41 protein-coding genes, 2 tRNA genes and 1 other RNA gene (1 of these 44 running past the window's edge) are annotated in these 57671 nt (G+C 29.6%); 20 read left to right on the top strand and 24 right to left on the bottom strand.

Annotated features, from left to right (window positions below; all coding sequences use genetic code 11):
- The 6 genes in view from AMN99_RS03010 to AMN99_RS02985 are tightly spaced (at most 6 nt apart) and all read left to right on the top strand, a layout consistent with a single transcriptional unit that may run on beyond the window.
- On the top strand, nucleotides 1-735 hold the end of the coding sequence (locus tag AMN99_RS03010; protein WP_075506358.1) for a GspE/PulE family protein. The gene continues 1017 nt to the left of window position 1, outside the view; the window shows 735 of its 1752 coding nt (coding positions 1018-1752); its start codon lies off the left edge, out of view; its stop codon occupies nucleotides 733-735.
- A gap of 3 nt (nucleotides 736-738) precedes the next feature.
- Nucleotides 739-2028, top strand: a complete 1290-nt coding sequence (locus tag AMN99_RS03005) for a type II secretion system F family protein (RefSeq protein WP_075506357.1) — start codon at nucleotides 739-741, stop codon at nucleotides 2026-2028.
- Between the two features lie 6 nt (nucleotides 2029-2034).
- Nucleotides 2035-2610: a pilus assembly FimT family protein gene (locus tag AMN99_RS03000; protein ID WP_256998100.1), complete on the top strand. Its 576-nt coding sequence runs from the start codon at nucleotides 2035-2037 to the stop codon at nucleotides 2608-2610.
- Nucleotides 2610-3425 carry a hypothetical protein gene (locus AMN99_RS02995; protein WP_075506356.1) on the top strand — a complete coding sequence of 272 codons (816 nt, stop codon included), beginning with the start codon at nucleotides 2610-2612 and terminating at the stop codon, nucleotides 3423-3425. The genes AMN99_RS03000 and AMN99_RS02995 overlap by 1 nt, the downstream gene beginning before the upstream one ends.
- 1 nt (nucleotide 3426) lies before the next feature.
- Nucleotides 3427-7119 (top strand): PilW family protein, encoded by a 3693-nt coding sequence (locus AMN99_RS02990; protein WP_075506355.1) that lies wholly within the window; start codon nucleotides 3427-3429, stop codon nucleotides 7117-7119.
- Nucleotides 7120-7125: 6 nt separating this feature from the next.
- Entirely contained in the window at nucleotides 7126-12837 is a 5712-nt protein-coding gene (locus tag AMN99_RS02985) for a LamG-like jellyroll fold domain-containing protein (protein ID WP_075506354.1), read from the top strand.
- Nucleotides 12838-12839: 2 nt separating this feature from the next.
- On the opposite strand, the gene AMN99_RS02980 is transcribed toward AMN99_RS02985, so the two are convergent.
- From AMN99_RS02980 to AMN99_RS02960, 5 genes are read right to left on the bottom strand one after another with little or no spacing between them, the layout of a single operon-like run.
- On the bottom strand, nucleotides 12840-14321 hold the full coding sequence (locus AMN99_RS02980) for a FecR domain-containing protein (RefSeq protein ID WP_179850434.1): 1482 nt from the start codon (nucleotides 14319-14321) through the stop codon (nucleotides 12840-12842).
- Complete coding sequence (locus tag AMN99_RS02975) at nucleotides 14318-15934, bottom strand: hypothetical protein (protein ID WP_075506352.1); 1617 nt, start codon at nucleotides 15932-15934, stop codon at nucleotides 14318-14320. Before AMN99_RS02975 ends, AMN99_RS02980 begins: the two co-directional genes overlap by 4 nt.
- Before the next feature lie 8 nt (nucleotides 15935-15942).
- A complete protein-coding gene (locus AMN99_RS02970) occupies nucleotides 15943-17937 on the bottom strand; it encodes a CHASE2 domain-containing protein (protein ID WP_075506351.1) in 1995 nt (664 codons plus the stop codon).
- 6 nt (nucleotides 17938-17943) lie between these two features.
- Nucleotides 17944-18495: an invasion associated locus B family protein gene (locus AMN99_RS02965; protein ID WP_075506350.1), complete on the bottom strand. Its 552-nt coding sequence runs from the start codon at nucleotides 18493-18495 to the stop codon at nucleotides 17944-17946.
- Nucleotides 18496-18512: 17 nt separating this feature from the next.
- Nucleotides 18513-19460 (bottom strand): LysR family transcriptional regulator, encoded by a 948-nt coding sequence (locus AMN99_RS02960; protein WP_075506349.1) that lies wholly within the window; start codon nucleotides 19458-19460, stop codon nucleotides 18513-18515.
- Nucleotides 19461-19573: 113 nt separating this feature from the next.
- Between AMN99_RS02960 and AMN99_RS02955 the strand changes: the two genes are divergently transcribed.
- Nucleotides 19574-25738: an autotransporter-associated beta strand repeat-containing protein gene (locus tag AMN99_RS02955; RefSeq protein ID WP_075506348.1), complete on the top strand. Its 6165-nt coding sequence runs from the start codon at nucleotides 19574-19576 to the stop codon at nucleotides 25736-25738.
- Here the strand turns inward: AMN99_RS02955 and AMN99_RS02950 are convergent.
- A complete protein-coding gene (locus AMN99_RS02950; protein WP_075506347.1) occupies nucleotides 25735-26571 on the bottom strand; it encodes an AAA family ATPase in 837 nt (278 codons plus the stop codon). The two genes, AMN99_RS02955 and AMN99_RS02950, sit on opposite strands and share 4 nt — an antisense overlap.
- Nucleotides 26572-26622: 51 nt before the next feature.
- On the opposite strand from AMN99_RS02950, the gene AMN99_RS02945 reads away from it, so the two are divergent.
- Together AMN99_RS02945 and AMN99_RS02940 are read left to right on the top strand one after the other, a co-directional pair.
- Nucleotides 26623-27255 (top strand): hypothetical protein, encoded by a 633-nt coding sequence (locus tag AMN99_RS02945; RefSeq protein WP_075506346.1) that lies wholly within the window; start codon nucleotides 26623-26625, stop codon nucleotides 27253-27255.
- Complete coding sequence (locus AMN99_RS02940; RefSeq protein WP_075506345.1) at nucleotides 27255-28319, top strand: putative zinc-binding metallopeptidase; 1065 nt, start codon at nucleotides 27255-27257, stop codon at nucleotides 28317-28319. The genes AMN99_RS02945 and AMN99_RS02940 overlap by 1 nt, the downstream gene beginning before the upstream one ends.
- On the opposite strand, the gene AMN99_RS02935 is transcribed toward AMN99_RS02940, so the two are convergent.
- The 3 genes from AMN99_RS02935 to AMN99_RS02925 are packed head-to-tail and all read right to left on the bottom strand — an operon-like array spanning nucleotide 28316 to nucleotide 31315.
- Entirely contained in the window at nucleotides 28316-30013 is a 1698-nt protein-coding gene (locus AMN99_RS02935) for a tetratricopeptide repeat protein (RefSeq protein WP_075506344.1), read from the bottom strand. The genes AMN99_RS02940 and AMN99_RS02935 overlap by 4 nt on opposite strands.
- Before the next feature lie 33 nt (nucleotides 30014-30046).
- A complete protein-coding gene (locus AMN99_RS02930; RefSeq protein ID WP_075506343.1) occupies nucleotides 30047-30802 on the bottom strand; it encodes a prepilin peptidase in 756 nt (251 codons plus the stop codon).
- Entirely contained in the window at nucleotides 30803-31315 is a 513-nt protein-coding gene (locus AMN99_RS02925; RefSeq protein WP_075506342.1) for an STAS domain-containing protein, read from the bottom strand.
- 38 nt (nucleotides 31316-31353) lie between these two features.
- On the opposite strand from AMN99_RS02925, the gene AMN99_RS02920 reads away from it, so the two are divergent.
- On the top strand, nucleotides 31354-32127 hold the full coding sequence (locus tag AMN99_RS02920) for a zinc ribbon domain-containing protein (protein WP_075506341.1): 774 nt from the start codon (nucleotides 31354-31356) through the stop codon (nucleotides 32125-32127).
- A gap of 9 nt (nucleotides 32128-32136) precedes the next feature.
- On the opposite strand, the gene AMN99_RS02915 is transcribed toward AMN99_RS02920, so the two are convergent.
- Complete coding sequence (locus AMN99_RS02915; RefSeq protein WP_075506340.1) at nucleotides 32137-32814, bottom strand: hypothetical protein; 678 nt, start codon at nucleotides 32812-32814, stop codon at nucleotides 32137-32139.
- A gap of 67 nt (nucleotides 32815-32881) precedes the next feature.
- Here AMN99_RS02915 and AMN99_RS02910 point away from each other — a divergent pair, with 67 nt between their 5' ends.
- Complete coding sequence (locus tag AMN99_RS02910) at nucleotides 32882-34507, top strand: coiled-coil domain-containing protein (RefSeq protein ID WP_075506339.1); 1626 nt, start codon at nucleotides 32882-32884, stop codon at nucleotides 34505-34507.
- Here AMN99_RS02910 and AMN99_RS02905 read toward each other — a convergent pair.
- Together AMN99_RS02905 and AMN99_RS02900 are read right to left on the bottom strand one after the other, a co-directional pair.
- Complete coding sequence (locus AMN99_RS02905) at nucleotides 34496-35203, bottom strand: glycosyltransferase (protein ID WP_075506338.1); 708 nt, start codon at nucleotides 35201-35203, stop codon at nucleotides 34496-34498. The two genes, AMN99_RS02910 and AMN99_RS02905, sit on opposite strands and share 12 nt — an antisense overlap.
- Nucleotides 35196-37085, bottom strand: coding sequence for a tetratricopeptide repeat protein (locus AMN99_RS02900; RefSeq protein WP_075506337.1), 1890 nt, complete (start codon nucleotides 37083-37085; stop codon nucleotides 35196-35198). The genes AMN99_RS02905 and AMN99_RS02900 overlap by 8 nt, the downstream gene beginning before the upstream one ends.
- A 245-nt stretch (nucleotides 37086-37330) precedes the next feature.
- Here AMN99_RS02900 and AMN99_RS02895 point away from each other — a divergent pair, with 245 nt between their 5' ends.
- A complete protein-coding gene (locus tag AMN99_RS02895; RefSeq protein WP_075506336.1) occupies nucleotides 37331-37918 on the top strand; it encodes a prepilin-type N-terminal cleavage/methylation domain-containing protein in 588 nt (195 codons plus the stop codon).
- A gap of 40 nt (nucleotides 37919-37958) precedes the next feature.
- On the opposite strand, the gene AMN99_RS02890 is transcribed toward AMN99_RS02895, so the two are convergent.
- Genes AMN99_RS02890 through AMN99_RS02875 form a run of 4 tightly spaced genes read right to left on the bottom strand, consistent with a single transcriptional unit; the run spans nucleotide 37959 to nucleotide 43511 of the window.
- Nucleotides 37959-39818 (bottom strand): hypothetical protein, encoded by a 1860-nt coding sequence (locus AMN99_RS02890; protein WP_075506335.1) that lies wholly within the window; start codon nucleotides 39816-39818, stop codon nucleotides 37959-37961.
- Complete coding sequence (locus AMN99_RS02885) at nucleotides 39799-41733, bottom strand: transglutaminase TgpA family protein (protein ID WP_075506334.1); 1935 nt, start codon at nucleotides 41731-41733, stop codon at nucleotides 39799-39801. The genes AMN99_RS02890 and AMN99_RS02885 overlap by 20 nt, the downstream gene beginning before the upstream one ends.
- Nucleotides 41726-42637 (bottom strand): hypothetical protein, encoded by a 912-nt coding sequence (locus AMN99_RS02880; RefSeq protein ID WP_075506333.1) that lies wholly within the window; start codon nucleotides 42635-42637, stop codon nucleotides 41726-41728. Before AMN99_RS02880 ends, AMN99_RS02885 begins: the two co-directional genes overlap by 8 nt.
- Nucleotides 42627-43511: an AAA family ATPase gene (locus tag AMN99_RS02875; protein ID WP_075506332.1), complete on the bottom strand. Its 885-nt coding sequence runs from the start codon at nucleotides 43509-43511 to the stop codon at nucleotides 42627-42629. The genes AMN99_RS02880 and AMN99_RS02875 overlap by 11 nt, the downstream gene beginning before the upstream one ends.
- Before the next feature lie 135 nt (nucleotides 43512-43646).
- Between AMN99_RS02875 and AMN99_RS05920 the strand changes: the two genes are divergently transcribed.
- On the top strand, nucleotides 43647-44294 hold the full coding sequence (locus tag AMN99_RS05920; RefSeq protein ID WP_075506331.1) for a type II secretion system protein: 648 nt from the start codon (nucleotides 43647-43649) through the stop codon (nucleotides 44292-44294).
- 36 nt (nucleotides 44295-44330) lie between these two features.
- Here AMN99_RS05920 and AMN99_RS02865 read toward each other — a convergent pair whose 3' ends face one another.
- The 5 genes from AMN99_RS02865 to carA all read right to left on the bottom strand — a co-directional run bounded on the left by AMN99_RS02865 (nucleotide 44331) and on the right by carA (nucleotide 49816).
- A complete protein-coding gene (locus AMN99_RS02865; RefSeq protein ID WP_075506330.1) occupies nucleotides 44331-44633 on the bottom strand; it encodes an STAS domain-containing protein in 303 nt (100 codons plus the stop codon).
- 100 nt (nucleotides 44634-44733) lie between these two features.
- The gene (locus AMN99_RS02860; protein WP_075506329.1) at nucleotides 44734-44946 is read right to left on the bottom strand and encodes a hypothetical protein; all 213 of its coding nucleotides are present in this window, start codon (nucleotides 44944-44946) and stop codon (nucleotides 44734-44736) included.
- A gap of 3 nt (nucleotides 44947-44949) precedes the next feature.
- Nucleotides 44950-45336: a hypothetical protein gene (locus AMN99_RS02855; RefSeq protein WP_075506328.1), complete on the bottom strand. Its 387-nt coding sequence runs from the start codon at nucleotides 45334-45336 to the stop codon at nucleotides 44950-44952.
- A gap of 87 nt (nucleotides 45337-45423) precedes the next feature.
- The gene (gene carB / locus AMN99_RS02850; protein WP_075506327.1) at nucleotides 45424-48642 is read right to left on the bottom strand and encodes a carbamoyl-phosphate synthase large subunit; all 3219 of its coding nucleotides are present in this window, start codon (nucleotides 48640-48642) and stop codon (nucleotides 45424-45426) included.
- Nucleotides 48620-49816 carry a glutamine-hydrolyzing carbamoyl-phosphate synthase small subunit gene (gene carA, locus AMN99_RS02845; RefSeq protein WP_075506326.1) on the bottom strand — a complete coding sequence of 399 codons (1197 nt, stop codon included), beginning with the start codon at nucleotides 49814-49816 and terminating at the stop codon, nucleotides 48620-48622. The genes carB and carA overlap by 23 nt, the downstream gene beginning before the upstream one ends.
- 127 nt (nucleotides 49817-49943) lie before the next feature.
- Here carA and AMN99_RS02840 point away from each other — a divergent pair, with 127 nt between their 5' ends.
- The 5 genes from AMN99_RS02840 (at nucleotide 49944) to AMN99_RS02820 (ending at nucleotide 54282) form a co-directional block, all read left to right on the top strand.
- Nucleotides 49944-50405, top strand: a complete 462-nt coding sequence (locus tag AMN99_RS02840; RefSeq protein WP_075506325.1) for a GatB/YqeY domain-containing protein — start codon at nucleotides 49944-49946, stop codon at nucleotides 50403-50405.
- Nucleotides 50405-52180, top strand: coding sequence for a DNA primase (gene dnaG, locus AMN99_RS02835; protein ID WP_075506324.1), 1776 nt, complete (start codon nucleotides 50405-50407; stop codon nucleotides 52178-52180). Before AMN99_RS02840 ends, dnaG begins: the two co-directional genes overlap by 1 nt.
- Before the next feature lie 65 nt (nucleotides 52181-52245).
- Entirely contained in the window at nucleotides 52246-54069 is a 1824-nt protein-coding gene (gene rpoD / locus AMN99_RS02830) for an RNA polymerase sigma factor RpoD (protein ID WP_075506323.1), read from the top strand.
- A gap of 3 nt (nucleotides 54070-54072) precedes the next feature.
- Nucleotides 54073-54147 (top strand) — tRNA-Val (locus AMN99_RS02825).
- Between the two features lie 58 nt (nucleotides 54148-54205).
- Nucleotides 54206-54282, top strand: a tRNA-Ile gene (locus AMN99_RS02820).
- A 3-nt stretch (nucleotides 54283-54285) separates the two neighbouring features.
- Here the strand turns inward: AMN99_RS02820 and AMN99_RS02815 are convergent.
- Genes AMN99_RS02815 through AMN99_RS02805 form a run of 3 tightly spaced genes read right to left on the bottom strand, consistent with a single transcriptional unit; the run spans nucleotide 54286 to nucleotide 56171 of the window.
- Nucleotides 54286-54756: a hypothetical protein gene (locus AMN99_RS02815; RefSeq protein WP_075506322.1), complete on the bottom strand. Its 471-nt coding sequence runs from the start codon at nucleotides 54754-54756 to the stop codon at nucleotides 54286-54288.
- Nucleotides 54757-54762: 6 nt separating this feature from the next.
- Nucleotides 54763-55347: an MlaC/ttg2D family ABC transporter substrate-binding protein gene (locus AMN99_RS02810; protein ID WP_075506321.1), complete on the bottom strand. Its 585-nt coding sequence runs from the start codon at nucleotides 55345-55347 to the stop codon at nucleotides 54763-54765.
- A 17-nt stretch (nucleotides 55348-55364) separates the two neighbouring features.
- The gene (locus AMN99_RS02805; protein WP_075506320.1) at nucleotides 55365-56171 is read right to left on the bottom strand and encodes an MlaA family lipoprotein; all 807 of its coding nucleotides are present in this window, start codon (nucleotides 56169-56171) and stop codon (nucleotides 55365-55367) included.
- A gap of 104 nt (nucleotides 56172-56275) precedes the next feature.
- On the opposite strand from AMN99_RS02805, the gene AMN99_RS02800 reads away from it, so the two are divergent.
- Both AMN99_RS02800 and rnpB read left to right on the top strand, forming a co-directional pair.
- Complete coding sequence (locus tag AMN99_RS02800; RefSeq protein ID WP_075506319.1) at nucleotides 56276-57007, top strand: N-acetylmuramoyl-L-alanine amidase; 732 nt, start codon at nucleotides 56276-56278, stop codon at nucleotides 57005-57007.
- A 41-nt stretch (nucleotides 57008-57048) separates the two neighbouring features.
- Nucleotides 57049-57405: RNase P RNA component class A (gene rnpB / locus AMN99_RS02795), an RNA gene on the top strand.
- Nucleotides 57406-57671: the final 266 nt, after the last annotated feature.

Genomic DNA, 57671 nt, shown 5'->3' with positions numbered 1-57671 from the left:
ACAGGCCCAACAGGTAGTGGTAAAAGTACAACTCTTTATGGATGTATTAAAAAAATAAATAATCCTGGAACAAATATAATGACAGCTGAGGATCCAGTTGAATTTTATTTAAAAGGAGTAGGTCAAATTCAAGCTAACAATGAAATTGGTTTAACATTTGAGGCAATATTAAAATCTTTCTTAAGACAAGACCCAGAGGTAATTCTAGTTGGAGAGATAAGAGATAAATCTACCGTAGATATTGCAATTAAAGCCGCTTTAACTGGACACTTGTTATTAAGTACACTTCATACAAATGATGCAGTGTCTACAGTTGTCAGATTAGTAAATATGGGTGTTCCAAGTTTCATGGTTGCATCAGCTTTAAGTTTAATTGTTGCTCAAAGGTTAGCAAGAAAGAATTGTTCTTCTTGTACCGTGGATGATGACAAGGCAACAAGAGAAAGTTTATTACAACTTGGTTTTAAAGAAGAAGAGTTAAATACTTTTACCCCCAAAATGGGTGCAGGTTGTGCAGAATGTAATAACACTGGATATAAAGGAAGACAAGGAATTTACGAAGTGTTAAAAAAAACTCCCAACTTAGAAGCAGCGATATTAAGAGATGCTAGAGGAGATGAAATGCTTGAAGTTGCAATTAAGGATGGTTTCAAAACTATGCAAGTTATTGGCAGAAATTTTATTAAAAAAGGTATATTATCTGTTGAAGAATATTCTAGAATTTTAGTAGTTTAGTTTATGGCAACATTTCAATATGCTGGTGTTCAAGCTGGAAAAAAAATAAATGGTGTAATTTCTGCATCTGATCCAAAAAGTGCTGCAGTAGAACTTAGAAAAAAAAAAATAATTGTTACCTCGATTAAAAAAGGTAACGGTAAATCTGAAACAAAAGGTCCACCGTCTTTAGATGATGTTCCTATAAGTAATGCCCCTATTATTATTTCAAAAGGAAATATTTATTTAAATTTTGGACCTTGGGCCAAAGTTCCGCCAAAGGAATTACTGCAGTTTACAAAAAAAGTATCAACCATGATCAAAGCAGGTCTGCCTATTCTCGAGTCTATAATGATGATCAGAGATCAAACTGTACACATGAAAATGAAAATGACTGCTCACGCTATAATTAAAGATTTAAATGGCGGTATGAATTTAACGGATGCATTTGCTAAGCATCCTAAAATTTTTGATAATATTTATTTGAATATGATCTCTGCAGGTGAGGCCAGTGGTAAGTTAGATGAGTTTTTAATTAAACTTGTAGAATTATTAGAGAAAAATGCAAAAATTAAACAAGGGATAAAAAGTGCATTATTTTATCCAGTAATGCTTTTGACAGTTGCAACAGTGATTACAATTTTCATGTTGTGGAAAGTTGTTCCTGTTTTTGAGAAAATGTATGGTTCCATGGGTGTTCAACTCCCTGCAGCAACTTTAGTTATTGTTAATGCAAGTAGATTTATTGCTAATCCTACAAATATAATGAAAATTTTGGGAATTATCATAATTATTAGGGTTACATATAACTTTATGTATAAAAATATAGAAGGTTTTAGACATGTAATGCATAAAAGGTTTTTAAAGTTCCCATTGTTTGGCGATTTAATCGTTAAAGCAACAGTATCTAGGATGTGTATGATTATGGCTAATTTAACAAGAGCTGGGGTAAGCATCATAGACACAATAAAAATTTCTAAATCTGTAACAACAAATCTTGTCTTTATTTATGCATTAGAAAGAATTGGGAGGCAGATAGTAACTGGTCAAACTTTGTCTGCGCTACTCCAAAAAGAAGAGCACATATTTCCTCCAGCTCTTTCCCAGTTAACAGCTGTTGGTGAACGAACAGGAAATATGGAAGAAATGTTCCAATCAATTGCAAATTATTATGAAGAAGAATTTGATGGTGTTGTTGCTGCTCTATCCTCAATCATAGAACCATTAATGATCGTAATAATTGGCGCAATTATTGGGCTTCTTATGATAGCTTTGTACATGCCAATCTTCAGCATTGGTCAAGCTGTAGGATAGACTTTAATGGGAATTAAAGAAAAAGGTTTCAGTATTTTGGAGCTGATGACAACTATAGCCATTGTATCCATCATTGGTGCAGTTGGTTTTCCAGCAATTGATAACTTTGGTGATCAAGAAAATTTTGAAAGTGACCTTGCAACAATTCGAGGCCAAATAAATTATGTTAGACAACTTTCATTGGAAGATGGAAACGCTTATACGATTAGAGTTATAAATGATACTTCCAACAATACTGCAGATTTAGAAGTTTGGCAGGCACAAGGTTTGAACAGATATAATGTGGAATATCATAAATCTACAGCTACAAAATGTTCTGATTTTGATGGCACTAATGACAAAGGAACTAAACTAACAGATTTAACAAAAAAACTTGAGCATATGACAATTAGTAGATGCACATCTACAACTGGAAACTGCACTAAAGTTTCTGCTTCAAATAACTTTTTTTGTTTTTTGCCTGATGGCTCATCACCTGAAAATGCTAGAGGAGAAATGCAAGCTTCTGAAAACGCTGGAGGAAAAAAGGATTATCTTCATATATACGAGACAGGTTTTTTTAACAATGGGAAAAGAATGTAATGAATTTAAAACATAAATTTCAAAAGGGAGTATCTTTAGTTGAAGGAATGACTGCAGCAGGCGTTCTAGGTATAGCTGTAACTGTATTTATGACATTACAATCTTATCAAGAAAGAGATTTTGCAAATTTAAGGAAGTTTGACAAAGCTGCTTATGCAGTAGAATTAATGTTTGAAGAACTTGCTGCTGTCTACAATCCTGTAGCTGCGCAATATGGAAATCCAAGAGTGTTTGAAGATACTACAGCAGGCGCTTCTTTAAAGGTAAAAGGGCTTGCCCAATTACCAGGTGATGGGGATCAAATAATAATTGAGGGAGTAGGCGGCAAGTACGAAATTACAGATTCTACTGAGTTTGATGATGATAATAATACAGTTTTATCTTTAGAACGATCAGATGTTCCTGATGATACGCCTAATAAAAACATGGCATCTGATGCTACAAAAAATGCTCCAATTACATTTATATCTAATTCTGAAGGTAGCTTAGATCCTTATGATGATTTAGATATGACTAAATTTGAAGACACAACATATAAAGGAACAATTACTAATCAAAAAGTTTTGACTGATCTAGATAATTGGGGAGCTCTATTAAAGAAACATCTTGGTCCTGCAAGAACTGGAGATAAAAGATTATTAGAAATTGAGGATATTGAAAAAGATGTCCCTGTTGATAAAGATAATGATGGAGTTACTGATCAAGAAGATGGCGTTGATATTTATGAAACTGTCAAAAAGAAACAAGTTACAATAATTATTAAACAAGACAAAATTGAAGAAAAATTTAGAAGACTGTTTTTAGCTGGAACGTAAAATGAATTTAAAAAAATTTATTACTCAAAAAGGATTATCTCTTACGGAAGCATTAGTTGCAGTAGTTGTTTCAACTATTGTTATGGGAGCAACTTATACAATTTATAATAATTTTCAGGGGACATTTATTAGACAAATTAATCACAACAACATGAAGCAAGAGGCTCGATTTGCACTGCATATGTTGCAATTTGATAGCAAAATGGCTGGTTACAAACATCCTGATAGCACTCTTGGTGAAGTTCAAGAACCAGTTAAAGTATTGAATGATGATGCTGATGAAACTGAAGTATCTGATGACACAGAGTATGGAGAAAAAGTATTATTTTGTTTTGATACAGAAGAAAACGATGGCACTATTCGAAGAAAATTAATTAAATACGAATTAAAAATACCCTACTCACCAGAAACTGAAAAGACAGTATTAAAAAAGAAAATTTGGAATACAACTAATTGCGACGAAAGTGATTCTAATACCACAGTTGATGTAGATTGGATGCCTGTGGCTCAATTTTTTGAGGAATTTAAAATTAGACTTAGAAGTAAGCATATTGACTTTGAAGTAGAATTAGAGTCTGTCGATGAAAAAGTATCCGAAACTTATACTGCCTCAGCTTATATGAGAAATCTTAATTTTGGAGGATCTACATTTTATGTTTATGATGAGGAAGATTTACATGAAAATAGGACACCTGTAATACAATTTACAGGTAGTCTAAAAGCTCAATGTGCAAATAATTTAACTAGAGATATTCAGTTATCAAATTTTGTAACTAATGATGATGTTATAATTTTACATCAAGGTGAAAAAGTTGGCACAACAGCTTTAAATAGAACTTATGACGATATAATCTTTAGATCTGAAAAACCACCAGAGGTGACAGGTATCCCAGATATTACTCATAGTGAAATGAGATTAAAATTAGTAACAGTTAGTACAGATACAACTATACCTCCAGGTTTATCAGTAACCTCTGGTTATGATGATCTTGATAATGACAATGTAGCAGATGATGGTGAGTGGAATGGAACACTTAAAATTTCAGGAGATTTAACAAAAACTGACACAGGTTATTCTTTTAATTCTGATGGTTATCAAGATTTTAATATAAGAGTAAAAGCCGATCTAGATACTAATTGTGATGGTGAGGGATGGGTTGACCAAAATGAAGCTTACAAAGACTACACCATAAGAGTTATGAAATTTGAAGCTCCACAATTTTCAGATATTAATCTTCATACCTGGGAACCAAAAGGGTTTACTTATGGTAAAGCTAACTACGAGAGTAGAGGTTCTTCAAGTTATAATGGAGGACCAAACTATGATTTAACTGATGATGGTAGATCTTTTTATATCCAACAAAATTTAGCATCACCATCATTTTTAGTTTCAACTGATCAATACGATTCTTTTGTATTGAAAGGAATGATATGTTCAGGTGGTTATCCTGATTGTAATCCACAAATGAATGCATGGATGGATGATGATATGTTAGGTTTTGCAGCTGGATATCAAAGACCCAGTGTAGTTCAAAAAAAATGGCCTGATGGCAAAATAAGAGCATGTGCTGGAATTGATTATGAAAGATTAAGTGGAGATAGTAATTTTGATGCCACAAAGTTAAAAAACTCTCTTAGGGGAATTGATAAGGCTGAGTGGGATAGTTTATCTGCCTCAGATAAAAATAGTTGGTGGGGAGAACCAGCGGATTTGACTTATGATATGTATTTGTGGTCCTGGTGGGGAGCTAGAGGCAACCAATCAGCAATACACTTACATCATTTTAAAGGTTATGAATTTAGCCATACAAGAAATTGTGGAAGATCTGAGGGGTCTTATCTTTCACATGCAAATATGAGTCATCTGACAGGCTGGTCAACACCAAGTAGTTCTCAACAGATGAACTATAATACCAAAGGCTATGATAGATTGTTTGCAAGATTTGATAACACACGACCAGCCAACACTGGATTTAGAAATTGCAATAGCAGAGGCAGATCATTTTCTAGAATAAGTTACAACCCTGGAGCTACGCATAGATGGAACTGTAGTTGGGGAAGAAACACAGGTGTAAAAAACACAATCACCATGACATTTCATCCAAATAAATTTAGAGCAAATATTGAAAATAAACCACATCTATCTAATACGCTAAGCCAAAGATTTACTGCTTTTGATTATCGTTTTGATTCAGATGGAACCTTGCATGATCATACTTCATCTACATTTCCATTTTCAGAAGTTGATGATGGAGTGGAAGTTACTTTACCCGGAAGAAGTCAAGACAGAGATGATTTAAAAAAAGCAAATTTTAAAAGATTTCAAAGAGGTTCAGTTGCAATAGTCTCATTTTCACAACCTGACAATAGATATTCAAATATACAGATTGCAAGACTGCCAAGATACGTTCCCATAAAAACTGCAGACAACAAACCAATGCCTAAAGCACAGAATTTATATTACTATATGGATGAAGACTATAAAACTGTAAATAGAATCTATGGACTTTTAAGCAAATCTTACGATCCACAGGGAGAACACTTGGAAGTATTAGTTGATGCAAATTCAGATTCGAATAGTTGTGATGAAATAGGAACTGTAGCAGGTGACCTAGCTGAGTCAGCGACTTATAAAACTCAAAGTGTTGATGGTTCTGATAGGACCATGGATTGTAGGTTAAGTGGAACTTGGAGAGCAGTAACTGCAGTATGGGCAAACAATAGCGAATTACCAAATATTGGTGAAATGTATGATACTAGAAACAAAGCAAGCTACAGTGGTGCTAGAGCAACAGTTACCACAACTGCCGGAGGAAAAATGCATGTTTATGCAGATGGCTCTTTTAAGTATGATACTTTACCAACCGGCTTTGATGATGGAGAAGCTCACGAAGACTCTTTTTATTATGCTGTACAAACTGAGGACACTTCGAATACAAGAATTTCTGATATTAAAAAAGTTTATATTGGTTTTAATATAGAAAACACAACACCATCTGGAGTTTCTTTTAAAGAAGAAGACGGTACTGCTATTTCGGATAAAACCAACTTTGATATGGCAGAAGACGCAAATAAAGATTTAGTCATTGGCCAAATATATGTAACAACCACTGGGGATGATGCACAAGAGCCAGATGACCATGATTTTGTAAGATTTAATCTTGGTGAAGTACCAAATGATGACTCAGATAAAGATGTCGATCATGGAACAAGATTTAGAATAGATCAAAAAGATGATAAATTTTATTTAGTTTTAAATGATGACTCAGATATTAGATGGGCAAATTTGCCAACTAATAAAAAATATTTTGCAGTTAGAATAATTGCAACTGACTTAAGAGGAAATCAACTTGCAACAACTGAAAAAGTTCATGTTGATAGAGTAGATTGTTCAGAAACAGCAATGGAAAATATTTCTGTTTACAAAACGAAGGCAGCAATGACCATAGAGGGCTACATCTATGGAAAAGAAGGTGAGAAAGTTTTTAGAAGGCAAACTGTACCTTTTACAAGTAACTTAGATGAAGCGGTTATTACTTTTGATTTCCCAGAAAGATCTGTCCAACCGTCTGTTAAAATTGCTGAAAAAACAGTAACTGTAGATGGAGAAGATGTTACGATCGGAATGCTTTCAAATAGGTGTAAAACTTCTCATAACTATATAGATAGACAGCAGTTATGGAGTGACTCGTAGTAAATTATGGATTTAAAAAATCAAAAAGAAAAAGGATTTGTTTTAGTTTTTGTTATCGCTGTTGTTTCTGCTTTATCAATAATGACAGGAGCAATGTTTTTTTATTATGATAATGATTTAAAAAGTGTTTCAAGAAATTCAGTTATGCAGCAGGTAAATCTAGCTGCTGAAACTGGTTTGCAAGAAGGCCAGAAATGGATTTCAGATCAATTAAATTCCAACAGTTTTTCTTTGGTAGATATCCAAAATGACTTTAATATTGAGGATTCTGATAATAAATGCCTAAATAGACATGGTTTTACTAACCCTGATGAGAATGTTTATTTTGCCAAAAGAATTGAAGCAGATTTAGGGTCTGATGAAGCAAAATTTCAAGATATGTCTTATGAAGTTTTTGTTCAAAGACATTCTGATGCAATAAGGTCAATTTATTTTTCAGCAGAAGGTGCAAAAGGTGGAAGCGATCAAAATACAACGTATGCAGATAGATCTTTTGCTTTAGTTGAGAACTTTAAAGATTTTCCAACAACTAAATTTACAATTGAGATGTGGATAAAAAATACTCAATCCACAAGTAATTATGAAATGCATGCTTTTGAATTTGGGAGACCTGAAGATTTAACCTTTAAAGTAAAAAATGATAAATGGTCACCTAGGATGGGTGAAGATACTGTTGCTGCCAGTGAAACTGCAACAGTGGGAAATCCAAACAACACAAAAGATAAGTGGGTTCACATTGCCTGGGTTTGGGAGGGTGGTACTTCAGCAACTGACACAAATAACGTAAAAATATATCAAAATGGTGTATTGAGCGATTCTGATGAGTATGATTTTGATTTAGATGCTGTCAGTGGATCAAACTATACTAATCAAACAGAGACTTTGCCAACTGGTGATTTTTGGCCTTTAGCTATAGGCGAAGGTTTGGCGGGTTTTTCACCATCAAACTATCAAACTGGTGATGTAAAAATTCAAAGTTTGCCTTGGAAAGGAAATATAGCTGAATTAAGAATATGGAATGTTGCTCGTTCTGCAACAGAAATATCAAATAATTATAGAAAAAGGTTATCAGGATCTGAGCCTGGTCTTGTTTCTTACTACAAGTTTAATGATGGATCTGGAAATATAGCTAAAGACTCTAACACGTCTAGGGGAGCAGATAGAAAAAATGATGCTACAATTTTTGGAATAGGGAACAAGGGGACTTTGTGGAAAACTGAATTTGTAGATTACGAAGTAACTTCCGAAACAGATTCTGCCCCGACACTTAATGTCCCGCCCGCAGAAGATCTTGTATATTATAAAATTCTATCTTGTGGAAAAGGTCCACAAAATCAAATAGTACCATTAGAATTAATTGTTAGCGCTCCTCTTCAAAAAGGAGATGTTGGTGATGGGAAAATTGCATTAACTTCAGAAGATTTAAATGACTTAACAGGTCAGGAAGGAACACCATTGATCACACCTTTAAATACTTATGTTGGTCAATTAGGAACTGACGGAGATATCAATATTCAAACTAAAGATAATACTAATACTAATTTCTATGTTTATAAAAGAGCGATGGAGCAATGTAATAACACAACTACCTTTACTGATTTTAGTGCTTCTTCATCTTACAACGAAGGTGATTGTGTAGAGTATGACGATAAACTTTATTATTTAGAGAAAGATGATGGAAAAAGTGCAAATGTTGATTTTGAAGAGGATGACTGGTCAGAAGTTTTAGGTAGCGGATGTGATGGAGTTCAATTTAAATCTTCATCTGGGGATAATAGTTACGGTCACTATTATAAATATTTTTCAACAGCACCAAATATTTCAAGTGATCTTGGATACAACGGAGACTCCATTGACTGGTGGGAAGCAAAAAGAAGAGCCGAACAATCAACATGTGGTGGTATGAGAGGTTATTTGGTCTCTATTGAAAGTGCAGCTGAAAATGAATTTATAAAAGATGCTGTTATGTGCGATAACAGTACAGATTCAGGATGCACAGGTGTAACTCCTTTTCATGTAGCGGCTGGAGAAACTAGAGCTGTGTATTATGGAGCAAGATTAGATGGTTCTGATGACCAACATTATTTATGGCTATCTAATTCAGATTGGCGAGATCCAACTAGTAACGCAGCTAACATGCAATCTGAGTCAGGTCCGTTAATGGGAATGAGCGTTTCCTATACTAATTGGCAAACTGGTGAACCGAATAATGCTGCTGAACCATATGCAGATATGGAAATTAATAGATCTGGGAGAGATGATGGAGAATGGAATGATTTGAGGAGAATTCCAAACTGTGGTTCTGGAGGACTAGATTGTATTACAGGATATGTAGTTGAATATGGAGGGTATGATCATTTTAGCTTAGAGCACGATATTAACCAAGATGGTGATACAGATGATGCTGATGAAGTAAATTATAGCGATACAAACTTTTGTATGGCGCGTGTTACTATAGAGGCAGATACTTATGTTGCTGCTATTGATGGAAATAATGATGGTGATTTAAATGATCTTGATCTTGATGATAATCCTGATGTTTATGAAGATATATTGCAAATTGATACAAGTGCAGAAGATTATCCTTCAGCAATTACTGCAGATAATACTTCTGCATCAGATAATAATACCTCTGATGATTATTTAGGTTGGAATGCTTATACTGGAGTATTAACTTTAGTTCACTCTGGAAAACCAGATGATTGGAGTCCCGCAACCTCATATAATGCAAATGATTTTGTTTGGTATAATAATAGAGTTTGGAAAAATACATCAGGCTCAACAATTACAGGTGGATCTTCATTAGATATATCTGAAACGCCTACAATTTTTAATCCTCAAGTTTGGACTATGTACACAGGTGACGAGTCTGATGCACCATGTGATGATATAGATGTATGGGAACAGGCATTCGAGTCTGTAAAATATTACAATACATTAGAGCCAGATGCTGAGGATGGTGAAAATCCATTTGCAGATGAAGGGACAGATGGTACAGATGGAACGGATCCAGATGCTGAGGATGTTACAACTCCTTCATTAGGTGAAAGAACAATTTTATTTTCATTAGGTCCTCTTCATGTGAACGAGCATCGTGATGGTTATAATCATTTTTACGAATTTTATGAATTTCCAAGAAGAGCCAGTTCAAATGCTAATAATGATATCTTCAATGATAAAAATAGAAGAATGAACGAAGGCTTCTCACTTGCGAGACAACTAGACTACTTTGGAAAAAGTGGATATCTGGCAACTATAACAAGTGAAGCAGAAAACGATATTGTAACTGATAAAGCAGTTGGGAATGGATGGATGGGAGGAATTGCATCTTCAGATGATCAAAATTCAAATACTGATTTAAATAAGTGTGGTGGTTTTAGGCAAAGGGATAATAGAGCTCAAGCTACTGCAGATTTTAGAGCTTTAAGAGATTTTGAGGAAATTACAATGTATAGAGGAGGCCAATCTTATGGTTCTTCAGTAAACTATCTAAGAAATATTGTTGAAAAATATAGAGGCACAGTTTCTGCGATAACAATTTCATCAATATCTAAAGCAAATCCTGCCCTTATCACCACAAGTTCAAATCATGGATTAGTACATGATGACATTATAAAAATTGCAGATATCAGCTCATCTAATCAAATGAACGTAGATGGGATGACACAACTTAGTACGGGATTTTATAGGGTTCGAGTTGTCTCAAATACGACCTTTAATCTTGTAGATCTTGATACTAGAGAAAATATAAACACGAGTTCTTATTCAAATTATACTGCGAGCACAGCTCAATTATGGGAGCTAGAAGGTATTCAAAATGAATTTTATAGAAAAGAAACAACAACAATTTCAAGTGCAAATAATAATCCTCAGTCTCAATCAGGTATAGAATTATTTTATAAAGATCCAAAAATCGCTTTAGAAACAAATGCTGCAATAACTGGAAATAGAACTAGAATATTTTTTAATGCAAGTTTGAGCAATGTAGATGACACAGTAGATGATGATGAGTGTCCTTTTTGGAGATGGGTTACTGGACCAGAAGGAATGTTATGGAATGCTAGAGGTTTAGCTTTCGCTCCAAATAGAACGGCAAGTGAGGATCCATCTGCAAACCAAGAAGAGATTACTTTGCCAAAGTCTGGACAACCTAATCGTGGTGAACCAGATTGGACCAGAGCAAATCCATCAGGACAACAAATTGGTGAAATTTTTGTTGACGGGATGCCATTTAGAAATTGGAGTGGAGAAAATGAACCAAACAATGTTGCTGGAACAGAACATGGCGTACACATGCTGGGAACTCATTTTTCTGAAAGTCAGCAATTAACTTGGAATGATTTACATAATTGGAATAATGGTCCAGACGACTCTTATTCTGATTACTCAATAAGAGGAATTATTGTTGAATATGGCGGTATGGAAAATGATGAAGATCCAATTATAAGAATTGCCACAAAAAGAGTAATTAAACTTTATGATAGAAGGGTAACTAAAGCGATAGTTAAGATAAAGACAGGTTCTCAAAGTGGTGATAAATTAGTAGCTGGAACTAATGAACTTTCATCTTTAGGTTTATCAGCCACAAATAACGAAACAGCCACGGTTACAATAACTGGAGATGCTACTTGTCAAAATTACTTAGATTTAATTAAATCAATGTATTTTGAGCACGATGCTTCAACAGCTGGAACTAGAGAAATTGAAGTTTTAATTGGAGATGTCAAAAAACCAACTGACGCTGAACATTACTATCAACTGAATATTAAGGAATTAAATTACAATCAAGCAAATTTTCAAGCAACTTATGCAAACTTATGTGGAATTCAAGGATACTTAGCTAATGTAACAACCACAGCAGATTTGGATGCTCTAAAACAATTAGGTGTGTCTAACAATAAAGAAGCGTGGGTTAACGGTACTGATGAGTGCCAGGGTGGTTTATATAGATCTGGTTTTTGGAGATACACTTCTGGACCATGGAAAGATAAAGAGTTTTGGCGCGTGAGAATAAATACTTCTTTAACCGATGCAGATCTTGAAAATGAAGCCAGTTGCAACCAGACAACATTGCGTTCCTCAGAATCAAGTGTACGTGTTGGACCATTCGCTTCAGCAAACTGGATGAGCAGTCATCCAGCAGCTGATGATAATGATTATTTAACATTTAAACAAACTAGCTCTTCATCCACAACAAAAATTATGACACGAGAAGGTGATGCTAGTTCAGATGTTGAGGGATATATTGTTCGTTTTGGGGGTAGTGTTGGAGATTATACAGGGGCAGTTATTGAAGAAGATGGTAACAACATAGATGTAGTATTGGGTCCTATTAGAGCGGAAGTATCATTTTTCAATGATGGAAGTGAAAACAGCATTTTTATAAGTGACGAGGATACAGTTAAAATTAATACAACAGGAGATAATGCTCTGTCCTCTGGTTGGTCAAGATCTGCTACATTTATTGGATCATCCAATTCTCCTTTAAAAATAACACCACCTTCAAATACAGTTCCTACAATTGAGGAATGGAGAGATGAGCTAGAAAAAGTATACTATCAAAATACAGACACTAGTGATTTCACTCCAGGAAATAGAAGAATAAAAGTTAAGCTTGTTTATGGAGATACATCATTAAACCAAGAAGTTGGAATTGTTAAAGCAATAGGTAGTAGAAACGCTGTTACGGTTACACCTATATCTTGGAATAATAGATAATTTTAATCTCTTGATGGCATTATCCCAGTTCTTTGGCCATCTATAGTATTTTCTGTATCAGTTGCAGCATCATTATAATCAGTAACATTTAAGGCAATTGTTGCAACTGAACCAGTTGATGGATTTGGAGATCCATTCATTTGAACATTAAAGAAATCTGTCGCGGCATCAGCATAATAACTTCCAGCAGCTGAAGTAAAGTCTGACGGATCAAAACCTGCATCACCTGATTTAGTGGTTGTAGCTGTTGTGCCGTTTGAATTATTTATACTAAAAATTCCATTATTGCCTCCATACATTGATGTAGATGCTGATCCACTAGAGTAATCAGTTGTAAAAGAATAACTAAAATCTACATCAGCATTACCATCTAAAGACAATGTTCCCGAATAAGTATTGTTTATCGTTTGAGATGCAAAGTTAACTGTTGTTACACCACTAAAAGTCCCAGAACCAGTTCCTTTAGTTGCTGCCATATTAATATTGTTTCCAGTATATGTGTAAGTTCCAGAAGTAATACCCTGGAAATCTCCATAAGTAGTTTCCCCTAAATTGGTACCACCATAACGTAAAATATATGCTAAACCATCACCTCCTTCAGCATTCGCCATTGCAATTTGATTTTCTGCAGACTCGTTTTCAAATTCAGCCTGACCTTCTTCACCAATAATATCTACTACATCAACACCGAGTACTTCTGCAATTTGATCAAAAGTTAATCCACCATCACTTAAATTTAGAGCAGTGGTAACTATTTCACCTATTATTTCATTTCCACTTATTTGTTGATCATCAAACAAACCTTCTTTAATTGCACTCTCTACATCTTGAACATCAAGATTTGCTTTAACATCTAAAAAATTTTGGAATTGTTGTAATTGTTCTTGTGTAATTTCAACTGGAGGAGTTGGAATTTGGTTTAAAGATAATTGAGTGAATGAAAAAGGTGTATCTAGTAATACACTCCCAAGTTCATTTGCAACTTCTACCGCACCTGGCCTTAATCCTAAAGTGTTGTCTTCCCCAGGACCAATTAGTAATACTTGGGCGTTATCTTCCTCATCTATAATTGTTTGAAACTCTGTACCTCTTGAACCTATTGTTCCAGCTGCAGTCTTAACTTCTAATTTTTCAGGGTTCTTTTGATTAATTAATCCACTTAAAACTTTTACACTCCCTTCATTAAGTGTCGCTAAAAAACTACCATCTAATGTACTTGGATCAAAAACAAATTCATCTATTGAAATTGATGTTTTTTCTCCGATTGTAAGAACCGTTTCATCTAAAAAGATTATTTGAGATTTAGATTTTCCATCAGAAATAATTTCATCTCCAAAGAAAATTTTATCTCCAGCTTTTAAAATTTCTCCTTTTTGATTGGTAATTTTTCCAATCGATAATGTAATTGCACCTACAATTTTCTCATCAGCAACTGAATGGCTGATAAAAAATAGGGTTAAAATTAGAGCCAATATTTTCTTCAAAACAGCATCCTTTTTGTTAATCCAAATTTAATTATTTCCTTATCGTAGTCATAATTAAGGATATTTGAGCTCGACTCTATATCAGAATAGGAAAGATTGTAAAAAATATTCTTTAGATACTTATTCTTTATTAAATCTTCTAAATTTCCAGAAAGTGTAAGACTATTTGTTATAATCTCATCATCTCTGACTGTATCGCTTTTTACGAAAGTGTCAGATTTATCATATTTATTTGAGTTATTTGAATGAGAAATTGTATAATTTAAAAATCCAATTTTTCCTGAATTTGAAATAGTATAAAAATTATTCTCATATCCATAAGAATCTAGCTTAGCGTTATACTGATTTATACCTAATTTAAATTTTATATTGTTAGTATTACTAAAAAAATACTCATAACCTGTTGCAAGTCCATAATAAGTATTATTTTTATTATCTGCAGAACTAAAAGTAGTATCTGTTCTATAATCTGTAATACCCATATTTGAAGACACTAAAAGATTTTGGTTTGGTTTAGTTAGGTATCTATTTTCAAGAGCAACATTGTAAATTACATTTTCAGCGTCATTAACAAAATTATTATTATTCATTGAAAAGAAAGCTGACGTATAATTTTTATTGAATTGTTTGTTATAATTAACAAACAAAGAGTCTAGATCATTTTCTTTATTCTTGTCTCTATTTTGTCTTGTTACATTTTTACCTAAACTTAAACTTAAATTTGAAGTATCAGATAGTTTCTTAAAAGCACCTGTTCTTATAAAGATGTCACTATAAGAATCATTGTAAATAGTATCTGCAGCATAATTACTTAAACTATCACTGATATATAATGTTTTTGAATTTGAAACAGTATTAACATTGTTTTCTTCTGCAAGATTGACACCAAAATCTACATATCTAATCCAGTCATTTTCATCTCTTGGTTTTTTCTGACTTTCTATTGTTTTAGTTAATGAATTGAGCTGCTCTCTAATATCAGCTGTTAATTTTTCACTTTGTTTAATTTCATCAATTATTGCTTTAGTTCTTTCTTTAGAATCTATTTTTAACGATATTGATAATAAATATAATTTTAAATCTAAATTTTCTGAGTATAGATCAGATAGTCTTTCCAAAGTTGCAATAACAGTTTTATAGTTTCCTAAACTTTCTTGTTCCTTTGCAAATCTCAAATTTAATTCAAGATCTGTTGGATTATTAAGAATTTCAGAATATTTTATTACTTTGGAATTATCATTTGATATTTGTAAAGCTTCTTTCTCAGATTTATTTTCTGAAACAATTATTTCATTTATTTTATTTGCAATATAACTTGGAACATTTTCAAATTCCTTTAACTCATTTAATAATTTTTTTAGCTCTTTTTCATTTTGAGTTTTTTCATAAAGGTAAAATAATTTTATTTTGATCTCTAAATTTTCTGGGTAAACTTTCTTTAAAACCTCAAGTGCATAAATCGCTTCATTAACTTTGTTATTTTTTTCTTGCTCAACAAATAAAAATGCTTGTTTAAGATCCTCTGGTTTATTTAAAACTTCACTTAAAACTAAATTTGCATGAGCCTTAGTGATTGAAATAAATATAAAAAAAAGAAAGATCAGTATTCTCATAAATATTATTAAAATCCAGAAATGATCAGACAGGTAATGTCGTCTCTTAAAGGCTCTTTTCTTTTGGTTAAAATACCGCTTAAATGTTCAATAATCGATACAGGTGACTTAAATTTGTTATCAATAATTTCCTTTTCTACACCTTTTGCCTCTAATTCTTGATTATTCTCTAAATATCCCTCTGTAACACCATCAGTATAAATAACTAAATTTTTATTTGCCAAGCTTATTTCATTTGTCTGAAAGAAATCGTCGTTATCCATAGCCATAATTCCAAGCGGAGGTAGTGTAGATTTATAATATTCAAAATTAAAATTTTCGTCATAAACCATAATTGGTTCATGCCCAAGATTGATGTATTCTATTTTTTTTTCTTTAATATTATATTTTCCTACAACCGCAGTTATAAACATTCCTTGATAAGATGAGTCTGCAACTTGATTGTTAATGTATCTTGCAATTGTAGATACTTCTTTATTAAGTTTTGCCATCGATCTAAAAACAGCTGCAGCATTTGCCATTAGTATTCCAGCCTTAACTCCTTTGCCAGAAACATCTGCTAATGTGAAATAAAATTCATCCTCAGATATTTTTATGTAGTCATAGTAATCACCAGAAACATCTCGCGCAGGAACATTCTTTGCGTAAAGAATATTTTTTTGTTCAAATTCTTTTGGAAATAATTTTTTTTGTACCTCACCAGCAATTTCTCTTTCTTTTTTTAAAACTATTTGTTTTTTTTCATTTTCAATAGCTATTTCATTTTCCTGGAGATATCTAAAATATAGAGTAACTAAAAATAGAAATGCAGAGCCTAAAGTAGTGTAGAATATATCTATAAAATAATTAAATTGGTAAAAGACTAAGCTAGAGGTTATTAGAAATACACATAAGCCTACAAAAAAAACTATACTTAGTTTTGGATTAACTTTTTTTGGAATTATTAATACTAAGATTAAAGAAATTAATAATATAATTATTTCAATAATATCTGTTTTTAAGTTTTTAATTATAAAGTCATTATTTATAATATTTTCAATTGCATGAGCATGTGTTTCAACTCCAGGGATAACTTTTCCACTAGGTATTTTAACAAAATCAAATAAACCTTGTGCTGAGCTTCCAATTAAAATTATTTTATCTTTAATTATATTTTTACTAATTTTGTCATTTAAAATATCAACAGCTGAAATGTATTTATCTTTACTAAATTTTTTATAGTTGATATGGACTATTGCGTTTGGATCTGTATTAAAACTATAGTTCTTGGTTCTAATTGTTTTTATTCCACTTTCAGATGATTGAATTAAAATACTTTTATTTTTATGCAACAACCTTAATGTTTCTAAACTTAAAGATGGCCAGATATCTCCATCGATTTTAAGTAAAATTGGCAATGATCGTAATACACCATCCTGATTATCAAGATAAGAAATGTTACCAATACCTTTTGCTGCATTATTTATAACTTCAAGTGAAGTGATTTTGTTTTTAAAATTGTATAAGTAGTTTTCTGCATCACCTCCTCTTGATATAAAGTTTGTTTTTGGTTTAGAATTATTCATTTTATCAAAAACAGAAATGTCTCCTAAAACTGGCAGTATCACATTTGAATTTTGTATTGCAGTAATGAGGGACTGGTCAGTGTCTAATACTCCTTTATTAGAAATATTAAGTTCTCCTAATATTTTGCTAGGATTTTGTTTGTCTTCTTCACTAAAAAAAATATCGAAAGAAATTACTGACGCTTCCAAATTCTCTAATTTCTCAACAAGGTTGGCAAAAACGTCTCTTCTCCAGGGAAATTGGCCTATTTCACCTATACTTTTCTCGTCAATATCAACGATTAAAACATCATTAAACTCGCTATTTTGCTCAAAAATAGACTGGTAAATATCATATGAGATATTCTCTATTCGTTTAACAAAATTACTATCCTGGATTTTAATTAGCACTAACAGCGCTAGAAAAATAAGCCCAAGGTATTTTTTTAAATTTTTCACAAATTTTTAATTTTTTTGTTTTTCAAATTCAGTAAGTGCATCTTCAAAACCTTGTAATGAAGATTTAATTAAAAATGGCTTTTCTCTAAATCCATCAACTAAAATTTCAAAGTAGATTGATTTTTTCATTGCTTCTTTAATTTGTTTAAAAAGACTCTCTATCGCAGGATCGGTAGTATCATTTGAAATTGATATTATACATCCAACAACTTCACATTTTATGAAAGGTAAATTAACTGCAGTCCCTTTATGAAAATTTATTGATGCAGGTCTTTGAACATTAACACCTAGAGGAGTAATTATATTGATTAATTCTTTTAACTCATTTTTATTATTTAAAAATTCAGAATACACTACTGTAAATTGTAGATTTAAATTTTTAACTTGTAAAAATTGTACAATTTCACATTTTTGTTTCTTGTTTTCAGTAACACATCGCAAAGTCCAATCTCTAAACTGTTTTGTGGTAACAGTTGGAACTTTTTCTTCACTTTGTTCTGCATGAGTAAAATTTAAACTAAATACGAATATAAATATAAAAGTTAGTAATAATCTCATATTTTAATCTCCAGTCGTTATAACCATAAAGCATTCTTTAAAGCTTCATTGGTTGTATTAATATTTTTCTTATTATTTTTGTTTTGAATTAATAAAATGTCCCTATTCATTTGAGGTTTATTAATTTTAGTAAATAAAAGTTTATGATCAATTGCTACACTTTCAGGAATTATTGCGACCCCTAAACCACTTTTAATACAAGAGGCTGCTGTTGTATCACTATCAGTAAAAACAATATCTCTATCACTATTTTCTTGCTTTCTTTTTTTAATATTTTTTTGGATTTCTTTAAAGTTTGGAAAGGAACCTTTATTTTTTAAATAATCATAGTAAAAAAATTCGCAAGTATTTCTAAAGATATAATTTTTTTCTTTTCGAACCATATCAATACTTACTTCTTTAACTTCTTGAAATTGGTGCCCCTTATAAAAGGCAACACAAAACGGATCTTCATATAAATTGACTTTATCAATATTATCATTTGAAAATTTGATACAACTTATCGCAAAATCAATTTTATTTTTTTCAACTAGATTAATCATTTCAAAACTATCATTCTCAATAACTTTTATTCTTACTTTAGGATTATTTTTTTTAATCAACCAAAGTATATTTTGTTTATGGGAATAGGTAAGGGTACTTGGAATACCAAAAGTAATTTTATCATTATTTATACTTTCATCATCAAATTCTATAGATTTTATATTTTCTATAACTTTATCATTGAACGCTAAAATTGATTTTGCATTCATGTAAAAAATTTCACCTTCTTTAGTTAGAGTGACTCCTTTTTTAGTTCTGATAAATAATTTTTTTCCCAAACTATTTTCAATAATTTGTACAGATCTTGTAATTGAAGGTTGAGCAACATTTAAACTCGAACTTGCAGATAAAATACTTCCAGTATCTGCAACAGTTATAAAATACTTTAAAAACTTAGGGTTTAAGAACTCTTGATTGCTCATGGCCGTATTTATAGAATTTTTTTATACTAAATCAAATTGTATATATACTTAATATTTTATATCATAGGTTGTACAAACAAGAATTAATACAATCAATCATGACAAAAAATTAAATGTTTTCGAGGCTAAGTAAAAATATAATATACAAGTTATTCTCCTTAATATTTATATCTTCAATAATTTTAATTTTTAAAATTGATACATCTATTGCAGCATGTCCATCAGGAAGCCCAAGTGTAACTGTGTCATCTGATTTTCACTGTACAGATGGTTTTGTAAATATAGATGGTGATATTAAAGCTCCTTTCACATTTAATATAACAGGTGGCACGTATCGTCTTGATACTTACGTTGATGCATCTAATCCCAATACTATTACAAAGACTGGAGATGGTACCTTGGTATTCATGGATACTAATATCTCAGATTTTTCAGCTTCAACTATTATCAGCGCTGGAACAGTAAGTGTTTCTAGTGATAACACATTGGGAACTGGATCAATAATTTTAAATGGTGGTTCATTGTCATCATTTAATACAACTGCAAGAACTTTGGCCAATGCAATTCAAGTACAAAACTCCAGTACATTAGGAAATTCTACCAATTCAGGAGTACTTACGTTGTCTGGAGGCATAACTTTCACTGATAAAAATTTTACATTAACATCAAACAGTAATAATTCTATTTCAAATATTGATTTAGGGAGTGATCCTAACACTCTTTCAGTTTCTAGTGGAGTTACTTCAACAGTTACAGGTGCTGTATCGAATGGAACACTAACAAAAAGTGGTGCAGGAACTTTAGTTTTATCTGGTACTAATACTTATGATGGTGGAACAGTTATATCAGCTGGCATATTAGAAATTCAAGGACAATTAGACAGTGGAAATTATACCAATACGATTTCTAATTCCGGTCAATTAACAATTAATTCATCTTCAAATCAAACTTTAGCTGGAACAATTTCAGGTACAGGAATTTTAGCCAAAACTGGTTCTGGTACACTCACACTCACAGGAACAAATACTTACAGTGGCCAAACAACAATTGAAGGTGGAACTGTCGTTGCTTCAAACTCGTCTAGTTTAGGTGCAGAACCTGATTCTGCAACAAATAACAACATAGTTTTAAATAATGGAACACTTCAGACTACCAACTCTTTTTCAATAGGTTCAAATAAAGGAATTATAGTTGTTGGTAGTGGAGGAACAATTAATACTGATGCATCAACTACATTAAGTTATGGTGGTATAATTAGTCAAAATGGTCCTTTAACAAAGACTGGAGATGGAACCTTAGTTTTAAGTGGCACAAACACTTATACAGGTGCCACAACAGTTAATGATGGAACCCTAACTGTTACAGGATCATTGTCGAATAGCACTGCAGTTTCCGTTGCATCAGGTGCTACTTATGACGTAGATGCAAGTGATACGGTAGCTTCAATTGAAGGAGCTGGAACAATTGATATTGCAAGTAGCCAAACATTAACAGCAGGGGATGCTACAAACAAAACTTTTTCAGGTGTTATTCAAGGATCTGGAGGACTTACAAAAACTGGAACTGGCACATTAACTCTTAGTGGAACAAACACATATACTGGTGATACAACTATTTCCCAAGGAGGTATTACAGTTGAAGGTCAGCTTGAAAGTGGAAATTATGATGGTGCAATTGCAAATTCAGGTACTTTTACAATAAACTCCTCATCTAACCAAACTTTAGCAGGTGTAATTTCAGGAACTGGTGCATTAAATAAATCAGGTAGTGGAACTTTAACTCTTTCAGGTACAAATACCTATTCTGGTTCAACAACTATTACAAATGGAACAATTAGTGTTTCAAGTTCAGCTAATTTAGGAGCGACCCCTGGCAGTGCAGATGGAGACAATATAATTTTTAATGGTGGAACTTTAAGTGCTACAAATGATTTTACTTTAGGCACAAATAAAGGAATTACGTTAACTGGCAATGGCACAATTGACGTAGCATCATCTAATACAATGACTTTTGATGGTATCATTACAGATTCTGGTAATTTGACTAAATCTGGAAGTGGTACTTTAGTCTTGGGTGGAGCTAACCAGAATGATGGAACAATCACAGTAAATGCAGGTATTTTAGAAATTTCAAATCAATATTCTTTAGGTACTGATACTAACGGCACAACAATTGCTGATGGAGCTACTTTAAAAATCACCGATGGTATTACAATAGCGAACGAAGCGCTTGTACTTAATGGGACAGGTGTTAGTGGAGCAGGTGCTTTACAAACTACTAATTCTTCAGGAATAGTTTTGCTTACTGGATCAACAACGCTCGGTTCCGATACTACTATAAATATTGGAAATAGTAATTTAAGATTTGATCAAGCAATAGCATCAGGTTCGGATAGTTATGATCTAACATTTACAGGTAATAGTGGAGAGATAAGAACTGCAGGTGGAATTAATATCAATAGTGGTAGTGTTTCCATGTCAGCATCAGGAACTCTTTTTTCTGAAACTTCAAACACTTATTCAGGCGGCACATCAATTTCGTCTGGATCTTTATTGTATGGAGCTGATGATGCTTTTGGTACAGGTGCGATTACTATGACAGGTGGTAAGTTTTATACAACTGACGCAACAGCATACAATATAAATGAAAACTTAAATTTACAGAGTTCAATTATATTGGGTAATACGGGCGCCTCTAATGCAACTACTTTTTCAGGAACCAATACTTTAACTGGCAATACTTCCGCAACTATTCAAAGTTCTGTATCAATGGCAGCAATAGATGATGGTTCGAATTCCTATAACTTTACAAAATTGGGAAGTGGCACCCTAACTTTAACAGGATCAAATGGTTACGACGGTACTACTACCATCAGTGCTGGAACTTTAAATGTAACAGGAACTCTTGACAATAACACAGCAGTAACGGTTTCAAGTGGCGCCACTTATGATGTTGATGCAAGCGATACTATATCATCATTAGCTGGAGCAGGTACAATTGATATAGCAAGTTCACGAACATTAACTACTGGAAATAGTAGCGATCAAGAAATTTCAGGTACTATAACAGGATCAGGAGTATTTAATAAAACTGGTACTGGTAAACTTACACTGAGTGGAACAGGGTCTGACGTAGGAGCAATTGTTATTTCTAATGGTACAATGGAAGTAAGTGGACTATTAGATAGTGGATCATATTCTGGAAACATTACTAATAGATCAACATTAATATTTAGCTCCTCAAGTGATCAGATTATTTCAGGAAATATTACAAGGGAAGGTTCTTTAACAAAAAATGGATCAGGAACTTTAACTTTATCTGGTACTAATAACTATGGAGGAGTAACAACAATTAACTCTGGAACTTTAACTGTTTCAGGGACTTTATCAGATAGTACAGCAGTAACAGTTGCTTCAGGAGCAGTTTATGACGTAGATGCAACTGATACAGTCGCCTCAATAGAAGGAGCTGGAAATATTGAAATAGCAAGTTCACAAGTTCTAACTGCTGGTGATACTAACAACAAAACTGTTTCTGGTGTAATTTCAGGATCTGGTGGATTAACAAAAGCAGGTTCCGGAACTCTTACTTTAAGTGGAACAAACACTTATTCAGGTAATACGACTATATCAGCAGGTACAATTGATGTAAGTGGACAATTAAATAATGGATCATACGCTGGTAATATATCAAATTCTGGGACGTTAACTTTTAGTTCATCTAACAGTCAAACTTTATCTGGAACATTATCAGGTTCAGGAGATCTAAATAAATCTGGTTCAGGTAATTTGACTTTAACAGGAACAAATACTTTCATAGGAGATACAACATTAACCGCAGGGACTTTATACGTTGGAACTGCAAGCGATGGATCAAATACCATTATTCCAAGAGATATTAGTGTAGAGGGAGGTACATTAAGTGGAGGTGGTGTTATAGGGCGTAATGTTACATTTTTATCTACCGCAGGTACTTTAGCACCTGGAAATAGCATAGGTACTCTTACTATAACTGGTAACTTAACGCTATCTGCAGACGATACTACAAACATAGAATTTAATTCAACTACAGCAGACAAGATTGTAATTAATGGAAATACTGAACTTGCCGGAACTATTTCTTTATACCCTGAAGATACCACTTACTCAGATGTGACACATACAATTGTAGATGCTTCTGGTGGTGGAACATTTAATGGAACTTTTTCAACAGAGACAATGAATAACGAGAGTAATCTTAATGATGCTACTTGGGATATTGTCTATAATACTTCGGCTAAAACTGTTTCTTTACAAATTACTGAAGCAGCTAGTACATGTAACATAAATTGCACGACAACAGTTTCATCATCAAAAGATATTGCAAAAGTATTTGACAACGCAACTACTGGGAAATTAAAAGAGGTTAAAGATGTTTTGGATAGCGCAACAGTTTCTTCTGTAAATACTGAATTAGATAAATTAAAAGGAACTGTTATTGCAACATCATCTATTCAATCAAATACTAATCATAATTATTTTAATAGAGCTGTAGCAAATACAACTTCTCTTTCAAATACAACTTTTGTATCAAATTTTACCTCAACAGCTAACGAGCTTACTTTAGCATCATTACAAGACCAAGGTTTGTATGGAGATAAAAAAAGATATAGTGAATACTACGATTATAGTGATGTATCAGTTTTAGGTTTTATAAAAAATAATAAAAACAAATCATTTTTTGAAAGGTTCGAGTCAGATGATAGTGCCTCATTTTTGAGAACTTTTGGAACAAACACTAAAAGAGATAATATTGGTGAAGGCTACACCGGATATAATTCTGATACGACTGGAATATTGTTTGGAGAGCAATTTAAGAAAGACGAGATAAATTTTGATGGTTATTCAATTGGACTTTCAAAAACTGATACAACTTATAATGATAGTTATGGGGATGCAGAAATTTATTCAATGCACGCTTCAATGTTTAAGCAAATTGACGACGAAGATTATGCATTTAATTTGTTAGGTAGCGCATTTGTCTCTAAGACCAACAGTAACAGAAATGTATCAGTATTTGGAACTTCTGTAGATGATAAGTATAAATCTGACTTTTATGATGTTGGTTTAAATTTAGAAGCTCAGCATATAGCAAAGTATGACTTTGATGGATATAAAATCTCTCCATCTGCTAAAATAAATTATAGCTATATTTTTAAGGGAGACACAAAAGAAACAGGTGGTGATTTGGCATTGTCAGTTGATAATGAAGATCTTTTTATTATTAAACCTGAGGTTGGAATTTCAGTATCAAAAAACTTTTCAGAGAAAGATAATAAATTAAGCCAATTGGAATTAGCAGCTTTTGTATCTAGAGACTATTTTATCGAAGGAACAGAAAACAAGGCAAGATTTGCATCAGGCTCTACTTTTAATCACGATTTACCAAGAGATAAGGAAAACTACTATTCTTTAGGGGTAGGGTACAATTTTCTTAACAAAGATAACAACACAAGTCTAATGGCCAATGCGTTTTTGTTAGAAAATACAAAAGAAGACATTAGCTCTAATATTTTTTCAATAACATTTAGAAAATTCTTCGGTGAATTTGCAAAAGGAAGAATACCAAGTGTGATAGCTAAAAAAGATATACCTACTAACTCTGATCAAGATAAAAAGGATAATGATGAACATACTAAAGTAGTTTCAAAAAAAGATCCTCCTATTACATTTGAGAAAGATGTAGGACAGAATAACAAAGTCATATTGAGTGATAACGAAATAGGAAAAGATGAAAAAATTGTAGCAACTTTCCCAGATCAAAATATAAACAATGATGTTAAAGACAAAATCGAAAATTTTGAAAAAAATATTGAAATAGTTTTAAAAGAAAATCCAACAAAAGAAGAAGTAGAAGAAATATATATTAGTTTAAATAATGAAATGAGAAATTCATCTAAAAGAGATCTAACTTTAGATGACGTTTATAATAATTTATTTGCAAATTGTTATGCAGTTGAACAAAATCTAAAAGAACTAATTAATTACTACGATAAATTACAATTATATCAAATATTAGATAAATGTTCTCAGCTAAAAGATCCTAAAGTGCATTTAATTGCTAGTAGGTTGCATGATATTCAGATGGATGAGAGATCTGCCATTGAGATTTTATATTCAAGATATCTTAAAATTTTAAGTTACATACCAATCGTAACTTTTATAGCGATAATCGTTCTTTTTTATGAAATTATTAGAAGATTTATTACTTATCGATATAAATCGAGAATTATAGGTTAAGAAAAATTATTGATGGTATTTTCAATATCTTCTTTTTTTATCATCATTAAATCTAGTTTTGTTTTATTTTCTTTCTTATTTAGTCTTACGGACTGAATTTGAATACAGCTTTCAAAAAACCTTCTTATATCTCTTCCATTAGAATAACGCTCGCCAGTTATTTCTATAATTTTATTACAAGAGTTTTTAATTGAAGCACTTGCATCATTTGCAATCATGTATTTGTTATCTCGACAAAGCTTGTAGAAAATTTGGTACAACTCTAAATCATTGTAATTTTCGAAAATTATATTTCTTTTAAAACGTGACGCGAGACCAGCATTTGATGATATGAATTGTTTCATATTATTTTCATAACCAGCTACGATCACTATTAATCTGTCCCTATAATCCTCCATAAATTTCAGCAATTCGTCAATTGCTTCTTGACCATTATCGTTTGGGTCGTCTTTATTTGACAATGTATAAGCTTCATCAATAAATAAAACATTGTCTATTGCTTGATTAAATTTTTCTGCCGCTCTTTCTGCTGTTTTGCCTTTTTCTGCAACAACCAAATCACTTCTGGTTACCTCTATTAGTTTTCCTCCGGCAATGATGCCTAGATCTCTGTAAATATTAGCTAAAAGTCTCGCCACTGTCGTTTTTCCAGTTCCTGGATTGCCAGAAAAAATTAAGTGGTAGGTAAGTGGCATTGCATCACCTAAACCTTGCTCTTTTCTATCTTTAGAATTTTGAAGAAAAGCTAATAAGCTTTTAACTTCTTCCTTTACTTTTTTTAGTCCAGGTAATCTATTTATTTCATTCAGGTTTTTTTCGAGATCTTCACTCATTGATTTCTATTGAATTATAGTTAAAAATTAATTTAAGATCTTTTTATTTAAATGAAACTAATAATTCAAACACTTTTAATTTTATTTTTTTTATCTTCTTTTTTGTATTCAGGCGAGCCTGGAGATTTACCTGGAGAAGAACAAAAAAAGCCAGAAGAAATGTTTGATGAAAAACCCACTGAAAAAGAAGGTTTGGATGTTTCAAATATTACTGAATTATTGAAACCAAAAAATACAGAAGTTGTACTTCCTAAAAATAGGCTAGAGAAAATATTCAATCAGTTTTTTTTAGCTGAACTTAATAGGGATCAATTAAATATAATTGGTGAGTGTGAAAACAATCTTGCAGAGGGAAAATGTTTTAAAGTAGAGCCAAATAAATTATCAAATCATTTTAACAATTATTACTTTTACACAAATTCTCAAAATCAAGTTTATTCAATAATTGCATTTAATAATAAAAGACAAGGTGACCTAAATAAGTGCAAAGAGAAGATTTCTCTTTGGAAAGATTATTTTAATAGTTATGATTTAATCGAAAAAGAACCTAAAGATAATTCATTAAATTTCGTATTAACTGATGCTCCTCAAAAAAATAGTATTGAAATCTTTGCTTCTTGTTATGATGAACAATTTAGAGATATATCATCTAGTTTTAGTATTAAATTTTTCAAAAATGTTTAATGAGAATTTTTGTTATTCTCATACTAAGTGTCTTTGTTCATAATCAATTATACGCTGGTAATATTACTCCTGAGGTAAGACAAGCTTACAAGGAAAGAACAGAATTTGTAAAAAAATATATATCCACGATAAAAGAGAATAGAAAAACAAATAAAAAATTTAAGGGAAGTATAGTCGAAGCTGTTTCTGGAAGATTATACACTAGCTGGGGGACCTTATCTCAATATGAATTAGATCAAAAAGCTTTAAAAAATTGTAAAAGTGATGGCGAGATTGAATGTCTTGTGCGATTTAGAACACTTAAGAAAAATCCTAAATACAATAGATACGCAAAATATATTAAATCAAAATCAAGTTTAAAAGTTTTGGGTGAACATATTAAATCAAAAAAAAAATTTTCTTCTAAAGGGATAGATATCTTAATTAGTACTGAAAACTTTAAAAACAAAAATGATTTTTTTTGTGGTCAAACAAAGTCAAATTATAAAGATGTTATTAATAATCTTGTAAAAGAAATAAATGTTTATCCGGCATCTTTCTTAAAAAATTCAGGACTAAAATATGTAATGATTTGTGAAAAAATAACTGACAAATCATTAGGATTTGAGCCAGGTGGATTGGCACCAGGACATGTCGATCAATCACCTGGAGTTTTTTATTTGAACTTGTCAGCGGTTAATAAAATTAAAAATTCAAAAGCAAAAAAAGATTATATTAGAATTTTGTTCCATCACGAATTTTATCACATAATCGATTCTAAATTATCTTTAATGCAATTAGATGAAGCTTGGGAAAAAATAAACAAAGTAGACTATTCTAATGATTTAATAACAGGGGGTATTGGAATAGATACATCTGTTGAAGGTTTTATTTCAGGTTATGCTAGAAATAATTCTGCAGAAGATAAAGCAGAATTATTTGCTTTTATGGTAGCTCAACATAAAGAATTTAAAAAAGCCATTGCTAAGGATGAAATATTATTAAAGAAATCAAAACTAATGATTTCAAGACTTAAAGGAATTTCTAAAGAAATAGATAAAAGTTTTTGGAAAAAATTAAATTAAGATTTTCTTAAATCACTGATATTTTTAATTAGCTCTTGGCAATCTTTTTCCACCCTTGAAAATACATCCGACCAGTCTCCCTGTATTTTTTGGCGATAAATTCTAAAATTGTCATACCAAATAGTTTCATCTTTAGAATTTAACCATCGCCAATCAGAAACTTTTGGAAGTAATAACCAAGTTTGAGTACCAAGTGTTCCAGCCAAGTGAGCAATTGAGGTGTCAGTTGTAATAACTAGATCTAAATATTTTATAATTGCAGCTGTATCTACAAATTTTTTTGATCCTGTATCCATTAGTAAATCATAATTTACAATGTGTTCTTCCAACTGAAATTTTTCAATTTCGGAAACAGCGTTGCCTTTTTGCAAATTTATGAATGTAGCTAATGGATTCTTAACAATGCTCTTAAAACTATTTAAAGAAACTGAGTTATTAGCAACTCTAGGATTTAAACTGCTACCTTGCCAATTTAAACCAATTTTCACATTATCATTTACTTCGATAAGAGTTTCCCATTCCAGAAGTTTATTATCATTTATTTTTAGAGGTGATGGAAAAGGACAATTGCTATTAAGATCTGGTGTAAGTAAATAGATTAAATTTTGTAAGGGTATCCAATAATCATAATCATCATATTCACTTTCATTAGAAATAATTTCTTCTATAAAAACCATATCCTCAAAAAAATGATGCAGTTCTTCTTGGCACTGGAATATAATTTTACAATTTAGTTGGCTTAATGTTTCAAGATATCTCGAAAATTGTAAAGTATTACCTAATCCATTTTCTGCGATAATAAGAATTTTTTTATTCTCAATATTTTGACCATTCCAAATTAAATTTTTTTTATGAAGTACTGATTTAAAATTTTTATCTTCATATATTCTATGATGATATTCTTTAAAACCTTCTTCAAAATTTGACATTGATAAAAGAGTAGTTCCTAAATTAATTTTTGATTTATTAAAGTTAGGATTAAGTTCAATTGTTTTTCTATACATTTCAATTGCCTCAGAATATTTTCCAGCGTTTAATAAAGTATTTGCAAAATTGAAATGTACTACATGTGAGTCTGGTTTAGCCTTAATTGCTCTTTGATGACAGATTATTGCATCTTCGTATTTATGCTGAAGATAGAATAAGTTCCCAAGGTTACTTAAAATGAAATGATTACTTGGATTATTTATAAGGCCTTGTTGATAAACTTTTATTGCTTCATCATATTTTTGATCTTGTTTGTATAAAGTTGCAAGACTTAAATATGCCTTTATTTCTTTAGGATCTATTTTGATTACAGCCTTATAACATTCTACCGCTTTTTCTAAGTTTTTACTTTGTTCATATACTAGACCTAAACTTAAGTAACCATCAACATAAGTAGGATCATGAGCCAAAAGGTTTGTTAAAACTTTTTCAGCAGCAGAATTATTGTTTAATAAAAAAATATTTGTACCCAATCTATTAAGAGCTTTACGATCAAAGTTCCTATCTAGTGAAGAAAGATAATACCAAATAGATTTATCAAAATTGTTTTGTTTATAATGAATATCTCCTATTAAATTATAAATTTCATGATTGTTAGGATCATGTTTTAATAAATTGCATGCATTCTGTTCAGCCAGACCATATTGTCTATTGTCTAATAATTGATAATTTTTTTTTATGTTTTGAGCAACAAGAGATTTATTCATTTTTAAACGAATCAGTTATCTAACAATATATCTTTAAATCCAATTATAAAAGACTGATCCTAGATATGGATAAAGTGCTGAAGCTATGACAATAAAACACCCGTATGGAATTTGAAAATCTTTATCTTTTTTGTAAATATAAATAATCATTAGACCAACAATAGCCCCAGTAATTGCTGAGCTTGCTAAAATTAAATAAATTGATTTTATTCCAAGCCAAATACCAACCATTAAAAATAATTTTGCATCTCCTAACCCCATACCTTCAACTTTTCTAATTTTAAAGAATAAAAATCTAATAATATAAATAATTAAATAGCCAACTATCCCGCCAATGATAGAGCTTAATATACTCACATCAAAAGGATTAAACTTGAAAAAAGTTAAAACTAACCCAAGAACAGAAAGTGGAATTGTGATTTTATCTAAAATTAAATAATATTTAAAATCAGTAAAAAAAATTATTAATAAACCTGAATAAAAAATAATATAAGCTAAAGTTTTAAAACTAATTCCGTGTAAACTATAAGCGTAGACAAATAAGCATGCCGTTAAAATCTCTACTATAAGATAACTTACACTTATTTTACTTTTGCAATTTCTACATTCACCAAGATTAGCTATGTATGAGATGATTGGAACATTGAGATAAAAAGGTATTTTATATTTACAAGTTGTGCAAAATGATCGTTTTGCGACAACATCTAAATCATTAGGAAGTCTATAAATACAGACATTATAAAAACTACCAAAGATTGATCCAATAATAAACAGAGAAAGGGTAAGCACTTACCTTTTAAATTTTATTTTATCTCCATCGTCATCATCTCTTTTGATGCTAGGGTTTGTTTCCTCAGTTTCTTTGTTTTCTGTTTCTGCATTCTCAGATTGTTGCTGAGGTTCTTCGTTTGGAGCAAGATCCACGTTTTCACTTGCTTGAGGTTCAGGTTCTTGAACTGTTTCTGGCTCTGAACTTACTTCAGCTGCATTTGTACCAGTTACATTTTTAATTTTAAAAATTTTATCTAAGTGAGCTAATTTAATTACTTTCATGACCTCATTGCTCACATCAGTTAGAAAAAATTCTTTTGATTTACTTTTTGAAAGTTGCATACCTTCAACTAATGCAGCTATACCTGAAGAGTCTATGTAGTTCACCTTTGACAGCTGAACTTCAATTGTCTTAACATTATCAATTAAATCTTTTATATTATCTCTTAATTCGGGTGAACTATCTAAATCAACTTCACCAGTAACAAACAATTTTCCTACATTTCCATTAATTTTTTGTTCGATAGACATATGTATTTTTTTATATTATTAGTTTTAAATTACAACATATGATTATCGACTGTATTTGCGGAAAAAAAAAATTTAAGTTAGCTGACGGTGTTATGCCACAACAGGGCTCAAAAGTTAGATGTGGCTCATGTTCTGAGGTATGGTTTTATCATCCAGATCAAGGCAACAATCCAATCAATCAAGTTGATAATGTTAATGAAGAGCAAAATTCATTAATAGAAAATGAGAATAATATTGGAGAAAATAAAGAAATTGATAATTTAGCTGCAACAACTCAATCTGAAGTACAAGAAACTGAAAATGTAAATCAAGCATCTAGTTTAGAAGACCCAGAAGATTTATTGTCCACTCCTGAAGATAAATTGTCTGAGGAGGAAGTTGGAAATGAAAACTTTGATGAAATAAAAAAAGAAAACCCAGAGAGTATTTCAAACTTTAAAATATTTACAGATGAAGATCAAAACGATCTTCCATCAAAAGAAGAGATGGATAAAAATTTAGATGAATACAAAGTTGATAGAGATAAAAATCTAAATTTTTTTCAAAAATTATTTAAAAAAGATAGAATTAAAGAGGCAAAAAAATCTTTAGAAAAAGAGCAGCAACTACAAGAACAATCTGAGCAACAGTTAAATAAAGGAAGAAGAGCAAGATTGCTCACTTATCTACTTTTATTGTTATTGATAGTTTTTTCTGTTTTAATTGTTCCATTTAGAGATCAGGTAGGAATGGCATTTCCAATTATGGAAAGTTATCTAGAGTTTTTAATACCTATGTATGATTATATTAAAGGACCTTTAGGACTAAGTTAGGTAGATACTTTAATTTTCAGTTTCTTGCTTTTCTTTTTCAGCTAATTTTTCTTCTTCAGCCTTAAATATTTCAATTATTTTTGACTTATCTTTTAATAATTTTTCTTTACCAGGAAAAACATAAACTCCAATTTTTCCACTAGCTAGTACTTTATCAGAGTTAGCATTTTCTCTAGAAATTTTTTCCTCGATAATATTTATTTTAAATTCACTCTCTGCAATTTTGTTTTTTAAATAAGTTAAGTTTTGAAAAGTACTTAAGAACTGATACTCAATGTAATTAATTGAATATTTCTCACCTAATGGATCGGCTTGACTTTCATTTAAGCTATTAATTTGCACATTAAATTCACTTGCAATTCCTGAAATAGAATTTTTGAAATTTTGAAATTCAGTTGGAGACATAAACATCATTATTTCTTTAATGTATTCATATTCACTTTTATTCACATCTTTACCAACTTTGGCCATTTCAATAATGATTTTATCAGACTCTTCTTGGATACTCCCTGTATTAGCTAAAAGTTTGCTTTGCTTAGAAAGTTGAAGTGAAGTGTAAATTTCACCTATCAAAAATGCCAAAAAAGCAAAAATCATTACGGTAAAACCTACGACAACAAATTTTGATTTATCTTTAATAGATTCGTCTTCGACTGTTTTTGATTTATTTTTTCCTAATCCAAACATTATAAATTTTTACTATCATTTATAGATTTGATAAACTGTAAATGATTCGTACGTTTAAATTTATTATATGAAAAAAACTCCAATTTACATCAAAAAAACTCTTGATGAAATTAGGCTTGAGTTACTAAAAGATAAAAAACTTAAACTATCAAGACAGCTTTATGTGCAAAAACTCAAGGAAATTTTCAACGATCAAGTAATTGATCTTAAGGATGGCATGGAAGCAAAGATGTCATCAACAGGAACAGATAAAACCGTTGTAGTTTCATCGTCTCAAGATACAACCGCAAAACCAAAATCAACTCCAAGAAGTAATAATAGTGAAAAAATTATTTTTCTTAATAATGAAATTGTTGATCAAAATTTAAGCGAAGTAGATGAAGCTAATAATGATTTGTCTAATTTTGGAAATGTTGATGAAAATATTATTGAACTCAAAGATGAAGTTGCTGACATTAATAATCAAAAAATAATAGATTTAATTGAAGAAGTAGATGATATCATTAATTTAACCGAAGAAGTTGCAGAAACTGTTGTGAATGCTCAAGAAGCTGATTATGAAAAATCTGCAAATGGTGAGGTAATTAAAGAAGAAGTAAAAAGTTCTCAAATATTCTCTAACGAACAGTTGGAGATGTTAAATGCAAAAATAAATGACTTAGATCTAAGTAGTTCTGAACTTACAGAAAAATTAGATGAGTTATTAAATCAGAAAAACCTATTCTCTGAAAAATTTAATGATGAACTTGATACAAAACTAACTGAAGCACTTACCAGATCAGAAGAAAGCATTGAAAATAAACTTAATAACATTAACGAAAGTTACCACCAAGAGTTTGAAAAATATGAAGACGAAGCAAACAAAAATTTTGCAAATTTAGAGGATCAAATCGGTAATTTAAATAATCAGTTTGATGATATCCAAAATAATATCAATTCTATTTCAACTAAAATAGATGATAGCATTAGACAATTGAATGATCCTCAAAAATTAAATGAAAATGTAAATTTAGAAAAACGATTTGAAGATAAAATAAATGATTTAAAAGATTATAATTTAAAAATCGAAAACTCATTAAATAGTCTAAATAATAAAATTGATGAAACTTTAGACAACATCTCAACTTATAGAAACGAAGCCAGTCAAAAGATTGAAGAGTTAAATCAAAAAATTCAAAATATAGAGCCGGAGTTGTTTAACAAAATTGAAGAAAAACAAAAAAACAAAAGCGAGTCTGAAAAACTTCAAGATAAATTTGATCAAATGTCAAAAATTATGGATATGCAAAATATGAGAATGTTGCAGATGTATCACTCATCTGAGCTGCAACATAGTCACTCTATACTGCAAAAAAATATGGAAGCCAAAACTACAGTGCCAGAGCAAAAATCTTTTAATCCAGAATTAATTTCAGAAGAAATAAAAAAAGAATTTTTCCCAAAAATTCAAAAAGAAATGGATAAACAATTCAACTTGTTAAAAGAACAACTATCTGAGTATGAAATAAAAAGTATTTTAGATAAAATTGGTTCTACAGATTTAAATAAAGAATTTAAAAAACCAATTAAAAAATTTTCAAATTTAGTTGATGCAAAAAAATATGTTAAAAATTCAATTTCAAAAAAATCAAGAGAATGGATAAAACATAATGAGTTTATGATTGATGAAATTGCAAAAAAATTAATAGGTTAGAAATTTTTTTATCAAACTAATTATATAAAAATTAATTAATATCAGCAAAATTTTAGTATTCATTTTACTTTCACTCTCATAACGTCTGTTAAAATTTATTGGAACATCTTTAGCTTTCAATTTTGTTTTTGAGTTAATTAATATATCAGCTAGGATTTTAAATCCCTTACCAAAAAATCTTTTCTTGTTTTTTAGATAAATATCCTTTTTAAATAGAAAAAAACCACTCATTGGATCTTTTGTTTGAATATTAAAAATTTTAAAAAAAAATATTAAAAATATTGAAGCAAATCTTCTTGTCTCAGATAAACCTTTATTTTTTCCTGATGTTAGTTTTCGAGCTCCTATAACAATATCCTGTCCTTTGTTAAATTCCTTAAGCATCTGAGGAATATATTTTGGATCATGTTGCATATCGGCGTCTAAAATAAGAATATTTTTATATTTAGATTTGTTAATCCCATCAAAACAAGATTGGGTAAGATCTCTCTTTTTCTTTCTTAAGATTGGATTAAAAAATTTGTATTTTTTAGATAAATTTAAGAGTATTTTTTTACTTTGATCAGTTGAATTATCATCAACGAAAATAATTTCAAATTTAGTTTTTTTTGTATGCTCAATGATTTTTAAAGTTAAAGGTTCAATATTTTTTTCTTCATTGAGTGCAGGAGAAATTATGCTTAATTCATTACTCATTTGTATTAGCAATTAAATTATTAGCTGTTTCTCTTAAAAAAGGATTTATTTCAATAGCATCCTTATATAATTGTGTAGCCTCTTTATTTAGTCCAAGTTTTTTAAGCGTTATAGCTGCATTGTAAAGTGCTGTTGCGTGCAGGGGGTTAATTACATTTGCTGTTTTAAAATTTTCTAAGGCTTTGTCATAGTTTTTTTGATAAAAATTAATTTTTCCAAGTTCAAAATATAAGTCATCAATTGGTGGATCTAAAAATGTAACTTTTTTCCCTGAAGCTTCTAATTGCTTCTTAATTTTATCATATTGTTTAAAAATTTTTTTTATTTCATTTTTAGCTTTTTGATATTCTTCATTAAAAACATAAAATCTTGCTAATTTAAAAATTCCATAAGGTTTATCTTTAAATTGTTTTTCAAATTCGTCTTCAAAAAATTTAATGCCCGCCTCGTTTTCTTCGTGAATGAAATATCTTAAAAATTCCAATATAACTTCGTCAAATTTAGTATTTAATTGATAAAATTGATAAAGATTAAACTTATAAGCCGTCCAGTCATTATTTTTTACAGCATTTCTCATTGGAACCGAAAATGAATATCTATGAACATTTTTAGGACTTTTCTCATCTGTTTCAGTCATAAAAGTATAGTTATCAATATAAACTTTGCTTCTGTCATACAAAATAAAAATACAAGAAAATAGTATTAAACAATAAAAACTCAGAGCTAATGTTTTTTTGTAAAGATGATTAGATAAATTTTTTAAAATCCAAAAAAATATTATTGAAATTGCAACAACTGATGAATATTGATATCTCTCAGCTAAATTTGAAATTAGTGGAAAACCTTTATCAACCATTCCAAAAATAACAGGCAATGTTAAACTTGCAATGATCCAAAAAACACTAATTAATAAAATTGGATCTCTCTTATTAAAAAATAAATATGTCGCAAAGATTGAATAAATTATGAAGAGAGTAAATAAAATAATGGCTAAATTTAAGTCATAGTTTGTTGCATAAACATAAATATGTTCAAAAGGATAAAATAATCCAATTAAATAAAATTTTGATGAAGTAAAAAAATAAAATAATAAATCATTAAAACTGTCGTAGAAAAAAATATCATTTTTCTCAGTGAAAACACTTCTTAAATAATAGTAAACAAAAAATGTTACACATAGTAGAATAAAAACATCAAAATTTTTTTTAAAATTTTCTTTTAAATTTATTTGATGAAAATTGAGCAAAAAGATTGTTAGTGGAATTAAACCAGCTAAATAGATAGTCATTAGTTTTGAACACAATGACAGAAAAAATAACAATGCTATAAATAAATAATTAATAAATTTTTTATCATAGGCATTGTTTAGACAATAAATAAAAGTTAAAAGCCCAAAAAATAATGCTAAACTTTCATTACGGGTAGTTATATTAAAAATAATTTGTGAAGTAATAGGGTGAAATAAAAATATTAAAGAACTTAGAAAAATTAAAATATTATCTCTTAAATTATTCTCAATTCTTAAAATTTTCTTTATGAATAAATAAACTAAAAAACTATTTGTTACGTGCAAAAAAATATTTGTGAATTTAGCTATTTTTGTATTTAATATTTCAATCCCACTAAAGTTAAATAAAAAGGTTAAAAAATTATCCAATTCATGTGTTAGAAAATACACAGGATAAAAATGAAATTTTGCATATAAAAAACTAGAGATAAGTTTTGCATCTCCAGGGGATCTTGTGAATTGATCTAGTAAAGCATCATCATCGTAGGTTCTTCCATAATCTAGTGTGTGTTTAAAAAAAAATAAAAAAAGACTAAATGCAATTAGATAAATACAATACTCAAATATCTTATTTTGTGAGTTTGTTAGCTTCATATTTTTCTTAATAATTGAGTTTTAAATAATTTAAACTGCAATAAATTTAATTATTAATTTAAAAATTTGTGAATCTACCACTCAGTTTTTTCTCAATATTCCATATATAATACCCCCAAAATGGGTGCATAAAAAATTTAAATAACTATTTAACTAAGGTATTTTTTATAGTTTACATAGTAAAGAATATTGGTAGAAGGACTTCATATATATATATAATTCTAGAATATAGGAAAAACATAATTATGAAAAAAACACTACAAAAAGGTTTCTCACTTGTAGAACTTCTAGTTGTTGTTGCAATTATTGGAGTTTTAGCAGGTGTTGGAATTGTGGGTTATCAAAGTTACACAGACTCTGCGAAAAGTAGAGTTGCGGTAGCTAACTTTAACTCAGTAAAAAGATTTGTTGAAACAGAGCTAACTCTGCTTAACAACAATATCCAAACGGTTTCTGGAGCAATAAGCGCTGGATCTGATTGTTCTTCTCTTCAGGCATACACTGTTTACAGTAATAACCTAGGAGACTTTATCAAGGGACTAACTTGTTACTTTGGTACTGATGGATATGGTAATGCGTTTAAAAACCCATATGATGCCGCAGGTGGAAATCAGATTGTTTATAATTCTGCTGCTGCTGACGTTAAAAAGGGTCAGATTAACATAGCCCATTTTACAGCTGAAGATTACACACAAAATGGTGCTGTAATTCCTTCAGGCGGATTATTCTCATCAGCTGGGACTTCAGGATATTTTTACGTGGAATATTACACTGCTGACGGTGAGGCCGGAAGTGAAGGTGAATATAAAGCTAAAGAATTTCAACTTAAATAATTTTAAAATAAGTTAAAATTAAAATTTTAAAAAAACCCCTCTAATGTTTGTTAGAGGGGTTTTTTTTTATTCTGTAAATTGTACAAAGAAAGAATAAAGTAAAAATTAAAATTAGCGTAAATATACTTAAATAATTAAAAAATATTTGAAGTTTTAAATGTTTAAATTTAAAAGGTTTATAATTTAAAAACTTTACTAGTTCCTCTTTTTGATCAATTTTAAAAAAAAAGTTTTTTTCACAATTATTTCCCTCTGGATTTAAATAACAGGAAGGATTAATAAAATTTAAATCTTCATTATTTATTGTAAGAAAAGGATCACCCTGATAAAATCTTAACTTAAGTTTTTTTTCAGAATTTAATGTCGTGGAATTATTTTCATCAGAGCCATCGTATATTTTGTATTCATTAAATTTTATTTTTGAAACTATAGGTTTTAGTAATTTTAAGTCATAGCCTAAAATAGGAAAATAACAGTATTGAATAGACAGATTTTTTAAAAAATAATGATGCTCATAAGGACGAGAATAACTAGTTTCATCATTAACAATTGAAAGAACTTTTTCGATTCTAAAATCATCAACGTTATTTTTTGTAACATTATAATTAAGTAGTATATCTAATTCTGAATACCTAAACACTTTATTTAATTTATTTCGATCAAATGAAATATTTTGAATAATAATAATTGATATAAATAACAACGTAATCAAATTGTATTTTTTAAAAGAAATCTTATCAAACATCATTGCTGTAAGGATTGAAAATAACAGAACAAATGGAGTAAGCTTTCTAAGCGACAGCCAGTCTGTTGTCATGAAAGGAATTTTTCCAGCTAGAGAACCAAGAAATGTATTTGAGAAATTTAATAAAATTAATACAAAAACTGCAATTATTAGTACTAAACTAATCAATAATTTAAATCTATCCTTTGTAATTTCAGGAACATTTCTTAAGTAAATAACTAGAATAATCAAAGGTACAATTGATAAATTAAATGACAATTCTTCAATTGATAAAAGAACATCAAATTTAGCAACATCATTTCCAAGAACTTCTCTAGGTGATAAGAAAAAGAAATCAAAAAACACAGAAATAAAGTGTCGAATACTCTTAAAGTATAGAACCGACACATCTCTCTCTAATTCACCAACAAATGACCATCCAGCATAAATTTTTGAAGATGAAATCATCAAGCCAATTAAAACAGCTACAGATACATGCAATATAATTTTAAAATTTTTGAAATTGATTAAGTGTAATACTGTTAGAAAAAAAACAAAAATTAAGATTTCAATAACAATTCTTGTTCCACCGCTGTGCATGATAATTGCAAAGATTAACCCGGCACATGAAATTAAAAATAAAGAGGATATTTTTTTTAAATTATTTAAGGATATAGCACAAACATAGAAAAAAAATGGCACCACATAATATAAACCCCAAGCAATATGACCTGATAAATAATGAAAAGCAAAACAATGGTTAAACAAAAATATTGTTGATCCAATTAAAGATGCGTTGTTCGATAGTTTAAAAATATTTCTTAAAACTAAGAAAAAACCACAAAAACCAATTAACGAGTATAAAAAGAAAATAACTTTGAATGTAGTTAATGGGTTTAAAAACAAAAATAAAAATTGAATTGGCGAATAAAATTCTGATTCTGGGTTTGAATATAAAGGTAATCCACAGCAAACATGGGGAGCAAACCAAGGAACATCTAAACCATTTTTTAAAAACCAGATTTTACCAAATATTAACCTTGATAATGCAGATTGAAAATCAAAATGGTGTTTCTCAAAATCTAAATAGGATAAGAAAATAATTTGATGAATTAAAAAAATTAAAACTCCCGATAAAAATAATACTAGTTTTGATTTATCTTTTAAAATAAGCATATTTTAATATTTTTAGATTTATCTCATAAAAATTTTTTATTGAAACTTTGAAATTTTTACTAAATTTAAGCTTTTCATAAAAATCAAATAAAATTTTATATTTATGCTGATCAATTATATTTAGTAAACTAAATATTTCTTGATGTGTCATAAATTCTGAAATGTTATTATTTTCTTTTCTAAGTTTTTTAAAAAATAATCTAAATAAAAATTTTTTTGAATTAATGAAAGCAAGTATTTTGAAAGCGTAAATGACAAAAATTGAAAAAAAAATAATGATTAGGAAATATTTATAGTTATTAGCTTTTGTTAACTTTTCTTTAATAAAATTTGATCTCGATTTCTCGTCATATCTAATAAAACTATTAGTCCATATATAGTTTATGTATTCAAAATAAATTCCAATTTTATTAATATTCATTTGTCCAGTTTCAAAATCATTTGTTGTTGAAGTATTGAAACTATCAAAATTGTTGTTGTTTGAATTTAAAATATTATTACTAGGAACAGATAATGTCGGATCATACAACACCCAATCATTATTTATAAATATTTCCACCCAAGAGTGAGCATCTTGTTGTTTGAATGTATAGAAATCCCCAATTTCATTATAAGATCCACCATAATAACCAGTGACTATTCTAGACGGTATGCCTGCTAATCTTGCTAGTATTGCGAAGGTCCCAGCATAATATTCGCAATAACCATTTTTAGTGTTGAAAAAAAAGTTTGCATAATCATTACCTTGAGTTCCAGGGGTTAGACTGTAATAAAAATCATTAGTCTTAAACTCATTTAAAATTTTATTTAAATATTCCTTAGCATCTTTAGATACTGCGTAATTTGTTTTTGCCCATTGCTTCAATTTAGGAGAAATATTTTTAGGCAAAAGTGTATAATACTTCAAAATATTATTTTGAAATGTAATATCTTTTTTATCATACATTAATTTGTATGATTTTTTATTACTTAAAATTTCTTTAGAAGTGAGTGTATTATTAATTAAATTTAAATCTAAATTTGAATTACTAAAATTGTAATTTGCTAATTTAGGTAGCCAATTTTTTTCATGTGGAAACATTATTAATGAAGCATCAATAGTTTCGTCTTTGACATGATTAGAGACTTTAAAACTATTCTTAAATTGTGAGAGTAATATTTTATATTCTGAATTTAACCAATCTTTATTGTTATTTAACTTATCAAATACCTTAACTCTGAAGTAATACTTTTGATTAATATTTTTATTATTAGTCTTAAATATAAAAACGTTTTCTTCACTCCCTGATATATTGTGAAATGAACCTAGGCTGATTTCGTCAGGTATACCTAATTGATTTTTCTTGGTTTCAAATAGTCTTATATTCAATTCTGCCCTTGGAAAAATAAAGTACACAATTGCAATTATAGGAATAATACTAATTGCAAATATAAAATATTTAACAAGATTATTTAAATTTAGTTTTAATATCTTAGTTTGATTTAGTGAATAAAGATGAATGATTGACAATATAATTATCGCAAGAGAGAGTAGTGAGCTTATTAAGTCTTGACCGTAGACAAGTGAGCTTATTGCTAAAAATACACAAGTAAATCCAAAAAAATAATGATTTTCTTTATTTTCAATTTCAGAATATTTAAGAAAAGCTAAACCCAAAATCAAATTTATAAAATATTCTTTAGATAATGTTTGATCATTTAGAATAAATAAGATGCAAACTGTTGATATAGCTAAAATAGAACTGAATACCTTCTTATATTTGTAGTTAAAGCTTTTTTGAAGAATAGCAAAAACATATAAGATAATAAAAAAAAGATTTGTTATTAGGTCAACTTCATCAATTAAGAGTAAATAGCTTGATGTTAATATTATCAAAGCATTAAAATTATAATTTAATAAATTAAGACTATGCATTTGCAAGGTATGTTAAAAGTTTGTTTCTATGTTCTAAAGAGCAAGCAATCGTAGATATAAAATCTTTATTTTTTAATAAAAATGGTTTTTTTAAATTGTAAAAATATTCAATCAAATAGCTGGCATAAGAAAGTTTTTTTTCAAAACTATCACTATTCAATTTTTGCAAGTCTATAGTTACATGTTGCAAATTATTAGAGAACTTGAATTTTTTTTCGTAAAGCTTCTTTTTAATTGATGAGTGTTTCCATGAAATTTTAGATAAATTAGTATTTTCTTTATTTTCTTCAATTTTATCAAATTCATAATCAAAACCTTCATCAGTATTCAACTGATATAGTTGTTCAAAAATTTCATTTGAGGGTTTAATTGGCTCTGGGTAAATAGTTAGATATTCGCTAAAAGACACATTTGTGAAAGTTTTTATAATACCAAAAGGGAATTGAGAGTGAATATCTAAAGTTGGGGCTTTAACATTACCTCTTTTATTAAATTTATGCTTTAAATTTATATTAATTTTATTTTTGATATCTGCTTTGACACTATCTTTTCCTAAATCAAAATTAATATTAAGTCTTTCTCTTTTATGTTTGTCACTAATTAGGTATTTTAAATTTACAATTTTATTAGCTGGGTGAAGTTTATCATTAATAGATAAATCTAAATTAAGTAAGTTTTGATAAGAGATTAGAATTGAGATGAAATAAATAAAAAATAAAATAATTGATAACAGCAGTGCAAAATTATTTTGATAAAAAATAGCTACCGAAAAACAAAAAAATATTAAAGCTGCAATTTGAAATCCTCTTAAATTTGGAAAGATATATAAATTTTTTCTACTGATAGTGTTAAGATATTTTAGAGATTTTTTTAAAAAAAACTTTTTCCAAAAACTATTTTTCATCAGGTAGAGGAACTTTCTTTAAAACTTCATTTTTCATAAATTCAATAAATTCCTTTTTTTCAACAATATTCAATCGATGACGAAGTATATAAGGAAGGACATCCTTAATTTCTTGATATGTTACATATTTATTTGAGTTTAAGTAACTTAATGATTTTGAAAGACTGATTGTTTGTTTTAAGCATCTTGGAGAAATATGAATATTATTAAAATTATTCTTTATAAATTGAGATACATTATCTAAATATTCAATTACACTATCATTGATATTTATCTGGCTAATATCTTTGATAGTTTGATCATACGAAAAATTTGATTTAATTGAATTATTGTTTATCTCATTTTTTAGTAATTCTATTCTTTGATCTTTACTTAGTTCCTCTAAAGAAAATGAAATAGTAAAACGATCTAGTTGCGATTCAGGTAATAAAGAAGTGCCGGATAGGTCTGAAGGATTTTGTGTTGCAATAACAGAAAAAGGAATTGGAAGATTAAAGGTATCTTTATCAATTGTGACAGTTTTTTCTTCCATAGACTCTAGAAAAGCACTTTGTGTTTTTGGACTTGCACGATTTAACTCGTCTGCGAGAACTATATTTGTAAATATTGGACCTTTGTTAATAACAAATTCGTTATTTTTTAAGAATGTGTATCCAATTATATCACTTGGTAACAAATCAGATGTAAATTGAATTCTTTTAAATTTTAAATTCATTGCATTTGTTAAAGATTTTGCAAAAGTAGTTTTTCCAGTACCTGGAAGATCTTCGATTAATATATGACCTCCACTCAAAATGGTGGCTACAGAAATTTTAATTTTAAATTTATTCCCTATTATGTTAGCCGAAATTAAATCTATTAATTCTTTGATCATTTAATATTTAATATAATGAAATAAATACCTTAGCTGTTTGATATAATGCGAACTTTAATTTACTTCAATATTTGAATTTGATATATATTGTTATTTATATAACTGATTAAAATTTTAATTAATAATATATTAATAATGAAAACTCAAAAAGGATTTTCTTTAGTTGAACTTTTAGTAGTGGTTGCAATTATTGGTGTCCTAGCAGGTGTCGGCGTAGTTGGCTATCAAAGTTATGTAGATTCTACTAGATTAAAAGTATTAGAGCAAAACTATACAACAATTACAAAATATATGGACACAGAAACTATTATTATTCAAAATGACCTTGGAAGTGCAACTCCTGAATATGACGATGGTGGTAATTTAACAGGCGACATGGTTAATTCTGACACCACTTGTAAACAATTCTTAATTTCAATGAAAAATTATTTTTTAGGTGGTGGAACAGATAATTCTAAATTTAAGAATCCATGGAAACCTAATAAAACAAGTATTACAATTGATAATGAAGCCTGGGGAAATCATAAGCGAGGTCAAATCCAAATGTTCTGTTATAAATCTACAGGAGGATATGGTTCAGGTGGTGGTTGTCCAATGGCAAAAGCTAGATTTAGAGTGATAATACACAGAGACACTGGAGATTATTCACATAAATCAATTGGTGGTAAATATTTTGGTAGTAGTGCTGCAGATGCTCAAGCAGATTGTGGTTGGAATTTATCAGACCATGGCGCATGGCATACAGGCTCAGATGCTATAGATACAGACGCTGATTACGATTAATAATTGAGAGCTTTAAACTTTCTAATATTTTTAAGATTAATTTTCGATATCAAAAAAACTTATTAGTTTTGCAAGTTTTAAAACTGAAACTACAGCTTCGCTAGGTTTAACTATTTTAAATTCTTTACTTCCTTCTCCAGCTCTTTGTTTGCTTTCAATGAGTACTGCAATTCCTGAACTATCAATGTAATTTACAGCGCTCATATCAACTGACACAGCTTTATTGTCATCTAGAGCCCCGTGTACTTGTTGTCTTAAGTTTCCTGAATTTTCTAGATCTATTTCTCCACTGACTGAGATAATCAACACATCATTTTCAGTTTTTTCTGGATAACCCATAATTTGAATATAATCAGAGTAAATACGTAGTCAACAAAATCATTAAATTTAAATGTTATTGCTTGATGGTAAATATTGAACTTAATTTAAAAAATTGTGCCTAGGAGTAGCTTGCAGCAATTAATGCGATCGCAGAAACAGTTGATACTAAATAGATTAGTTTCTTCTTCTTATTTTCTTTTACTTTGATCTTAGTTATCATTTCTTCATAGCTTAACTTAGTGTTATATTCATTATTTTCTAAATAAGCTTTAGGCACCACAACATCATTTAGTTTTTTATTTTTTAAAATTATATGTTGAATATTGTTCATAATTTAAATTTTAGTAGAAAGCTCAATTAATTCTTTAAGAATTATTTCATTATTTTCTAAATTTTTCTTTCTCCATTCTTGGGATACATAAATTTTTGAATTATCTCTAATCAACCAATTAAGTTTAATTAATTCTGTAACTTTTCTTCTAACAGTTTCCCTTGGAAGCCCAAGACTTCTTGAAATTAAATTAATACTTGCTCCATTTGAAGTAGAGCAAAAAACCTCATTTTCACAAATTAGATTCTCATTTGTGAAATTTTTTAAATTAATTCTGCTTACTAATTTTAATATTTGAGGGTAATAAGATCTGTCACCAAAGTCTGATATATCTTTTGTATATATTGAAGCGACTAAATCTTCGATTATTTTGTAATTTTGTAAATGCATGAAGTGACTTTTTACCCAAATTGGGTTTTTTTTAAAATAAAATTTATATTATAATCTATGCTTAATATATAATTTTTCTATAGACATTTATTGAATAGCTTGAACTTCTAGCTTCTTAGTTTTTAAAGATTTAATTGCCTCCAAACATGCAAGAGCAGTAGACATGTTTGTACAATATGGAACTTTATTTTTAAGAGTTGCTCTTCGAAGTGCAATAGCATCATTTAATCTGTGCTCACTGTTTCCACCACCAGTATTAATTACAAGTGCAATTTTATTTGAGTCTAATACATCTACAATGTGAGGACTACCACTGCTAACTTTGTTAATAATTTTACACTTCATTCCATGTTTTTGTATGTATTCAGCAGTACCTTTTGTTGCACATAAATTGAAGTTAAGTTTTATCAGCTGACTTGCTAAATCAATACCCTCATCTTTGTGGGAGTCTTTTAAGGATATAAATGCAAGACCTTCTTTTGGAAGTGAATTAGCAGCAGCAATCTGACTTTTAGCAAAAGCCATTCCAAAATCTTTGTCAAATCCCATTACTTCACCTGTAGATTTCATCTCAGGTCCTAAAAGTAAATCACTATTAGGAAACTTATTAAAAGGAAATACAGCTTCTTTTACTGCATACATTCCTTTTGATTTATCTTTAAGATTAAATTTAGAAAGCTTTTCTCCAGCCATTATTCTTGATGCAATCTTTGCAAGTGGAATTCCTTTTGCTTTTGATACAAACGGCACAGTTCTACTAGCACGAGGATTTACTTCAATAATATAAATTTCATCTTTCTTGATTGCATATTGAATGTTCATAAAACCTTTTACATTTAAAGCTAGAGCTAGTTTCTTTGTTTGGTTTTCAATTTCTTTTATAAGGTATGGTTTAATAGATATTGGTGGTAAACTACATGCTGAGTCCCCAGAATGAATTCCTGCCTCTTCAATATGTTGCATGATACCTGCTACATAAACATCTTTACCATCAGAAATTGCATCCACATCAACTTCCATTGCATGATCTAGAAATTTATCAATTAGAATTGGATTTTCCTCTGCTGCTTTAAATGCTTCTTCAACGAAGTTTTTTAACTGACTTTTTTCGTGGACGATTTCCATTGCTCTTCCACCTAGAACATATGAAGGCCTAACCACAAGTGGTAAACCAATTTTTTCTGATATTTTAATTGCCTCTTTAAATGTTTTTGCAATTCCACTATCAGCTTGTTTTAAATTTAATTTTATTAATAAATTTCTAAATTGATCTCTATCTTCCGCCAAATCTATAGAGTTATATTGCGTTCCTAAAATTGGAAGTTTGTTATCATTTAAAAATTTAGCAAGCTTAATTGGAGTTTGTCCTCCAAACTGAGCAATAACTCCTATTAAATTTCCTTTTTCTTGCTCTTTTTTAATAATGTTAAATACATACTCTTCCTTCAAAGGTTCAAAGTATAACCGATCACTTGTATCATAATCAGTAGATACAGTCTCTGGGTTACAATTAACCATGATGGTTTCAAAACCTGCGTCTTTTAATGAAAAACTTGCCTGGCAACAGCAATAATCAAATTCAATCCCTTGGCCTATTCTGTTAGGGCCACCACCTAGAATTATTATTTTCTTTCTATTAGATGGATCTGCCTCACATTCGGTGCTAATTGAAAAATTTCTTTGATAAGTTGAGTACATGTAAGGCGTAAATGATTTAAATTCAGCAGCACAGGTGTCAACTTTTTTATATACAGGTAGCACTTTTAGAGCTGTTCTTTTTCTTCTTACTGTATCTTCTGATGAATTAGTAAGTTCAGCTAATTTTTTATCTGAAAAACCAATAGATTTAATTCTATTAAATTCATTATAATTTATTGGAAGACCTCTTTTTTTTATGACTAACTCGTTATCAACAATTTCTTTAATTTGCCCTAAGAACCAAGGATCAATTTTAGATAAACTATATATTCTTTTTAAGCTAATTTTTTTTCTTAAAGCCTCCGCAACAAGAAGCATTTTGTTTGGAATATGATCTTTAAGTTTTTTTTCGATTTGTTTTTTATTTAAATTGAATATTTGGTCAAAACCAGAAAAACCAGTTTCTAGAGAAACCAATGCTTTTTGAACAGACTCTTTGAAATTTCTTCCAATTGCCATTGCCTCACCAACAGATTTCATTGAAGTACCTAAAGTAGCTGGCGAGGTAGAAAATTTTTCAAAAGTGAACCTTGGTATTTTAGTTACTACATAATCAATACTTGGTTCAAAAGAAGCAGGTGTTACTTTTGTAATCTCATTTTTAAGTTCGTCTAATGTATAACCAACCGCGAGCTTAGCCGCTACTTTTGCAATTGGAAACCCAGTTGCTTTAGATGCAAGTGCTGATGATCTAGATACTCTTGGATTCATTTCAATAACAACCATTCGTCCATTTTTTGGATTGATTGCAAATTGAACATTGGATCCACCTGTTTCAACTCCAATTTTTCTTAAACATGCAATAGAGGCATTTCTCATAACTTGATATTCTTTATCAGTAAGAGTTAAAGCTGGAGCAACAGTTACAGAATCTCCTGTGTGAATTCCCATCGGATCAATATTTTCTATTGAACAGATAATTATACAATTATCTTTTTTATCTCTTACAACTTCCATCTCAAATTCTTTCCAACCCTCTAAACACTCTTCTACAAGAACCTGGCTAACTGGTGACTCGTGTAATCCATTTTTTATAATTTTAAGATATTCTTTTTTATTCTTTGCTATTCCACCACCTAGACCACCTAGAGTAAATGCAGGTCTAATAATTGCAGGCAAACCAATTTTATTTAGAACTTTAGAAGCTTGATTGATATTATTAACAATCTCAGATTTTGGTAAATCTAAACCAATATCAATCATATTTTTTCTAAATTTCTTTCGATCTTCAGCATTAGAAATTGCTTTAGAATTTGCCCCAATAAGTTCTATTTTGTATTTTTGCAATATTCCTTTTTTCTCTGCTTCCATTGCAAGATTGAGAGCAGTTTGGCCTCCCATTGTTGGTAGAATTGCATCAGGTTTTTCTTTTATAAGAATTTTCTCTAGAACCTCTAAAGTGATTGGCTCTATATAGGTTTTGTCTGCAACATCTGGATCTGTCATAATGGTTGCAGGGTTAGAATTAATTAAAACAACTTTATAACCTTCATCTTTTAAAGCTTTACAAGCTTGTGTTCCTGAATAATCAAACTCACATGCTTGGCCAATAATAATTGGACCAGCACCTACTACTAATATTTTTTTAAGATCTTTTCTTTTTGGCATTTTTTTTCATGTTGTTAATAAATTCTTGAAATAAATAGACACTATCTTGTGGTCCAGGGTTAGACTCGGGGTGATATTGAACTGAAAATACAGGTTTATTTTTTAACTTAATACCCTCAATACTATTATCAAATAATGATTTATGAGTGACTTGAATATTTTTTGTTAAAGTTTCTTTAACAACTTCAAAGCCATGGTTTTGACTAGTGATCTCTACATTGTCATGAATTAAATTTTTTACAGGATGATTTGCACCTCTATGACCTAACTTCATTTTTTTTGTTTTACCACCAAGTGCTAAAGCGAGAATCTGGTGACCCAAACAAATGCCAAATATTGGAATGTTATTTTTAATAAGGTTTTTAATTATATTTATAGCATACTTTCCTGTAGCAGCTGGATCTCCAGGACCGTTTGATAAAAATATTCCATTTGGTTTAAGACTTAAAATTTTTTCAGCAGATGTTTTGCAATTCACAACTGTCACTTTGCAATTAAAATCAGAAAAATATCTTAAAATATTTTTTTTGACTCCATAATCTATTGCAACAACATGTAATTGATTTTTTTTATTTTTTACAAATCCATCTTTCTTTTTCCAAGTTTTAAAACCCTTCCAAATATAATTTTTTGGAGTCGATACTTCTTTAGCGAGATCTAGATTTTTTAATCCACTCCATTTTAAAGTAGTATTTGTTAATTTGCTTATATTGAATTTTTGTTTTTTTGAGAAAGCAATTGTTCCTCTTGGTGCTCCTTTATCTCGGATAAAATTAGTTAGACTTCTAGTATCAAGACCAGTGAGTCCAACAATTTTGTTCTTCTTAAGCCATGCATCCAGATGTAAAAAAGCTCTATAGTTTGATGGATCAGTTATTTCTGAATTAAAAATCACACCCTTAGTCCATATCTTGTCAGACTCTATATCTTCTTTGTTAGTACCTACATTTCCAATATGGGGAAATGTAAAATTGATAATTTGACCCGCATAAGAAGGATCTGAGATAATTTCCTGGTAACCAGTTAAAGAAGTATTAAAACACACTTCTCCAGTTGCCTCACCTTCGTAGCCAATACCAATTCCTTTAAAAACTTTCTTATTTTCAAGAACTAAAACGCCTGTATTAATTTGATGATTATTTTTTGAGTTTATTTTTTTTGAATTTTTGATCAATTACAACTCATGAGTTAAAGGTTAATACAATAATTGCTTTATTATCGCAACAGAGATGTATTATAAAATTGTAAAAAAACAATTTTTCTTTTGAAGAATTTTTTCTTTGAAGTAGATTAAAAAAATTATGTCATTAAAGAACACTATCGAAAACGAATATAAAAATGCTCTAAAATCAAAAGATAAAAATAAAATATCAACCTACAGGTTAATTTTATCTTCTATTAAGGATTTAGACATTGCAAATCGTTCTGGGCCCAACAAAAAAGATACAGATGATGAAGATATTAAAAAGCTTCTTAAAAAAATGGTTAAACAAAGAGCCGAATCTATTGAGATTTATAAAAAAAATAACAGAACAGATCTGTTAGAAGTTGAACAAAATGAATATGATATTTTAACTAGTTTTTTGCCTAAACAAATGAGTGAAGAGGACACAAAAAAATTATGCGCTGAATTAATCTCAAAATTAGGTGCTAGTTCGATTAAAGATATGGGCAAAATAATGGGTGAGTTAAAGAAATCTCATTCTGATGAAATTGATTTTTCTAAAGCTGGATCAATAATTAAGGAATTATTGAATAGTTAATGAAATACCCCAAAGAGTATTTAGATGAAATTAAGACACGGTTGAAAGTGTCTACCGTTGTTTCAAAAACAGTTTCATTAAAAAAAAGAGGTAAAGAATTTGTAGGTTTATCTCCATTTAAAAACGAAAAAACACCTTCATTTACAGTTAATGATGAAAAAGAATTTTATCATTGTTTTGCTACCTCAGAACATGGAAATATTTTTGATTTTATAATGAAAACTCAAAATTTAAAGTTCGGAGAAGCCGTTAAGCATTTGGCGCAACTAGCTGGCATGCAACCTTATTTGTTTTCAAAAAAAGATGAAGAAAGAGAAAAAAAGTGGAATGAATATAAATTAATCTTTAATGAATATGTTGATTTTTACCATAATGAATTAATTAAAAATGAACAATATTCAAATGCTAGAGAATATTTAAAAAATCGATCTTTAAGTAAAGAAGACGTAAAAAAATTCAAAATGGGATATGTTGAAAAAAATCCAAATATATTTGAGCAATTAAAAAATAAATATAGTGAACAAACTTTAATTGAAACTGGGTTATTTTATTTAGATGAAAAAAAGAAGATTTATGTCGAAAGATTTAGAGGAAGATTAATTTTTCCAATTAATAACATAACTGGTCAACCAATTGCTTTAGGTGGAAGAATAATAGAAAACCTAGATTATCTTGCAAAATATATTAACTCACCTGAAACTTTATTTTTTAAAAAAGGATCAAACTTATACAATCTAGATTTAGCTAGAAAATTATCAAACAAATTAGATCATATTTATTTAGTCGAGGGTTATATGGATGTTGTTGGGTTAAGTAAAAATGGAATTTATAATGCTGTTGCAAATCTTGGTACCTCACTAACTGATAAACAAATTCAAATTCTTAACCAATTTTTTGATGATATAATTATATGTTTTGATGGTGATGAAAGTGGTTATAAAGCAGCATTAAGAGCTGCAGAAAATTCAATTAAAGAATTAAAACCAGAAAAACAAATTTCATTCTTATTTTTACCAAACAAAGAAGACCCTGACAGTTATGTGAATAAAAATGGAAAAGCTAATTTCATAGAATTTACTAAACAATCTAAGTTATCAATTCATCAATTTATTTTTAGTCACTACAAAAAACAAACTGAAAACAACCCTTCTTCTATGGCTATTTTCGAAAAAAGATTAAGAGAGGTAACAAATACTATTAAGGATGATTATATAAAAAAGTATGTATTAGAATATTTTTTAGAGAAAATTGCAGAATTAACTCCTCATTCAAATCAAAAAAATAAAAAAAATTATAAAAAACCTACTAAATCTTTAGATACTACAAAGAAGTATTATAATGAAAGCCAATCTTTATCTGGAGTTGAGCTTAAAGAATTTTCTTTAATTTATTTGGTAATTAATAATTTAAACTTAATACAATCAAATATTCATTTGATTGAAAATATTAAATTATTTACTGAAGTTAATAAAAAAATCTTTAATCAAATAATTGAAGCTTTAAAATCTGAAAATCAAATAGCTGTTCAGGATTTAAATTTGGATAGTCAGATAATTGAAAAAATAAATAAATTTGCACCAATAAAATATATTTTAAAAAATAATTCTGAAGATGACCAGAAAATCATTGAATTGCTTGATGATATTTCACGAGATTTAATGAATTATGATCTTGAGTTTAGAATTCAAGAGTTAGAATCGAAGTTTTCAGTCGATATGAGTGAGAGCACATTTAATGAGCTAAAAGAGCTCAAAAAAAAGCAGAATCTCAATTAATCTGGACAAATTTGTAATGGATTTTTACAGATTTGACATTATATAAGACTTTCAACTTTATCGCTGTGGAAAGAATTATTACAAAATCATTTGCTAGACTAATGGGTCGAGGAACCCATAGAGGCTTTATAACTTACGAAGAATTAAGCAAATCTTTAGGTAAAAGAAATTTGTCAGACGAAAATCTTGCTCAAGCTTTTATCCATATCTTAGATGAAAATATTTCATTAGTTGAAAGAAAATCAGATTTTAAAGTACTAAGAAAAAAAGAAAATTCAAATAAAGAAGAAGGCAAAACAATTGAGAAAAGTGACGACCCTATCAGAATGTATCTTCGAGAAATGGGAGGTGTTGAGTTACTTTCAAGAGAAGGTGAAATTGCAATTGCAAAAAGAATAGAAGCTGGAAAGGATGTAATGTTAATTGCGTTATCACAAAGTCCAATAACAGCACAACAATTTTTTGAGTGGAATGACAAACTTCAAAAAGATGAAATATTAGTTAGAGAAATTATAGATATCGATACAAACTATATGGAAGATGAGTCAACAGGACCAAGTGCTAAACAAAAAAATGCTGGTGAAACAGATAAAGAAGATGGTTCTTCAGATGAAGATGATGATTTCAATCCTACTCTTGCTGCAATGGAGACAGAAATTAAACCTAAAGTATTAAAAACAGTAAATACATTAACCAAAGAATATACAAAACTAATTAAGTATCAGAAAGAAAAGTTAGATTGTGTCTTAAATTCTCAGAATTTTACACCTGCGAAAGAAAAAGGCTATGAAAAAATTGTAAATGATATTTTAGAAAATATTAAATCACTTCAATTATCTCCTTCTGTTTTAGAAGAACTTGTTCAAAAACATTATGTTGAGAATAAAAAAATAATTTCTTTAGAAGGAAATCTTTTAAGACTTGCAATGGATCAAAAAATACCAAGAAACGAATTTATAAAGTTTTATGTAGGAAACGAAATTAATCCTAATCTTAAAAAGTTTTTAGATACTAATTTAGTTTGGAAGCAATTTTTTGCTAAAAATAAAGATGAATTTAAAAATATTAGAGAAAGACTTATTGAAATAAGTCACAAATTAGGAATTTCAGTAACTGATTTCAAAAAACTAGTAAGTAGAGTTCAAAAGGGTGAAAAAGAATCAAGAATAGCCAAAAAGGAAATGGTTGAAGCTAATCTTAGATTAGTAATTTCAATAGCTAAAAAATACACAAATAGAGGATTACAGTTTTTAGATCTAATTCAAGAAGGTAACATTGGGTTAATGAAAGCAGTTGATAAGTTTGAGTACAGAAGGGGATATAAATTTTCAACTTATGCAACTTGGTGGATTAGACAAGCAATTACTAGATCAATTGCAGATCAAGCAAGAACAATTCGTATACCTGTTCATATGATTGAAACTATAAACAAAATTGTCAGAACTCAAAGGTTAATACTTAGTGAGTTTGGAAGAGAAGCTACTCCAGAAGAGTTGGCACAAAAATTAAGAATGCCGTTAGACAAAGTTAGAAAAGTATTAAAAATTTCTAAAGAACCAGTTTCTCTTGAGAAACCAGTTGGTGACGAAGAAGATAGTAGTTTAGGAGACTTTATAGAAGATACGAAAGCTTTAGCTCCATTAGAGCAAGCCATTAAATCTAACCTTGGAGAGGCAACTACAAAAATTCTATCTACCTTAACCCCAAGAGAGGAAAGAGTATTAAGAATGAGATTTGGGGTAGGTATGAATACCGATCACACTTTAGAGGAAGTAGGTTTACAGTTTTCTGTAACAAGAGAAAGAATTAGGCAGATTGAGGCCAAGGCTCTTAGAAAATTAAAGCACCCAAGTAGATCTAAACAACTAAAAAGTTTCTTAGAAAGTTAGATTGGGCCGTTAGCTCAATAGTAGAGTACTGCATTGACATTGCAGGGGTAGTTGGAGCGTAACCAACACGGCCCACCATTATTCACTTATCTTTAATTGATAAGTTAATAAAAATGATATAACTAACTATTGTTTTGGGCCTGTAGCTCAGTTGGTTAGAGCAGTACACTCATAATGTATTGGTCCCAGGTTCGAGTCCTGGCGGGCCCACCATAATTAATCTTTTGATATACCTGCTAGTTTCTGCAAAAGGTGTATTTCTTTATCCGTTAACCCTTTTTTATTTAATTCAGCAATTATTATTTTTTTGAGATTTTTCGTAGCTAAAAATGAAAGAACACCAACAGTTAATGTAATCAACGAAATCCAAAAATTTGATAAATTTATAAGTATTAAAAATATTGAAATTGTAATCCAAAAAACTGTTAAACACGCAACAATTATCTTTTGACTTTTTAAATCTTTTATTTTTAAAAAAAAAAGAAACATGAGAGTTATGAGTATTAAAATTCCAGAAATAGTAAACCACAGGTAAATTGAAATATCAGATGTACTTCCACCTACAAAAGTGTCTTCTAATGCTTCATTAACAAAGTATAAAATTGTCCCTTTGTATGATGAATAAATTAAAAAAAATGAAGAAGTTAAAGCTGAAATTAAAAGTACAGATTTAGTTGAAATATTCAAAATTTATTAGCTGTTTGAAAAATCCCTTAATTTTGAAATTAATGCATTGATATCACCATCAGCACTCAGGATAATTGAATTAAATTCCTCTTTCTGAGTTCTTGCTAAACTTAATCCCTCAATAATAAGATCTCTAATAAGTGGTTGTTCCTTATTTTTTGTATAAATTCTCCAATCTATTTTTACAGCTGGTCTCTTATCAGTCGCCGCAAGAGTGCTCGAGACTATAGTGTAATTTTCATTTATTTTTTTTTTTGAATCGACGTTTATAATTGGATTAGAATACTCTGCCAATCTACTTGAGAAACTTTGTAAAAAATATTCAGTGAATACTTTTTCATATTCATTTTTTTGTTCATCAGACGCACTTTTCCTATGTGCTCCAAGCGAATAGAAACCTATACCTCTTATATCAACTGTGTCTAAAGCTATCGATTTCAATTCATCCATCCTTTCCTCTTTAGTTAAACCACTACTTAAAGTTTCAGCAGCTCTATTTACAGTAGACTGAACAAAAACATCTGCTTCAATTGAGAAGCTATTTGTTAAATTGAGATTAAACAAGACCAATAATATAAGTAATTTTTTCATTTTATTGGAATAATTAATTATTTGTTTTCGATTTCTTCCCAGCCATTATCATCTTCAAAAATTATTTCTAAGTTTCCTCTTTGAAGATTTTTAATTTTATTTTCTCTATCTTGTAAATATAGACTTCTGATAGAGGCATAAAAATCTATTGAATTTTTTTCAAGGTTTTCAAGTGACTCTATGTTATTTGCTCTAAATTCGATACCACTTATACCTTTAGATGCTAAATAAACTCCCTCACTCAAAAATTCATTGTTACCATGAGTAGATGCATTATACCAAGGGTCTCCACCTAATACATTAACAAATGATCCTGTAGTGTCCCTAACGGTAGATGGTCCTAGTACTGGAAGCACAAGGTAGCAACCTGGCCCAAATCCCCATTTACCTAATGTCTGACCGTAATCTTCTCTTTCGTATTTTGGAAATCCCATTTTATTAGCAACGTCAATAAATCCTAAAATTCCAACAGTACTATTAACTAATAATCTTCCCGTATTAACGAATGCAGTTTTAACATCACCTTGTAAAACATTATTTGGGATTGTTATTAAGTTAGATAAATTTCTTACTGCATTACTTGTACCTGTTTGCACTCCTTCTGGTAGTTTTCTGTATCCTTTTGCAATAGGTTTTAATAATGCTTTATCAAGACCTTGGTTAAATGAAAAAGTTGCTCTATTTAACTTTTCAAAGCAGTCTCTAGTTTTTGTTATTTGCTCAGTTTTATTTTTGTTTAAAGTGTTTTCTCCATCTGATCCAGCGTAGGCATTAAATCCTTGTAGTAAAATTAGAACAGAGATTATTAATATTTTCTTAAGCATTGCTCACTTTATATTATATAAATTCTTATAATAAAGAAATTTTTAAATTAGAAAAATGTCGATAAAGTGTTTAATAATTGGTGAAAATAGACCCCAAATTGAGCATGAAAATTAATCCAAATTATTCACCTAATTTTGATTCAAAAAAAAGGAGTTTAGATAAAATTAATTTCATTATTTTTCATTATACAGGAATGAAAAATGAGAAAAAAGCTATTGATAAATTATTAGATATTAAGTCCAAAGTAAGTTGCCATTACTTTATAAAAAATAACGGTGAAATTTTAAGAATGGTACCCGACTCATATATTGCTTGGCATGCAGGAGTTTCTAGTTGGAAAAAATTTAAATCTTTAAATAAAAGCTCTATTGGAATTGAAATAAATAATCCTGGTCATGAGTTTAAGTATAAAAAATTTTCAAAAAAACAAATTTATTCTTTAATTAAATTAACAAGATATATTATTAAAAAATATAAAATTAATCCAAAATCTGTATTAGGTCATTCAGATATTGCACCAGATAGAAAAAGAGATCCAGGTGAAAAATTTCCGTGGGAATTTTTGTCAAAAAAAAAGATAGGTATCTGGCATGAGTTAAAATCAAATGAAATTAAAGTTTATAGAAAATTAAAATTAAGCAATCTATTAAAAATAAAATTTATAAATAATCTTTATAAAATTGGATATCCTAAGAACTCAAAAATAAATAAAAATAAATATAATAAAAATATCACAGTAGCATTTCAAAGAAGATTTCGACAAGAATTGATAGATGGAAAAATTGATAAAGAATGTTTGTTAATAAGTGAAAACCTAATAAAAAAGCTGAATTAAATTATCTTGTAATTTTTAAGTTTAATTATAAATTCACTTTGCCAGATAAATGACTTATCGCTTTAATTTATTTTAAAGAGGAAAGTCCGGGCTCTACAAGGACACAGTGCCAGGTAATGCCTGGCGGGGGAAACCCTAGGGATAGTGCCACAGAAAATAAACCGCCATAACATGGCAAGGGTGAAAAGGTGTGGTAAGAGCGCACCGGTTCTATTGGTAACAATGAACGCTGGAAAACCCCACTGGGAGCAAAACTAAGTAGAGATGACATTGTTGTAAAACTAAAAGCCGTCCTTGGCTAGTCATCAGGGTTAGTTGCTTGAGCTTAAGAGTGATCTTAAGCCTAGACAAATGATAGGTTTAAATGACAGAACCCGGCTTATAGTTTATCTGGCACCTCAGAGTTTAAAAAAACAAAAAAATTAAATATCTATATAATTATTTTTATAGCTAGAAGTATAAGTTTAAATGGAGCTTTAATAATTATCCTCATTATTTCAGTAACCAAATAAATGAAAGAACTCACAAATTTCAAATCATTACTTAGAATTTTCCTCTTAAAATGACTTTAATTGAGCAGAGAATCAACATTTGACTATCTTTTTAAATACCCATATATTCCCATATATTCCCATTTATGGAATTTATAAAATTAAAAAAACAT

Origin of the sequence: Candidatus Pelagibacter communis, from assembly GCF_001180225.1 — a bacterium.
Classification (GTDB): domain Bacteria; phylum Pseudomonadota; class Alphaproteobacteria; order Pelagibacterales; family Pelagibacteraceae; genus Pelagibacter; species Pelagibacter ubique_D.
Note: the sequence above shows the minus strand (reverse complement) of the source record. Positions and strands in the feature narration are given on the sequence as shown.

Coding starts and splice junctions, on each gene's coding strand:
- AMN99_RS03005 (WP_075506357.1), top strand. CDS start 739: ATGGCAACATTTCAATATGCTGGTGTTCAAGCTGGAAAAAAAATAAAT.
- AMN99_RS03000 (WP_256998100.1), top strand. CDS start 2,035: ATGGGAATTAAAGAAAAAGGTTTCAGTATTTTGGAGCTGATGACAACT.
- AMN99_RS02995 (WP_075506356.1), top strand. CDS start 2,610: ATGAATTTAAAACATAAATTTCAAAAGGGAGTATCTTTAGTTGAAGGA.
- AMN99_RS02990 (WP_075506355.1), top strand. CDS start 3,427: ATGAATTTAAAAAAATTTATTACTCAAAAAGGATTATCTCTTACGGAA.
- AMN99_RS02985 (WP_075506354.1), top strand. CDS start 7,126: ATGGATTTAAAAAATCAAAAAGAAAAAGGATTTGTTTTAGTTTTTGTT.
- AMN99_RS02975 (WP_075506352.1), bottom strand. CDS start 15,934: ATGAGAATACTGATCTTTCTTTTTTTTATATTTATTTCAATCACTAAG.
- AMN99_RS02965 (WP_075506350.1), bottom strand. CDS start 18,495: ATGAGATTATTACTAACTTTTATATTTATATTCGTATTTAGTTTAAAT.
- AMN99_RS02960 (WP_075506349.1), bottom strand. CDS start 19,460: ATGAGCAATCAAGAGTTCTTAAACCCTAAGTTTTTAAAGTATTTTATA.
- AMN99_RS02955 (WP_075506348.1), top strand. CDS start 19,574: ATGTTTTCGAGGCTAAGTAAAAATATAATATACAAGTTATTCTCCTTA.
- AMN99_RS02950 (WP_075506347.1), bottom strand. CDS start 26,571: ATGAGTGAAGATCTCGAAAAAAACCTGAATGAAATAAATAGATTACCT.
- AMN99_RS02945 (WP_075506346.1), top strand. CDS start 26,623: ATGAAACTAATAATTCAAACACTTTTAATTTTATTTTTTTTATCTTCT.
- AMN99_RS02940 (WP_075506345.1), top strand. CDS start 27,255: ATGAGAATTTTTGTTATTCTCATACTAAGTGTCTTTGTTCATAATCAA.
- AMN99_RS02935 (WP_075506344.1), bottom strand. CDS start 30,013: ATGAATAAATCTCTTGTTGCTCAAAACATAAAAAAAAATTATCAATTA.
- AMN99_RS02925 (WP_075506342.1), bottom strand. CDS start 31,315: ATGTCTATCGAACAAAAAATTAATGGAAATGTAGGAAAATTGTTTGTT.
- AMN99_RS02920 (WP_075506341.1), top strand. CDS start 31,354: ATGATTATCGACTGTATTTGCGGAAAAAAAAAATTTAAGTTAGCTGAC.
- AMN99_RS02915 (WP_075506340.1), bottom strand. CDS start 32,814: ATGTTTGGATTAGGAAAAAATAAATCAAAAACAGTCGAAGACGAATCT.
- AMN99_RS02910 (WP_075506339.1), top strand. CDS start 32,882: ATGAAAAAAACTCCAATTTACATCAAAAAAACTCTTGATGAAATTAGG.
- AMN99_RS02905 (WP_075506338.1), bottom strand. CDS start 35,203: ATGAGTAATGAATTAAGCATAATTTCTCCTGCACTCAATGAAGAAAAA.
- AMN99_RS02900 (WP_075506337.1), bottom strand. CDS start 37,085: ATGAAGCTAACAAACTCACAAAATAAGATATTTGAGTATTGTATTTAT.
- AMN99_RS02895 (WP_075506336.1), top strand. CDS start 37,331: ATGAAAAAAACACTACAAAAAGGTTTCTCACTTGTAGAACTTCTAGTT.
- AMN99_RS02890 (WP_075506335.1), bottom strand. CDS start 39,818: ATGCTTATTTTAAAAGATAAATCAAAACTAGTATTATTTTTATCGGGA.
- AMN99_RS02885 (WP_075506334.1), bottom strand. CDS start 41,733: ATGCATAGTCTTAATTTATTAAATTATAATTTTAATGCTTTGATAATA.
- AMN99_RS02880 (WP_075506333.1), bottom strand. CDS start 42,637: ATGAAAAATAGTTTTTGGAAAAAGTTTTTTTTAAAAAAATCTCTAAAA.
- AMN99_RS02875 (WP_075506332.1), bottom strand. CDS start 43,511: ATGATCAAAGAATTAATAGATTTAATTTCGGCTAACATAATAGGGAAT.
- AMN99_RS05920 (WP_075506331.1), top strand. CDS start 43,647: ATGAAAACTCAAAAAGGATTTTCTTTAGTTGAACTTTTAGTAGTGGTT.
- AMN99_RS02865 (WP_075506330.1), bottom strand. CDS start 44,633: ATGGGTTATCCAGAAAAAACTGAAAATGATGTGTTGATTATCTCAGTC.
- AMN99_RS02860 (WP_075506329.1), bottom strand. CDS start 44,946: ATGAACAATATTCAACATATAATTTTAAAAAATAAAAAACTAAATGAT.
- AMN99_RS02855 (WP_075506328.1), bottom strand. CDS start 45,336: ATGCATTTACAAAATTACAAAATAATCGAAGATTTAGTCGCTTCAATA.
- carB (WP_075506327.1), bottom strand. CDS start 48,642: ATGCCAAAAAGAAAAGATCTTAAAAAAATATTAGTAGTAGGTGCTGGT.
- AMN99_RS02840 (WP_075506325.1), top strand. CDS start 49,944: ATGTCATTAAAGAACACTATCGAAAACGAATATAAAAATGCTCTAAAA.
- dnaG (WP_075506324.1), top strand. CDS start 50,405: ATGAAATACCCCAAAGAGTATTTAGATGAAATTAAGACACGGTTGAAA.
- AMN99_RS02810 (WP_075506321.1), bottom strand. CDS start 55,347: ATGAAAAAATTACTTATATTATTGGTCTTGTTTAATCTCAATTTAACA.
- AMN99_RS02805 (WP_075506320.1), bottom strand. CDS start 56,171: ATGCTTAAGAAAATATTAATAATCTCTGTTCTAATTTTACTACAAGGA.
- AMN99_RS02800 (WP_075506319.1), top strand. CDS start 56,276: ATGAAAATTAATCCAAATTATTCACCTAATTTTGATTCAAAAAAAAGG.